This is a genomic window from Streptosporangium sp. NPDC048047, from assembly GCF_040653115.1.
Taxonomy (GTDB): domain Bacteria; phylum Actinomycetota; class Actinomycetes; order Streptosporangiales; family Streptosporangiaceae; genus Streptosporangium.
The window spans coordinates 1-51,198 of record NZ_JBEZNH010000035.1 but is presented as its reverse complement, the minus strand read 5'-3'; the positions used below and the strand labels follow the sequence as shown (position 1 = coordinate 51,198).

Annotated in this window: 42 protein-coding genes; 29 read left to right on the top strand and 13 right to left on the bottom strand. The window is 72.7% G+C overall.

Annotated elements, in window-relative coordinates:
- Positions 1-261: 261 nt before the first annotated feature.
- The gene (locus AB0D67_RS26130; protein WP_362941063.1) at positions 262-1,863 is read right to left on the bottom strand and encodes a 4-hydroxyphenylacetate 3-hydroxylase N-terminal domain-containing protein; all 1,602 of its coding nucleotides are present in this window, start codon (positions 1,861-1,863) and stop codon (positions 262-264) included.
- 181 nt (positions 1,864-2,044) lie between these two features.
- Positions 2,045-3,289 carry an acyl-CoA dehydrogenase family protein gene (locus AB0D67_RS26125; RefSeq protein ID WP_362941060.1) on the bottom strand — a complete coding sequence of 415 codons (1,245 nt, stop codon included), beginning with the start codon at positions 3,287-3,289 and terminating at the stop codon, positions 2,045-2,047.
- A gap of 401 nt (positions 3,290-3,690) precedes the next feature.
- On the opposite strand from AB0D67_RS26125, the gene AB0D67_RS26120 reads away from it, so the two are divergent.
- The 6 genes from AB0D67_RS26120 to AB0D67_RS26095 all read left to right on the top strand — a co-directional run bounded on the left by AB0D67_RS26120 (position 3,691) and on the right by AB0D67_RS26095 (position 10,949).
- The gene (locus AB0D67_RS26120; protein ID WP_362941056.1) at positions 3,691-4,152 is read left to right on the top strand and encodes an SRPBCC domain-containing protein; all 462 of its coding nucleotides are present in this window, start codon (positions 3,691-3,693) and stop codon (positions 4,150-4,152) included.
- 115 nt (positions 4,153-4,267) lie between these two features.
- Positions 4,268-5,050, top strand: a complete 783-nt coding sequence (locus tag AB0D67_RS26115) for a methyltransferase domain-containing protein (RefSeq protein WP_362941053.1) — start codon at positions 4,268-4,270, stop codon at positions 5,048-5,050.
- Entirely contained in the window at positions 5,047-6,168 is a 1,122-nt protein-coding gene (locus AB0D67_RS26110) for a DegT/DnrJ/EryC1/StrS family aminotransferase (protein WP_362941050.1), read from the top strand. The genes AB0D67_RS26115 and AB0D67_RS26110 overlap by 4 nt, the downstream gene beginning before the upstream one ends.
- Positions 6,169-6,331: 163 nt before the next feature.
- Positions 6,332-7,552 (top strand): class I SAM-dependent methyltransferase, encoded by a 1,221-nt coding sequence (locus AB0D67_RS26105; protein WP_362941047.1) that lies wholly within the window; start codon positions 6,332-6,334, stop codon positions 7,550-7,552.
- Positions 7,553-7,835: 283 nt separating this feature from the next.
- Positions 7,836-9,074, top strand: coding sequence for an acyltransferase (locus tag AB0D67_RS26100; RefSeq protein WP_362941044.1), 1,239 nt, complete (start codon positions 7,836-7,838; stop codon positions 9,072-9,074).
- A 219-nt stretch (positions 9,075-9,293) separates the two neighbouring features.
- The gene (locus AB0D67_RS26095; protein WP_362941041.1) at positions 9,294-10,949 is read left to right on the top strand and encodes an MFS transporter; all 1,656 of its coding nucleotides are present in this window, start codon (positions 9,294-9,296) and stop codon (positions 10,947-10,949) included.
- Positions 10,950-11,132: 183 nt separating this feature from the next.
- On the opposite strand, the gene AB0D67_RS26090 is transcribed toward AB0D67_RS26095, so the two are convergent.
- Entirely contained in the window at positions 11,133-11,285 is a 153-nt protein-coding gene (locus tag AB0D67_RS26090) for a hypothetical protein (RefSeq protein WP_362941038.1), read from the bottom strand.
- Positions 11,286-11,306: 21 nt separating this feature from the next.
- On the opposite strand from AB0D67_RS26090, the gene AB0D67_RS26085 reads away from it, so the two are divergent.
- Entirely contained in the window at positions 11,307-12,554 is a 1,248-nt protein-coding gene (locus tag AB0D67_RS26085) for a cytochrome P450 (RefSeq protein WP_362941035.1), read from the top strand.
- Between the two features lie 322 nt (positions 12,555-12,876).
- On the opposite strand, the gene AB0D67_RS26080 is transcribed toward AB0D67_RS26085, so the two are convergent.
- The gene (locus AB0D67_RS26080; RefSeq protein ID WP_362941032.1) at positions 12,877-13,899 is read right to left on the bottom strand and encodes an NAD-dependent epimerase/dehydratase family protein; all 1,023 of its coding nucleotides are present in this window, start codon (positions 13,897-13,899) and stop codon (positions 12,877-12,879) included.
- On the bottom strand, positions 13,896-15,242 hold the full coding sequence (locus tag AB0D67_RS26075) for a nucleotide sugar dehydrogenase (protein ID WP_362941029.1): 1,347 nt from the start codon (positions 15,240-15,242) through the stop codon (positions 13,896-13,898). Before AB0D67_RS26075 ends, AB0D67_RS26080 begins: the two co-directional genes overlap by 4 nt.
- Before the next feature lie 368 nt (positions 15,243-15,610).
- Between AB0D67_RS26075 and rfbH the strand changes: the two genes are divergently transcribed.
- Together rfbH and AB0D67_RS26065 are read left to right on the top strand one after the other, a co-directional pair.
- Complete coding sequence (gene rfbH / locus AB0D67_RS26070) at positions 15,611-16,915, top strand: lipopolysaccharide biosynthesis protein RfbH (RefSeq protein ID WP_362941026.1); 1,305 nt, start codon at positions 15,611-15,613, stop codon at positions 16,913-16,915.
- A 167-nt stretch (positions 16,916-17,082) separates the two neighbouring features.
- Positions 17,083-18,399: a nucleotide disphospho-sugar-binding domain-containing protein gene (locus tag AB0D67_RS26065; protein ID WP_362941023.1), complete on the top strand. Its 1,317-nt coding sequence runs from the start codon at positions 17,083-17,085 to the stop codon at positions 18,397-18,399.
- A 267-nt stretch (positions 18,400-18,666) separates the two neighbouring features.
- Here AB0D67_RS26065 and AB0D67_RS26060 read toward each other — a convergent pair whose 3' ends face one another.
- Positions 18,667-20,118, bottom strand: a complete 1,452-nt coding sequence (locus AB0D67_RS26060) for an extracellular solute-binding protein (protein ID WP_362941020.1) — start codon at positions 20,116-20,118, stop codon at positions 18,667-18,669.
- Between the two features lie 354 nt (positions 20,119-20,472).
- On the opposite strand from AB0D67_RS26060, the gene AB0D67_RS26055 reads away from it, so the two are divergent.
- From AB0D67_RS26055 to AB0D67_RS26040, 4 genes are all read left to right on the top strand, one after another.
- Positions 20,473-20,880 (top strand): YciI family protein, encoded by a 408-nt coding sequence (locus tag AB0D67_RS26055; RefSeq protein WP_362941017.1) that lies wholly within the window; start codon positions 20,473-20,475, stop codon positions 20,878-20,880.
- A 6-nt stretch (positions 20,881-20,886) separates the two neighbouring features.
- Positions 20,887-22,032 (top strand): DUF6596 domain-containing protein, encoded by a 1,146-nt coding sequence (locus tag AB0D67_RS26050; protein ID WP_362941014.1) that lies wholly within the window; start codon positions 20,887-20,889, stop codon positions 22,030-22,032.
- A gap of 295 nt (positions 22,033-22,327) precedes the next feature.
- The gene (locus AB0D67_RS26045) at positions 22,328-23,914 is read left to right on the top strand and encodes a class I SAM-dependent methyltransferase (protein WP_362941009.1); all 1,587 of its coding nucleotides are present in this window, start codon (positions 22,328-22,330) and stop codon (positions 23,912-23,914) included.
- A 20-nt stretch (positions 23,915-23,934) separates the two neighbouring features.
- On the top strand, positions 23,935-25,413 hold the full coding sequence (locus AB0D67_RS26040; protein ID WP_362941003.1) for an FAD-dependent oxidoreductase: 1,479 nt from the start codon (positions 23,935-23,937) through the stop codon (positions 25,411-25,413).
- Between the two features lie 254 nt (positions 25,414-25,667).
- Here AB0D67_RS26040 and AB0D67_RS26035 read toward each other — a convergent pair whose 3' ends face one another.
- Together AB0D67_RS26035 and AB0D67_RS26030 are read right to left on the bottom strand one after the other, a co-directional pair.
- A complete protein-coding gene (locus tag AB0D67_RS26035) occupies positions 25,668-26,405 on the bottom strand; it encodes a class I SAM-dependent methyltransferase (RefSeq protein WP_362940997.1) in 738 nt (245 codons plus the stop codon).
- Positions 26,405-27,451: a cysteine synthase family protein gene (locus AB0D67_RS26030; RefSeq protein ID WP_362940992.1), complete on the bottom strand. Its 1,047-nt coding sequence runs from the start codon at positions 27,449-27,451 to the stop codon at positions 26,405-26,407. Before AB0D67_RS26030 ends, AB0D67_RS26035 begins: the two co-directional genes overlap by 1 nt.
- 729 nt (positions 27,452-28,180) lie before the next feature.
- Here AB0D67_RS26030 and asnB point away from each other — a divergent pair.
- The 9 genes from asnB to AB0D67_RS25985 are packed head-to-tail and all read left to right on the top strand — an operon-like array spanning position 28,181 to position 39,809.
- A complete protein-coding gene (asnB, locus tag AB0D67_RS26025) occupies positions 28,181-30,010 on the top strand; it encodes an asparagine synthase (glutamine-hydrolyzing) (RefSeq protein ID WP_362940986.1) in 1,830 nt (609 codons plus the stop codon).
- Positions 30,007-31,053: a PrpF domain-containing protein gene (locus AB0D67_RS26020; RefSeq protein ID WP_362940980.1), complete on the top strand. Its 1,047-nt coding sequence runs from the start codon at positions 30,007-30,009 to the stop codon at positions 31,051-31,053. Before asnB ends, AB0D67_RS26020 begins: the two co-directional genes overlap by 4 nt.
- Positions 31,032-32,219 carry an acyl-CoA dehydrogenase family protein gene (locus AB0D67_RS26015; RefSeq protein ID WP_362940975.1) on the top strand — a complete coding sequence of 396 codons (1,188 nt, stop codon included), beginning with the start codon at positions 31,032-31,034 and terminating at the stop codon, positions 32,217-32,219. The genes AB0D67_RS26020 and AB0D67_RS26015 overlap by 22 nt, the downstream gene beginning before the upstream one ends.
- Positions 32,207-33,691: a dihydroorotase family protein gene (locus tag AB0D67_RS26010; protein WP_362940968.1), complete on the top strand. Its 1,485-nt coding sequence runs from the start codon at positions 32,207-32,209 to the stop codon at positions 33,689-33,691. The genes AB0D67_RS26015 and AB0D67_RS26010 overlap by 13 nt, the downstream gene beginning before the upstream one ends.
- Positions 33,691-35,094 (top strand): MFS transporter, encoded by a 1,404-nt coding sequence (locus AB0D67_RS26005; protein WP_362940960.1) that lies wholly within the window; start codon positions 33,691-33,693, stop codon positions 35,092-35,094. The genes AB0D67_RS26010 and AB0D67_RS26005 overlap by 1 nt, the downstream gene beginning before the upstream one ends.
- A complete protein-coding gene (locus tag AB0D67_RS26000) occupies positions 35,091-36,341 on the top strand; it encodes an ATP-grasp domain-containing protein (RefSeq protein ID WP_362940957.1) in 1,251 nt (416 codons plus the stop codon). The genes AB0D67_RS26005 and AB0D67_RS26000 overlap by 4 nt, the downstream gene beginning before the upstream one ends.
- A complete protein-coding gene (locus tag AB0D67_RS25995; RefSeq protein ID WP_362940954.1) occupies positions 36,338-37,183 on the top strand; it encodes a hypothetical protein in 846 nt (281 codons plus the stop codon). The genes AB0D67_RS26000 and AB0D67_RS25995 overlap by 4 nt, the downstream gene beginning before the upstream one ends.
- Entirely contained in the window at positions 37,180-38,562 is a 1,383-nt protein-coding gene (locus AB0D67_RS25990) for a hypothetical protein (protein WP_362940951.1), read from the top strand. The genes AB0D67_RS25995 and AB0D67_RS25990 overlap by 4 nt, the downstream gene beginning before the upstream one ends.
- Positions 38,559-39,809 (top strand): FAD-dependent monooxygenase, encoded by a 1,251-nt coding sequence (locus tag AB0D67_RS25985; protein WP_362940948.1) that lies wholly within the window; start codon positions 38,559-38,561, stop codon positions 39,807-39,809. Before AB0D67_RS25990 ends, AB0D67_RS25985 begins: the two co-directional genes overlap by 4 nt.
- A 279-nt stretch (positions 39,810-40,088) precedes the next feature.
- Here the strand turns inward: AB0D67_RS25985 and AB0D67_RS25980 are convergent, their stop codons facing one another.
- Entirely contained in the window at positions 40,089-40,841 is a 753-nt protein-coding gene (locus tag AB0D67_RS25980; protein ID WP_362940945.1) for an SDR family oxidoreductase, read from the bottom strand.
- Positions 40,842-41,142: 301 nt separating this feature from the next.
- Here AB0D67_RS25980 and AB0D67_RS25975 point away from each other — a divergent pair, with 301 nt between their 5' ends.
- The 4 genes from AB0D67_RS25975 (at position 41,143) to AB0D67_RS25960 (ending at position 46,551) form a co-directional block, all read left to right on the top strand.
- Positions 41,143-42,549: an FAD-dependent monooxygenase gene (locus AB0D67_RS25975; protein WP_362940942.1), complete on the top strand. Its 1,407-nt coding sequence runs from the start codon at positions 41,143-41,145 to the stop codon at positions 42,547-42,549.
- Positions 42,546-44,366: an amino acid adenylation domain-containing protein gene (locus tag AB0D67_RS25970; protein WP_362940939.1), complete on the top strand. Its 1,821-nt coding sequence runs from the start codon at positions 42,546-42,548 to the stop codon at positions 44,364-44,366. The genes AB0D67_RS25975 and AB0D67_RS25970 overlap by 4 nt, the downstream gene beginning before the upstream one ends.
- 13 nt (positions 44,367-44,379) lie before the next feature.
- Positions 44,380-45,756, top strand: a complete 1,377-nt coding sequence (locus tag AB0D67_RS25965; protein ID WP_362940936.1) for a condensation domain-containing protein — start codon at positions 44,380-44,382, stop codon at positions 45,754-45,756.
- A gap of 264 nt (positions 45,757-46,020) precedes the next feature.
- Positions 46,021-46,551 (top strand): GNAT family N-acetyltransferase, encoded by a 531-nt coding sequence (locus AB0D67_RS25960; RefSeq protein ID WP_362940933.1) that lies wholly within the window; start codon positions 46,021-46,023, stop codon positions 46,549-46,551.
- A 123-nt stretch (positions 46,552-46,674) separates the two neighbouring features.
- Here AB0D67_RS25960 and AB0D67_RS25955 read toward each other — a convergent pair whose 3' ends face one another.
- The 4 genes from AB0D67_RS25955 to AB0D67_RS25940 form a co-directional block, all read right to left on the bottom strand.
- Complete coding sequence (locus AB0D67_RS25955; RefSeq protein WP_362940930.1) at positions 46,675-47,475, bottom strand: methyltransferase domain-containing protein; 801 nt, start codon at positions 47,473-47,475, stop codon at positions 46,675-46,677.
- A 92-nt stretch (positions 47,476-47,567) separates the two neighbouring features.
- On the bottom strand, positions 47,568-47,903 hold the full coding sequence (locus AB0D67_RS25950) for a VOC family protein (RefSeq protein WP_362940927.1): 336 nt from the start codon (positions 47,901-47,903) through the stop codon (positions 47,568-47,570).
- Between the two features lie 69 nt (positions 47,904-47,972).
- Positions 47,973-48,464, bottom strand: coding sequence for a hypothetical protein (locus AB0D67_RS25945; RefSeq protein WP_362940924.1), 492 nt, complete (start codon positions 48,462-48,464; stop codon positions 47,973-47,975).
- A 174-nt stretch (positions 48,465-48,638) separates the two neighbouring features.
- The gene (locus tag AB0D67_RS25940) at positions 48,639-49,040 is read right to left on the bottom strand and encodes an ATP-binding protein (protein ID WP_362940921.1); all 402 of its coding nucleotides are present in this window, start codon (positions 49,038-49,040) and stop codon (positions 48,639-48,641) included.
- A gap of 708 nt (positions 49,041-49,748) precedes the next feature.
- Between AB0D67_RS25940 and AB0D67_RS25935 the strand changes: the two genes are divergently transcribed.
- The 3 genes from AB0D67_RS25935 to AB0D67_RS25925 are packed head-to-tail and all read left to right on the top strand — an operon-like array spanning position 49,749 to position 51,027.
- Positions 49,749-50,570, top strand: a complete 822-nt coding sequence (locus tag AB0D67_RS25935; protein ID WP_362940918.1) for a helix-turn-helix transcriptional regulator — start codon at positions 49,749-49,751, stop codon at positions 50,568-50,570.
- On the top strand, positions 50,561-50,773 hold the full coding sequence (locus AB0D67_RS25930; protein ID WP_362940915.1) for a DUF397 domain-containing protein: 213 nt from the start codon (positions 50,561-50,563) through the stop codon (positions 50,771-50,773). Before AB0D67_RS25935 ends, AB0D67_RS25930 begins: the two co-directional genes overlap by 10 nt.
- Before the next feature lie 41 nt (positions 50,774-50,814).
- Positions 50,815-51,027, top strand: coding sequence for a DUF397 domain-containing protein (locus AB0D67_RS25925; RefSeq protein ID WP_362940912.1), 213 nt, complete (start codon positions 50,815-50,817; stop codon positions 51,025-51,027).
- Positions 51,028-51,198 lie beyond the last annotated feature (171 nt).

Here is a 51,198-nt window from a genome sequence, read left to right as displayed (position 1 = left end):
CCCGCGTGCCCGCCGGCTGACCGTGTCCGGCGTGTGGTTCGCCCGCGTGCCCGCCGGCTGACCGTGTCCGGCGTGTGGTTCGCCCGCGTGCCCGCCCGCTGACGGCGTCCGGCGTGCGATCCGCCCGGGAACCCTCCGGACGCGTCCGGCCCGGCCCCCGCGTGGGGGCCGGGCCGTAAGGGAGGGGCGGAACCCGCCGGACGGGCGGCGGCCGGGCCTTCCCGGAAGGCGCCGGCCCGCGCCGTCAGAGGTCGAACGCCGTCAGAGGTCGAACATGGAGTTGCGGACCTGGCGCAGGTCGTCGAAGGACGACAGGTCCGGGACGGTCCAGCCGTCCAGGTCGTACTCGGACATGCACTCCTCGACGAACGCCTTGTAGCCGTCCACCTGGCCGTTCGCCGTCTGCGCGGCCAGCAGCTCGACCCGGGTGTTCTCGTGGTTGCCGGCGTAGTTGCGCTCGTACAGCTCGTGCCGGCCGCCGAACTCGCTGCCGACCGCGTCCCACAGCAGCTTCATGATCTTGATCCGTTCGACGGACTCCATGCCGCCCGAGCCGCGCAGGTACTTGTCGAGGTACGGGCGCACGTCGGGGTTCTTGAAGTCGTCGGCGCTGGAGTTGATGTAGATCAGGCCGCTGGCGATGTCCTGCTGCACGATCTCCTTGACCCGGGGGTAGCCGATCTGCATGAACCACCGGTAGGCCAGGCCGTACTGGGGGTTGGGCAGCACCGCGCCGTTCGTCCACGCGACCGGGTTGCGCGCGGCGGCGTCGGAGAACGCCCAGAACAGGTTGCGCCAGGCCAGCACCTCGCCGATCCGGCTCTGCACGCCGCGGAAGTCCTTGGTGCCGGTCGCCTCCACCGCCTTGATCAGCAGACCCGCGATGAACTCCAGCTTGACCGCCAGGCGGGTGCACCCGTGGAAGGTGAAGCGCTCGGGGAAGCCGGAGCGGCCGGTGAAGAGCTGGACCTTGCCCAGGTGCCCGTAGATGAAGACGTTCTCCCAGGGGATGAGCACCTTGTCCAGGACGAGGATCGTGTCGTTCTCGTCCAGCCGCGACGACAGCGGGTAGTCGAACGGGCTGCCCATGGCGGTGGCCGTGGCGGTGTAGGAGGGGCGGCAGATCAGCTTCAGGCCGGGCGCGTCCATCGGGATCGTCGCGACCAGCGCGAACTTCCGGTCCTTGATCGGCAGGCCGTAGTGGGCGATGAAGTTGTAGTGGGTCAGCGCCGAGCCGGTCGCGACGACCTTGGCGCCGCTCACCACCAGGCCGGCGTCGGTCTCCTTCTCCACGTGGACGAACACGTCGGCGACCTCGTCCGGCGGCCGGTTGCGGTCGACCGGCGGGTGCACGATCGCGTGGTTCCAGAACAGCACCTTCTCCTGCGACTCCCGGTACCAGCGCCGGGCGTTGTCGGAGAACGGCTCGTAGAACTCGGCGTTGGCGCCGAGCGTCCCGAGGAAGGCGGCCTTGTAGTCGGGGCTGCGCCCCATCCACCCGTAGCTCATCCGCGCCCACTCGGCGATGGCCCGCTGGTTGGCCACCAGGTCCTCGGCGCTGCGCGGCGTGGTGAAGAAGCTGTGGGTGTAGCCGTCGCTGCCGGTGTCGGTCGGCACCACGAGGGAGCCGCGCCGCTCCGGGTCGTGCAGCGCGTCGTACAGCCGCGCCGTCATCCGGACCGGGTTGTGGAACGCGGGATGCGAGGTGACGTCCCTGACGCGGTCGCCGTACAGGTAGATCTCGCGGTCGTCGCGCAGGCTCTCGATGTACTCGTCGCCGGTCATCGGGCGTGTCTGCCGCCGCGCCGGACCGGCGGGCTCCGCGTCCCCGGTGCCGGGCGTGCGGTCCTGAAGCTCAGTCAACGGACTTCTCCCTTCATTCCGCGTCGCCGGATGCGGCCCGCGGAGCGGTCTCAACCCGCGTCGCCGGATGCGGCCGGCGGGGACGGTCTCATCGCCGGAGGCCGGGCCTCCGCCGGATCGCTCATCGCCGGGGACCGGGCCCGCCGGCTCGCTCGACGCCGGAGGCCGGGCCCCCACCGGGTCACTCGACGCCGAACCGGACCCGCGCCAGATCGCGCGGGGCGATGGTGGCGAGGAAGGTCGAGACTCCGGCGTGGGTGACGAACATCGACATGTCACGCCAGACGCGCTCCATGCGCTCGCCGTTCCGCACCGCGCTGGAGCCCGCGGTCGGGTACAGGTGCCGCTCGACCGCGCGCCAGCTCAGGTCCACCACCTCGCTGCAGATCCCGGCGATCCGCAGCTCCTGCTCCCGGGTGACGGCGGACGGGCCCCGGGCGCAGGTCTCGCGCCACTGCCGGACCGCGTCCAGCGTCGCGGCCTCGGCCGTGGCGATCATGCCGGCGGCCCTGCCGTACCGGAGCTGGAAGTCGGGGTCCTCGGCGCGCGGCACGATCGGCGGGAAGGGGGTGGTGCGGGTGCGCATCAGGTCCTCGTAGGCGTCGAGCGCGTTCCGGGCCATGCCGACGGCCAGGGCGGCGTCCTCCAGGACCATGAAGCTGAGCTGGCCGCCGCCGTACTCGGGGTTGCCGTGCAGCGCGCGGCCGGGCGTGCCCTCGGTGACGCTGACCTGGCTCATGTGGGTCCGCATCAGGAAGTGGGCGGGGATGCGCCCGTTCTCGATCCGGATGCTGTGCGAGCCGCTGCCCTTCAGGCCGAGCGCCTTGCCCCAGTCGTCCAGGCGGGTCCACTCGCTGCGGGGGGCGATGAACATCGCCGGCTCGGGCTCGCCGCCGCCGTCGGGGGTGACCATCGCGTGGCCGATGAAGTGCGTGGCGTACGGCGAGCCCGAGCAGTAGCCCCAGGTGCCGTTGAGCACCCAGCCGCCGTCGGCCGCGGGTTCGGCGGTGCCGCCGGGCATGACGGTCGCCGGGCAGATGAAGTGCCCGTCGCCGAAGACCTCCTCCTGCACCCGCTCCTCGAACAGCGTGGCCACCGCGAGCGCGTGCGCCGCGCCGAGGCAGTACATCCACCCGGTCGAGGGGCAGCCCCGGGTGAGCGCCATCGTCACCCGCATGAAGGTGTCGATCCCGAACTCGTAACCGCCGTACCGGCGGGGGACCAGGATCCGGTAGAAACCGGCCCGGGTGAACTCCTCGTGGACGTCCTCGCCGTAGAAGGTGCGCCGCTCGGTCTCGGCCTGGCGCTCGACCAGGGACGGCGCGATGGCCTCGGCCCTCGCCACCATCTGCTCCGGCGTCAGGCCGGGCTCGGGCGGGGAGGGGAGGGAAAGGCGGCGTTCGGGAATGCTGGTGACGACTCCCATTCTTCGCGTGTCCTCACGGTCTCGTGGGCGGATGCGACATGCGCCAGCGTCACACCCGGCTCCGGGACGGCGCATCTTTCGGGTTGCGGTCCGGACGACGGCCGCGCCCGCTTCCCCGGGGCGTTTCAGGACGGGGACGCGGCTTTTCCTGGGAGGGACCCAAGAGAGCATTCCTGAATAAGAAAAAGCACCGGGCCGGGGCGAGAATCGCACTACCGGTACCTTGCTGGGCCTATAGGCTCTTCATGATCCCCGGCCGTGACCGCTGTCACGGATCGCGGGACGACGGCGAGCCGGCCCATCCGGGTCTTTCGACACGCCGGCGGACGGCGGAGCCGGGCGGGCCGGCTTCGATCCGTGCAGAAGCCATTTCTTCCCTCAGGTCCGAGAAAGGACGACACATGACGAGCAGGATCGAGATCACTCGAACCTTCGATGCGCCGCGCGAGCTGGTGTACGCCGCCTGGACCGAGCCCAAGCACTTCACCCACTGGTGGGGCGCCCCGCTGGACACGATCTCCATGGACGTCCGCCCCGGCGGTGAGTGGCGCGCCACGATCGTCGTCGACGAGCAGACCCAGGTGCCCTTCGCCGGCGTCTACCGCGAGGTCGTGCCGAACGAGAAGCTGAGCTACAGCCTCCTCGACCTCAGCGACGACGCCGAGAAGCAGGCCGCGCGCCAGGAGCGGGACCACGACGGCGAGGAACTGGTGACCGTCACCTTCGCCGACGCCGCCGCCGGCGGCACCGAGCTGACCTTCGTGCAGCAGGGCGACCTGCCCGAGGACGAGGTCCCGCGGGCCACCGAGGGCTGGGGCTACTTCTTCAACGCCCTCGACGAGCACCTCAAGAACGTCAAGTAGCGCGGGGCGCGATCCCGCGTGACGCGGCCGGGGCGGGCGGAGCGACCCGCCCGCCCCGGCCGTTCGCGTGCCGTACGACATCGGGCGTCCACCGTCCGGGCCGGTTGGAGGAGCAGTGACCACTGACACCATCGCGAGGAACACCCCCGGCGACGGCGCGCCGGGGCACCGGGGCGCCAACGTCTACGGTGAGGAGGTCAGCGAGATCTACGACCTCCTCTACAAGAGGCGCGGCAAGGACTACGCCGCCGAGGCCGCCGTCATCGCCGGCCTGATCCGCGAGCGCGCGCCGCACGCGGCGTCGCTGCTCGACGTGGCCTGCGGCACGGGGGAGCACCTCGTCACGCTGCGGACCATGTTCGGCCACGTCGAGGGGGTCGAGCTCTCCGACTCGATGCGGGAGCGCGCCCAGGGGAAGCTCCCCGGCGTGGCCGTCCACTCCGGGGACATCCGCGACTTCGACCTGGGCCGCACCTTCGACGCGGTCTGCAGCCTCTACGGCACGATCGGCTACATGTCCTCCCAGGAGGAGCTGGACTCGGCGATCGCCGCCATGGGACGGCACGTGGCGCCCGGCGGCGTGCTGATCGCCGAGCCGTGGTACTTCCGCGAGGGGTTCGCCGACGGCCACATCGGCGACGACATCGTCCGCGAGCCGGGCCGTACGGTGACCCGGCTGGCGACCTCGGTGCGCGACGGGAACGTCGTCCGGGTGGAGGCGCACTACCTCCTGGCCGACGCCGCCGGTGTGCGGCACTTCGAGCACGTCCAGGTGATGAACCTGTTCGGCCGCGACGAGTACGCGGCGGCCTTCACCCGCGCCGGTTTCGACGCCGTCCGCGTGGAGCCGGGCGACCTGCTGGCGGGGCGGTCCCTGTTCGTCGGCGTGCGGCGATGATCCCTCTGTTCCGCACCGCGGTGGCGCCCGGCACGGCCGAACGCGTCACCGCGGTGGTCGACAGCGGCCGGTTCGGCCACGGACCGGCCGTCGAGGAGTTCGAGCGCGCCGTGGGCGCCCGGGTGGGCAACCCCCGGGTCGCCGCGGTGAACAACGGCACCTCCGGCCTGCACCTCGCCCTGCGGCTGGCGGGCGCCTGCGCGGACGCGCCCGGCGGGCCGGGGGAGGTGCTGAGCACGCCGTTCACCTTCGAGGCCACCAACTGGAGCATCCTCGCCAATGGCGCGCGCCTCACCTGGGTGGACGTCGATCCGGCGACGCTGAACGTCGACCTGGACGACCTGGCGAAGAAGATCACACCGGCGACCCGCGCGATCATGGTGGTCCACTGGGCCGGCTTCCCGGTGGACCTGGTCCGGCTCGCCCGCATCCTCGACGACGCCGAGGCCGAGTACGGCTTCCGGCCGGCGGTCGTGGAGGACTGCGCCCAGGCGTGGGGGGCCGTCTGCCACGGCCGGCCGCTGGGCGCCCACGGCAACCTCTGCGTCTTCAGCTTCCACGCCACCAAGCACCTGAGCTGCGGTGGCGGCGGCCTCGTGACCCTGCCCGACGAGGAGTCCCTGCTGCGCGCCCGCAGGCTGCGCTTCTTCGGCATCGACCGGGACGCCGACCGGGTGAACGCCGACTACGACGTGGCCGAGTGGGGCTACAACTTCTACATGAACGAGATCAACGCGGCGATCGGGCTGGCGAACCTGGAGACGGTGGACGAGCGGGTCCGGCGGCACCGGCTGAACGCGGCCTTCTACGACGCGGAGCTGGCCGGCGTGGCGGGCCTGGAGCTCACCGCGCGGACCGAGGGGCTGGAGCCGTCGTTCTGGCTGTACCCGGTGAAGGTCGACGACCGCGCGTCCTTCATGCGCAAGCTGGCCGGCGCGGGCATCACCGCGAGCGTGGTCTGCCGCCGCAACGACGAGCACGGCTGCGTGGCGGACGCCAGGACGCCGCTGCCGGGCGTGGACGCGGTCCACGACCGGGTGGTCAACATCCCGGTCGGCTGGTGGCTGACGCCGGAGGAGCGGTCGCACATCGCCGAGACGATCAGGTCCGGCTGGTGAGACAGGGACGGCGTTTCCCCGGCAGGCGCTGAAAACCCCAGAAAGCCCTCGGACACCCCTTTTGAAATACCCCGTAAAAAGCATCCGGAATCCCCCGGAAAGAGGGGTTGGCCAGCGCAATCACCGATAAAGGGCCCGCGAGGGCCGGTGTTAACGTCGGGTCATGCATAATCCATGTCGAATCTGTGGCGGAACCGTCAAGGGGTCGATCGACCTCGGGCGCCACCCCCGTGGAAACGCCTTCCCCCGGCCGGGGGAGACGTCGGACGAGTTCTTCTACCGGCTGGTCGTCGGAATGTGCGACGTGTGCACGATGGTCCAGCTGCTGGAGGACATCCCACAGGAAGTCCGGTACCACGACGAATACCCCTACCACGCCTCCGGGTCGGCCATTCACCGGCGGCATTTCGAGGACATCGCCCAGGGATTCCTCGACACCGAGCTGACCGGCCCCGACCCGTTCGCCGTCGAGATCGGCAGCAACGACGGGGTCATGCTCGCCAGGATCGCACAGGCCGGCGTGCGCCACCTGGGCATCGAGCCGTCCCGGCAGGTGGCCGAGATGTCGAGGGCCAAGGGCGTCCGGGTGCTCCCGGAGTTCTTCGACGAGGGCACCGCGGAGCGGATCCGCGCCGAGCACGGTCCCGCGGACGTCATGTTCGGGGCCAACGTGATCGCGCACATCTCCCACCTGGCCTCGGTCCTCCGCGGCGCCGCCCTGCTGCTGGCCCGCACCGGCGTGTTCGTCTTCGAGGAGCCCTACCTCGGCAGCGTCGTCGAGAAGACCGCCTTCGACATCCTCTACGACGAGCACTCGTTCGTCTTCTCCGTCCGGGCGATCCAGGCCGCCGCCGAGCGCTTCGGCCTCGAACTCGTCGACGCGCGGCCCATGGAGATCCACGGCGGCTCGATGCGCTACACCCTGGCCCCGGCGGGCGCGCGCCCGGTCTCACCCCGGGTGGGCGAGCTGCTGGAGAAGGAGGCCGCACAGGGACTCGGCGAGCACGCGGCCCTGGAGGAGTTCGCCCGCCGGGCGCGGACCGTCCGCGACGACCTCACCGCGCTCGTGCGGGACCTGCACGCCCAGGGCAAGCGGATCGTCGGGTACGGCGCGCCCGCGAAGATCACCACGGTGACGAACTACTGCGGCATCGGCCCGGACCTGATCCCCTTCGTGTGCGACTCCACGCCGTCGAAGCAGGGCCGCCTGGTCGCCGGGACGCACATCCCGGTCAGGGCGCCGGAGGCGTTCTCCGCAGACCACCCGGACTACGCGCTGCTGTTCGCCTGGAACCACGCCGAGGAGATCATGGCCAAGGAGCGGGAGTTCGCCGAGCGCGGCGGCCGGTGGATCCTCTACGTGCCCGACGTCCACATCGTCTGAGGCCGTACGGCGACGCCCGGCGACACCGGAGCGTTCGAGACGCCCGGTGACGTCCTGCGGCGCGGGGCGGGCGAGGACGTCCGGCGGCGCGGGGGCGTCCTGCGGCACGAGGGCGTGGGGACGCCCGTTTGTCAGCACGTGTGGAGATGCGGCCCCGGAAGGGGAGCGCGAATCATGGTGACCGTCCGGTCGCCCCGTTTCCGCGACCCCCCGGTTCCCACCTCGCCGGCCAGGGCAGCCCCGCAGACTCGCCGGCCAGGGCGGCCAGAAGAAAGGAAGAGCCATGGTGTCCGTGGCAACGTCATCCGGCCAGGCCGGCGCTCCGGCCGAGCGCCGCCCCGATCTGCCAGCGCTGACGGGGATGCGCATCATCGCCGCACTGCTGGTCTTCCTCTGCCACGCCGTGCTTCCGGTGACCTCCGGAAACCACAACCCCCCGATGCCGTACGGCGATCAGGGGCTCACGATGAAGCTGCTGTGGTTCTTCTCCGCGGGCGGGCAGATCTCCCTGTCGTTCTTCTTCCTGCTGAGCGGTTTCATCATCACCTGGTCCACCCGCCCGGGTGACCGGGTCCTGGCGTACTGGCGCCGCCGCGTCGTGAAGATCTTCCCCAACCACGCGGTCACCTGGGCGCTGGCCATGCTCCTGTTCGCGGGCGCCTACACGCCGTACTTCGGCCTGCCGAACCTCTTCCTGGTCAACTCCTTCTCGCCCGACCCGGCGCTGTGGGGCGGGGCGAACATGCCGGCCTGGTCGCTGGGCCCGGAGATGTTCTTCTACCTGCTGTTCCCCCTGCTGATCATCCCGATCAGGAAGATCGCCGAGAACCGGCTGTGGCTGTGGGCGGTCGCCACCGTCGCCGCGATGGCCGTGCTCTGCCTCGTCACCGTCTACGTCATCCCCGACTCCCCGACCTACCCCGGTGAGCCGCAGTCGCTGCCGCAGTTCTGGTTCAGCTACATGTTCCCGCCGGCCCGCCTGGTCGAGTTCGTCCTCGGCATGATCGTCGCCCGCCTCGTCATCAGCGGCCGGTGGCCGCGGATCGGCGTCGTGCCCGTCGTGCTGTTCATGATGGTGGGCTACGCCGCCGCGCTGGTGGCCCCCGCGCCGTTCAACCAGACGCTCGTCTCGGTGGTCCCGTTCGCTGTGGCGATCGGCTCCCTGGCCGTGACCAACATCGGCGGCACCCGCACCGTCCTGGGCAGCAGGCCGATGGTCTGGCTGGGCAACATCTCCTTCGCCTTCTACCTGACCCAGTCCTTCATCCTGTTCTACCTGCTCCCCAAGCTCTTCGGGCAGGCCGGCTACGGCGTCGTGGGCGGCACCGCGCTCATCCTCGGGATGATCGTCGCCAACCTCGTCGCCGGGTGGGCGCTGCACACGCTGGTGGAGCGGCCCGCGATGCGCTGGTGGAGCGGCTCCCGCAGGACCCGCGCCCCCCGCGAGGAGGTCCGGGAGGCCCCGGCCGCGCCGGCGCCGGTTCCGGCCGGAACCGGCGCGGGCACGGGCCCGATCGACTGACCGGGTCCGCCGTACGGCGGGGGCTGCCACGGCGGAGATCGGAAAAGAGCGCAGTCTGGCGGAAGCGCAGAGAGGGGCGCCGCCGGAAGACTGGCCGGTGCGCACGTCATCGCGGGAACGCCGCGGGGGCGTGCGCGCCGGAACGCCGACCTTACAACGACCCTCCGGCCGCGCCGTCGGATCCGCCGGCCGGGGGCCACGCCGAAGGAGGGATCTCCGATGGACACCACCCCCGAGGCCGGAGCCGTGCGCGCCGGCCCGCGCCAGTGGGCCGGACTGGCCGTGCTGGCCCTGCCCACCCTGCTGCTGTCGCTCGACATGAGCGTCCTGTACCTCGCCCTGCCGCACCTGAGCGAGAAGCTGGGCGCCACCGCCACCCAGCAACTGTGGATCACCGACGTCTACGGCTTCCTCATCGCCGGGTTCCTGGTCACCATGGGCGGCCTGGGCGACCTGGTCGGCAGGCGCAAGCTGCTGCTGATCGGCGCGGCCTGCTTCACCGTCGCCTCGGTGGCGGCCGCATACTCCTCCAGCGCCGAGATGCTGATCGTCTCCCGCGCGCTGCTCGGCGTCGCCGGGGCCACGCTGATGCCCTCCACCATGGCGCTGCTCGGCAACATGTTCCCCGACCCCCGGCAGATGGGCACCGCCATCGCCGTCTGGATGAGCTGCTTCATGGGCGGCATGGCGCTCGGGCCGCTCGTCGGCGGGCTGATGCTGCAGCGGTTCTGGTGGGGCTCGGTGTTCCTGCTGGCCATCCCCGTCATGGCGCTGCTGCTCATCGCCGGGCCGCTGCTGCTGCCCGAGTACCGTGACCCCGCGGGCGGGCGTGTCGACCTGGTCAGCGTGGTGCTGTCCCTGGCCACCATCCTGCCGTTCGTCTACGGCCTCAAGGAGCTCGCGAAGCACGGCTGGGAGCCGCAGTACCTCCTGTCCATCGCGGTGGGCATCGTCGTCGGCGTGTTCTTCGTGCGCAGGCAGCGGACCCTGGAGACGCCGCTGCTGGACCTGCGGCTGTTCGCGCACCGCACGTTCCGCGCCGCCCTGATGATCATGGTGCTGGGCGGGGCCGCCAGCGGCAGCTTCTTCCTCGTCAGCATGTTCCTCCAGACCGTGAAGGGCATGTCGCCGCTGGAGGCGGGGCTCTGGCTGGTGCCGTCGACGGGTGCGACCATCGCCAGCGTCATGCTGGCCCCGGTCATCGCGCGGCGGTTCCGCCCCGGCCACGTCATCGCCGCCGGCCTGGCCGTCACCGCGGTGGGCTACCTGATGCTGAGCCAGGTGGACGGCTCCACCGGGATGGCCTTCGTCCTGACCGGCCTCATCGTCGGCGCCGTCGGCGCCGGCCCCATGGGGGCGCTCGGCACCGGCCTGATCTTCACGTCCGTCCCGCCGGAGAAGACCGGCGCGGCCTCGGCGATCTCCGAGACCGGCGGCGAGTTCGGGATCGCGTTCGGCGTCGCCGTGCTGGGCAGCGTCGGCGCCGCCGTGTACGGCAGCCAGATCACCGTTCCCGCCCAGGTCCCGGCCGAGGCGGCCGCCGCCGCCCGGGAGGGCATCGCCGGCGCCGTCGGCGCGGCCGAGCAGGTGGGCGGCACCCTCGGGGCCGAGCTGCTCACCGCCGCCCGCGAGGCGTTCACCACCGCGATGAACTCCGCCACCGGAACCAGCGCCGCGCTGGCCCTGGCGCTGGCCGTCGTGGCGGCGGTCGCACTGGGGCACGTGCCGCCCACCGGCCAGGCCGAGGCCGCGGAGGCGGCCGAGGGCGGGCCGGAGCAAGCCGGCGACGCCGCCGCGACCGCCCAGGACGGGCGGGCCGGCGAGCACTCCGCGCCCGCCGGAGTCGCCGCCGAGGCCGCGAACGCCTCCGGCTGACCCCGGAACCGCCCGGCGGCCACGGCACCCCGTGGCCGCCGCAGGCGCGCGAGGACCGTGGACCGCCACGGCCCGGAGCCGCCACGCCGCACCCGTCGGCGTGGCGGCTTTTCCATGTGGTCCGGGGGCCGGCTCCCGGGGCCCTCGTGATCTCCCTGCCATTTCGTATTCGGAATTGCTGACTTACCGGATCGCATTCCCGGACACTTTCCGGGCGGCGCGGATGGAAATAGCCTTGGAATGTGGCGCCATGCCGGGGCGGAATTCCCATCCGCCGGCGGCGTCGTATTCCCCGCATATCTTCTCATGGTGTTCCGGCACCTCGACCAGCTCCATCACGAAACTCGGGAGACATCCGTGGAAAGACGCTGCCCCGTCCTCGACACCACCGGCCGAGACCTCCACGGGGAGACGGACCGCCTGCGTGAGCTCGGCCCCGCCGTCCCCGTCCAGCTCCCCGGCGGCGTCATCGCGTGGTCGGTCAACCGCCACGACGTCATCAGGAAGCTGCTGACCGACCCCAACGTCACCAAGAGCGCCCGCAACCACTGGCCCGCGTTCATCAACGGCGAGATCCCGCCCGACTGGGAGATGATCAGCTGGATCGCCATGGACAACATGGTGACGGCCTACGGCAAGGACCACGTCCGGCTGCGCAGGCTGGTCGGCAAGGCGTTCACACCGCGCCGCACCGAGGCGATCAGGCCGCGCATCGAGGAGCTGACCGGCCAGCTCCTCGACGCCCTGGCCGCCGTCCCGCCCGGCGAGGTCGTGGACCTGCGCCAGCACTTCGCCTACCCGCTGCCGGCCCGCCTGGTGGCCGACCTGATCGGCATGTCCGAGGAGGCCCGGGTCGAGACCGCCAAGGTCATCGACATGATGGTGGACACCACCGTCACCCCCGAGCAGGCCCAGGCCATCCTGATGGGCTGGCGCGGCGCGATGGAGGAGCTCATCGCCGAGAAGCGCCGCAACCCGGGTGAGGACATCACCAGCGACCTGGTGGCCGCCCGCGACGAGGACGGCTCCCGCCTGTCGGAGGTCGAGCTGACCGACACGATCTTCGCGATCCTCGGCGCCGGCTCCGAGACCACGATCAACTTCTTCGACAACGCCATCACCGCCCTGCTCACCCACCCCGACCAGCTGGAGCTGGTCAGGTCGGGCCGGGCGACCTGGGACGACGTCATCGACGAGACCCTGCGGGTGGAGTCGCCGCTGGCGCACCTGCCGCTGCGCTACGCCGTCACCGACATCGAGCTCGACGGCGTCACCATCCCCAAGGGCCAGCCGATCCTCGTCAACTACAGCGCGGTGGGGCGCGACCCCGCGCTGCACGGCGACGGGGCCGGTGACTTCGACATCACCCGGCAGGACAAGGAGCACCTGTCGTTCGGCCACGGCCCGCACTTCTGCCTCGGCGCCGGCATCGCCCGCGCCGTCGCGACGATCGGCCTGTCCTCGCTGTTCGAGCGGTTCCCCGGGCTGAGCCTGGCCGCGGACCGGCGGGACCTGCAGCCGCTGCCGACGTTCATCATGAACGGCCACCGCGCCCTGCCGGTGCGGCTGACCGCCCAGGTGCCCGCCGGAGCGGGCGCCCGCTGAGCGTCCCCTCGCGAGAACCCCGCGCGGCCGCCGGCCGGGCCCCTCACCCGGGGGGCCCGGCCGGACCCGTGCGGGGCTTCCTCCGCGTCTCCCGTGGCCTCTCGGGGGCCGCGGCCGTACGCGACGATATGGGAACCCCCGCGACGCACCCGGAACCCCCGGACCTCGTGGGAGGGGGATCCCGTACCTCCGGGAAGGACTCCGGGCACGTGAAAGATCCGGCCGGCGCGTGTCGCGCCGGCCGGATCTCCCATGTGCCGTCCGCCGGAGGATTACGGACGGCGGTCCCGCCCGCCGGGGGAGACGGGCGGCGGTCCCGCCCCTACCGGGCGCCCCCGCCGGTCGCGTCCCCGCCGGTCGCGCCGCTGTCGGGAAGGGCCAGCCACCAGGGGTTGGCGCGGGCCCAGGCGATCGTCCTGGCCAGGCCCTCGCGCAGGGGCGTCGCGGCCTGCCAGCCCAGGACCCGCCGCGCCTTGCCGCTGTCCGGGATGCGCCGGGGCACGTCCTCGTAGGCCGACCCCAGCTCCGCCCGGGTGTCCACCGCGACGCTCGTCGTGCCGGCGCCGGTCAGCGCCGCGACCAGCCCGGCGGCGTCGCCGACGGTCGTCTCCTCCATGCTCCCCAGGTTGAACGTCTCCCCGGCGGCAGCCGGGTGGGAGGCGGCCAGCAGGGTCCCCTCGACGGCGTCCCCGACGAACGTGAAGCAGCGGGTCTGCTTGCCCCGGTCGTACACCACGACCGGGCGCCCGTTGAGCGCGCGGTGGATGTTCCGGCTCACCACGAACGCCGGCCGCTGCCGGGGGCCGTAGGCGTTGAAGTACCGCACGATCGTCGCATCCAGCCCGTGCTGGCGGCCGAACGCGAGCGTCAGGTGCTCGGCCAGCGCCTTGGCCGAGGAGTAGGTCCAGCGGTCGGCGGAGGTCGGGCCGAGCACCCGGTCGGCCTCCTCCGACCAGGGCACGTCGGGGTTCTTGCCGAACACCTCGCTGGTGCTCGCCACCACGACCCGGGCCCCGACGGCGGCGGCCCGCTCCAGGACGTTCCTGGTGCCCTGGAAGTTGATGTCGATGACGTCGAGCGGGCGGGCGAGGTACTGGTCCACCCCCACCACGGCCGCGAGGTGGTAGACCACGTCCACCCCCCTGGTGATCGCCTCGGCGAGCCCGCCGGGGTCGCGGACGTCCCCCCGGACGTGCCGGGCGTGCTCCCGGGCGATCCGCTGGTCGTCGGGGAGCGGGCCGCTGTCGAAGACCGTCACCTCGTCGCCCCGGCCGACGAGCCGCTCCACCAGGTGGCTTCCCACGAACCCCGAGCCGCCGGTGACGACGGCGCGTACCGGGCTCACCGCCCGATCCCGCGGTAGACGTACCCCAGCCGCCGCAGCTCGGCGATCTTCTCCTTGGGGTAGTAGGCCCGGCCGTCCAGCAGCAGGCACGAGGGCGCCACGGGCAGCGCCGCGAAGTCGATGTCGCGGAACGCCCGGTGCATGGCCAGGACCGCCACGCAGTCGGCGCCGCGCACCGCCTCCTCCAGGCTCCCGGCCGGCCGCAGCTCCAGCTGCTCCTCGGCCTGAACCGGGTCGACCAGCGGGTCGAACGCGCGGACCTGGACGCCGGCCTTGCGCAGGGCCGTGACGACGCCCTCCACCGGCGTCGCCCGCAGGTCGCCGGTGTCGTTCTTGAACGCCAGCCCCAGGATGGCGACCGTGCAGTCCGCGGGCTCCTTGCCGAGCCGCAGCAGCTCGTCGACGACGAGCTGCGTCGTGTACTCCGGCATCGCGGTGTTGACCTCGCGGCCGAGCGGCGCCGTACGGATCTCCACCCCGCGCGTGCGGGCGGTGTGCCAGACCATCCACGGGTCCTTCACCAGGCAGGAGCCGCCGACCCCGATGCTGGGCAGCAGGATGTTGACGTTGCCCGTGCCCTTGGGGACCGTGTTGGCCGCCGCGATCACGTCCAGCACGTCCACGTCGAACGGCGCGCAGAACTTGGCGAGCTCGTTGGCGAGCGCGATGTTCAGGTCGATCCACCAGTTGTCCGCGAGCTTCACGATCTCGGCGGTCTCCGGGGAGGCGACCGGGATGACGTCCACGCCCAGGCCGCCCCGCCAGAACGCCGACGCGGCCAGCGTGCTGTCCTCGTTCACCCCGCCCACGGTGATGGGCAGCGCGCGCAGCTCGCGCAGCGCGGTGCCCTCGGCGAAGCGCTCGGGGGAGAAGGCGAGCCCGAAGTGCTCGCCGGCGCGCAGCCCGCTCCGCTCCAGCAGCGGACGCACCAGATCCCTGGTGGTGCCCGGCGGGACGGTGCTCTTGACCACCACCAGCTGTCCCTCCCGCAGGTGGGAGGCCAGCCGGGCGCAGGCGGCGCGCAGGTGGTCGTCGAACAGCGAGCCGTCGGGGTGGACCGGGGTGCTGACCGCGATGAGCACGACGTCCGCGGCGCGGACGGCGGAGTAGTCGGTGGTGGCCGTCAGCCGCCCGCCGGCCGCGGCGTCCGCGATCAGCTCGGCCAGGCCCTTCTCCTGGTAGCGGCAGTGGCCGCCGGCCAGCTCGTCGACCAGGTCGGCGTTGATGTCCACGCCCGTGACGTCCCAGCCGCGGTCGGCCAGGAGCGCCGCGATGCACGAGCCGACATAGCCGAGCCCCACGATCGCGACTTTCGGGTCTTGCCGGTCGGGTAGGAAACGCATCGACGCTCCTATCGGAAGAAATAATGAGAATTGATTTCCGTGGTCAGGGCGCGCCTGTTTCGTTTCCGTCCGTCGATCGCCCTGGCATGCGTCTTCTAGCGCATCGTCATTCTTGGCGGTCCCGCGCCGCATCTCCTGGAGTGCGAGATGGGAGGGGGTGCGGGCGGGCGGGAAACCCGGCAATCCACAAGATGCGCGGCGCGGCCGCCGTGGCGAATGCTGAGGCGGTGCGGCCGGAAAGGCGTCCCTCCGCGCCCGGCGCCCGTGGCCTCCGTGGCCTCCGCGGGCCGCGGCCGGTGCCGTCCTCCCGCGCCGCGGCCGCCATGCCGACGGGCCCCGGCACCCGCCGATCGAGACAAGGACCGTACATGAACGATCACAAGGCTCTGATCCTGGACGAGGTCCGCAAGTATCACCAGGACGTCCAGACCAGCGGGGAGTTCGTTCCCGGGGTCACCGAGATCTGGCCGACCGGCGCGGTGCACGACGTCGAGGACCGGGTGGCGCTGGTCGAGGCGGCCCTGGACCTGCGCGTGGCGGCCGGGAGCCGGGCGCGTAAGTTCGAGTCGGTCTTCGCCCGGAAGGTCAAGCGGCGCAAGGCCCTGCTGACGAACTCCGGCTCCTCGGCCAACCTCCTCATCGTCTCGGCCCTGATGTCCCAGAAGCTGGGGGACATGCGCCTGCGGCCGGGCGACGAGGTGATCACCGTCGCGGCGGCCTTCCCCACCACGGTGAACCCGATCCTGCAGAACGGCCTGGTCCCGGTCTTCGTGGACGTCGAGCTGGGCACGTACAACCCCACCGTGGAGGCCGTGGAGCGGGCGATCGGGCCGAAGACGCGGGCGATCATGATCGCGCACACCGTCGGCAACCCGTTCCCGGTGGCGGAGATGGCGCGGCTCGCCACCGAGCACGACCTCTTCCTCATCGAGGACAACTGCGACGCCCTGGGTTCGAAGTACGACGGCGAGCCGACCGGCACCTTCGGCGACATGGCCTCCATCAGCTTCTACCCGGCGCACCACATGACGATGGGTGAGGGCGGCTGCGTCGTCACGTCCAACCTGGCCTTCGCCCGCATCGTGGAGTCGCTGCGCGACTGGGGGCGCGACTGCTGGTGCGAGCCCGGCGAGAGCAACACCTGTCTCAAGCGCTTCAGCTACCAGATGGGCACGCTGCCGGAGGGCTACGACCACAAGTACATCTACTCGCACGTCGGCTACAACCTGAAGATCACCGAGCTGCAGGCCGCCCTCGGCCTGAGCCAGCTCGACAAGATCGACGAGTTCTGCGCCGCGCGGCGGCGCAACTGGCGCCGGCTGCGCGAGGGACTCGACGGCGTCCCGCACCTGGTGCTCCCCGAGGCGACCCCGCGCAGCGACCCGAGCTGGTACGGCTTCGTCCTCACCGTGGACCCGCAGGCCCCGTTCGGCGCCAAGGAGCTGGTGGACTTCCTGGAGGACCGGAAGATCGGCACCCGCCGGCTGTTCGCGGGCAACATCATCCGGCACCCCGCCTACACCGACCGGGAGTACCGGATCGTCGGGGAGCTCACCAACACCGACGTCATCACCACCCAGACGTTCCACATCGGCGTCTACCCCGGCCTCACCGACGAGATGATCGACTACGTCGTCTCCTCCATCAAGGAGTTCGTGCGGGCGCGCGGATGACCGGCCGGACCGGGCCCGGCGGCACGCGCCGCTGACCGGCCGCGCCGGGCCCGGCGAAGGCGGTCCGTACCGTCGACCGGCTTCGCCGGGCCCGGCCGCCCCGGCCTCCTCGCGGGGTCCTGACGCCCCAGGCCACCAGGTAAGCGATGTTCCAAGGGAGACCGCCAATGCGCGTAATGCTCAGCGTCTGGCCGCAGACGTGCCACCTCTACCCCGCCATCCCCTACGCCCAGGCGCTGCAGCTCGCCGGGCACGAGGTCTGCGTCGCCTGCCCCCCGGGCGCCGCCGACGACATCGTCGCCGCCGGTCTGACCGCCGTCGTCTGCGGCGAGCCCGACACCGACGGCTGGCTCCGGGACGACATCCACCCCAAGGCCGACGAGATGGAGCGTCTGGCCGCGCTGCTGGAGATCCCCGCCGCCGAGCGCGACAACTGGGACGTCTTCTTCCAGTACTACATGATGGCCGTCCGCTTCCACCTGCCCTCGCGGCCCAGCAAGCAGAACGAGGCGCTGGTCGAGTTCGCCCGCTCCTGGAAGCCCGACCTCGTCCTGTGGGACCCCTGGTTCCCCGCCGGGGCCGTGGCGGCCCGCGCCTGCGGCGCCGCGCACGCGCGGGTGCTGATGGGCCCCGACTACAGCGGCTGGGCCGTCGAGAGGTTCGCCGCGCACGCCGGCCGTACCGGCGCCGAGCGGGCGGTGAACCCGCTGGCCGAGGCGGTGCGCCCGCTCGCCGCCCACTACGGCGTCGAGGTGGACGACGAGCTGCTGGTCGGCCAGTGGACCGTCGACCCCATGCCCGCGGAGATGCGGCTGTCCGCCGGCATCGCCTCGCTGCCGGTCCGCTGGAGCCCCTACAACGGCGGCGGCGTCAAGCCGGCCTGGCTGTACGGCGGTCCCGAGCGGCCCCGCCTGGCGCTGTCGGTCGGCCTGTCGACCCGCGCGTACCACAAGGGGGAGTGGCGCACCCCCAAGATCCTGGAGGCGGTCGCGGGCCTGGACGTCGAGGTGGTCGCCACCCTCAACGCCGACCAGCTCGAAGGCGTCGGCGCCATCCCCGCCAACGTGCGCACCGTCGACTACGTCCCGCTCGTCCAGCTCCTGCCGACCTGCTCGGCGAGCATCAACCACGGCTCCAGCGGCACCTTCTGGGCCTCGGTGGCCGCCGGCCTGCCGCAGATCGTCACCGACACCGACGAGGCCCAGCGGATCGTCGTCGCCGACGGCGAGAACGCCAAGATGGCCGAGCGGCACATCCTCTCCAAGGTGGCGGCCCGCTACGTCGAGTCCCGCCGGGCGGGCCTGCGGCTGAACCACCAGACGCAGTCCGTCGAGGAGGTCAGGGCGCAGATCGTCGCGGTGCTGGAGGACCCGGCCTACCGCGCCGGCGCCGACGCCGTCCACGGCGAGTGGCTGGCCAAGCCGGGACCGGGCGAGATCGTCGCGGACCTGGAGAAGCTCACCGCCGAGCACCGGCGGCGCTGACGACCCGCCAGAGGGGCCGGGGCGGACACGATCCGCCCCGGCCCCTCTCGCGTGCGCGGGGGCCGGGCCGTACGGGGAGGGCCGCCGTGCGCGGGGCCGCGCGGAGGTCCGGCCGTGCACGGGGATCGTCGTGCGCGGGACCGCGCGGGCCGGGCCGTCCCGTGTGAGGCCGCGCGGAGGGGCGGGCGCACGCGAAGGGTCCCGGGCGCCGTCCGCGCCCGGGACCCTTCCCGATCTTCCAGCTCTCCGGCCGGAGCCGGCGGGGCGTCAGCCGTTGAGCCGCACGACCGCCTCCATGTCGGCCGCCGAGTAGTCGCGGCCGGCCGCGGCCTCGCTGAACGCCTCCACGCTGAGGCTGTGGGTGGGGCTGTTCTCCGGGTCGCGGAACCCGGAGGTCTGCGCGTACTCGTTGTAGATGTCCAGCAGCCGCTGCGCCTCGACGTCGGCGAAGGCGAAACGCTCCTGCGGGTCGGCGTCGCGGGCCAGGATGTCGCCCATGGCGCGGGTCATGACGTCCTGGTTGCCGGCGAAGTCACCGAAGATGGCGCCCTCCGACGCCGGCACCTTCCCGGCGAGCTCCGGCCGCCGCCGCACGGCGCCGGCCGGGAACCTCATGACGTGGTCGTAGGCCACCCGGTGGCGGGGGTGTCGGTCGAACCAGCCCTCCTCCTCCAGCAGCGCGGCCGCGGAGTAGGTCAGCGGCAGGAAGCTGTTGGCCCGGTGCCGCTCGGCGGCGTACTCCGGGTTGTGCAGGTACTGCAGGAACGCCAGCGCCCCCTCCCGGGTCGCCTCGTCCAGGCCGTTGGCCAGCCACAGGGACGTCCCGGCGATCGCGTTGCCGACGTAGGGCACCCGGTCGTCGTACGGGAAGATCCCGACCTCCATCTCGAAGTCGTTGTCCTCCGCGGCCCGGTGCATGTAGTTCACGTCGTTGGAGGAGGAGATGCGGATCGCCACGTCCTGCTCGGCGAAGGCCCGCAGCGTCCCGGCCCAGTCGGGGATCTTGCCGGTGTAGAGGTAGTGGCCGTCGCGGTGCAGCTTCTTCCACCACGTCGCCCAGGCGATCATCTCCGGCGAGCCCATGGTGGAGGTCGTGGCCCGGCCGGCGCGGCCGTTGTGGTTGTCGACGAGCAGACCGCCCTGCGACGCCACCGCCTGCTGGATGAACGTGCCGTGGTTGGACCAGGTGATGGCGTGCGAGGGGCCGTCCTTCGTCGCGGCGACCGCCCGGCAGACCTCCTCGACCTCCTCCCAGGTCTCCGGCAGCTTCGTCACCCCGGCCCGGCGCAGCAGCCCCTTGTTGGCGTACAGCAGGCTCGTGGTGGCCACCGTCGGCATCGAGTCGAGGTCGCCCTGGTAGGTGTAGTAGTCGCGGATCGGCGGGATGATGTCGTCGATCACGACGGGCTCGCCGAGGATCTCCGTACGGCCGCCGATGGCCTTCTGCACCGAGGTGAACAGCGGGCTGCCGTCCTGCGCCAGGGAGTCGCGGGCCGCCTGGGTCATGTAGAAGTAGTACTCCGAGATCGCCGGGGTGCGGCCCTCGGCCGCCGCCTCCGCGACCTGACGGGGGAACCGCCAGAAGTCCTTGCCGTGCACCCGCACCTCGTACTCGGGGTGGGCCCGCTCGAAGTCCTCGCCCTGCTTGTACCAGCGGTCCATCCAGCCGGGGAAGGTCAGGTCCGGCACCCACACCTCGATGGGAATCCTGCGTTTCATTGGCCCTCTCTCTGCTTACGTGGCTTTCATGACGCGCGGCCGTGGCACGGACCGGCCCGCGGCCGACCGGCGTCCGGCCCGCGCGCCGGTGAACGGAGATGCGCACAGGAAGGTCGCGGAAACGGGCCGGGAAAGGGCCCGCCCAGCGTCCATGATTTGCCGCCCTGGGAACGTCCGCATCTCCGTGGTTGCGGAGGAGACCGCAGTCGTCCCCGGGGTGGCGGCGGGTCCGGGGGAGCGGGCGGGGAATCGGCCGGGAAAAAGTTCCGGAGGGATGTCGAGAACCCGGGTGCGGCTCCGTCCCCGGAGTGAACACGGCCACAATGGGGGCCGTACCGTACCGAGGAGAACACGATGGCCAAGTACCTGCTTCTCAAGCACTACCGGGGCGGGCCGGCGGCGGTCAACGACGTGCCGATGGACCGGTGGACGCCCGAGGAGGTCTCCGCCCACGTGCAGTACATGCGGGACTTCGCCGACCGCCTGGAGGGCACCGGCGAGTTCGTCGACGGTCAGGCGCTCTCCCCTGAGGGGACGTTCGTCCGCTACGACGGCGAGGGGCGCCCGCCGGTCACCGACGGCCCGTTCGCGGAGACCAAGGACCTGATCGCCGGCTGGATGGTGATCGACGTCGAGACCTACGAGCGGGCGCTGGAGCTGGCCGGCGAGCTGTCCGCGGCGCCGGGCGCGGGCGGGAAGCCGATCCACGAGTGGCTGGAGCTGCGGCCGTTCCTGGCCGAGCCCCCGACCATCACGGAGTGACGCACCGTGGACGAGGCGCTGCTGCGGACCCTCACCCCGGCTGTGATCGGCGTCCTCGTCCGTCGCGGAGCGGACTTCGCGGCGGCCGAGGACGCCGTGCAGGACGCCCTGGTCGAGGGGGTGCGCGTCTGGCCGGAGGACCCGCCGCGGGACCCCAAGGGCTGGCTGGTCACCGCGGCCTGGCGCAAGTTCCTCGACGCCGCCCGCGCCGACGTCTCCCGTCGGCACCGCGAGGCGCGCGTCGAGGACGAGCCCGTGCCCGGTCCGGCCGGGACGACGGACGACACGCTCCAGCTGTACTTCCTGTGCGCGCACCCGTCCCTGACGCCGGCCTCGGCCGTCGCGCTCACGCTGCGCGCGGTCGGCGGCCTGACCACGCGTCAGATCGCGCGGGCGTACCTCGTGCCGGAGGCGACCATGGCCCAGCGGATCAGCAGGGCCAAGAGGACCGTCTCCGGCGTCCGGTTCGACCGGCCCGGTGACGTCGCCACGGTGCTGCGCGTGCTCTACCTGGTCTTCAACGAGGGCTACTCCGGCGACGTCGACCTCGCCGCCGAGGCGATCCGGCTCACCCGCCGGCTGGCGGCCCAGGTCGACCACGAGGAGGTCGCGGGCCTGCTCGCGCTCATGCTGCTCCACCACGCGCGGCGTGCGGCGCGGACCGGCCCCGGCGGCAGGCTCGTGCCCCTCGCCGAGCAGGACCGCGGCCTGTGGGACACCCGCCTGATCGCCGAGGGCGTGGAGGTGCTCCAGGCGGCCCTCGGCCGCGACCGGCTGGGCGAGTTCCAGGCCCAGGCCGCCATCGCCGCGCTCCACGCCGACGCCCCGGTGGCGGAGGAGACCGACTGGGTGCAGATCGTCGAGTGGTACGACGAGCTGGTGCGCCTCACCGGCAGTCCGGTGGCCCGCCTCAACCGGGCCGTCGCGGTCGGGGAGGCCGACGGCCCGCGGGCCGGGCTGGCCGCCCTGGCGGAGCTCGACCCCGCCCTGCCCCGCCACACGGCCGTCGCGGCGTATCTGCGCGAGCGGGACGGCGACCTGGCGACCGCGGCGCGGCTCTACGCCGAAGCCGCCCGGTCGGCGTCCAGCCTCCCCGAACGCGACCACCTCACGCGGCAGGCCGCCCGGCTCAACGCGCGACTGCGCGTCTGAACGGCGGCCCGGTCCGGCACGCGGCCACCTGACCACCCGGTTACGCGGTCGCCCGGTCGCGTGGTCAGGCGGTCGCGTGGTCGCGCGGCGCGGCGCGACCGCCCGGTCCGTGTGGCCGGAACGCGGCGCCGCACGCCGGGAGATGCCCGGTCCCGGAACCCGGTGTGATGCTGAAGGGCGTCGTCCGCCACCGCGCCCGCGGCGGCGTTCCACGCCGGAACCGCGGTACGGACCTCCGCGCCCGCGGCGGCGTCCCGCGCCGGACCCGCGGGATGGACCTCGCGAAAGGACCGCAATGAGCGTTGACAGCACGTACCGGACCGGCACCCGTGGGACCGCCGGTGCCCTGGTGGAGGAGTTCGCCGCCGCGCCGGACGCCGGGGTGCGGGAGGCGTACCGGCGGCTGGTCGAGGCGGTGTGGGACGGCGGCACGCTGACCGGCCTCGCGCTGCCCGCCGCCCCCGAGATCGTGGACGGCCTGGACCGGGCCGACGACGACCGGGCCGGCCTGCTGGCCGTGCTGCTCGGGCTGCTCGCCGAGGCCGAGGCGTACGTCCCGGACAGCCCGGTGCGCGCCGCCGTACGGCGGGGCATGGACCGCTACCTGGACCGGCTGGACCGCTGCGGGTCCGACGAGCCCCTGGCCCAGGGGCTGATCTACCTCCTCGCGCACTTCCCCGAGGACCGCGACCGGATCCTCACCCAGGTCTCCCGGCTGGAGCTGCCGGCCGACGACCTGTCGCGGCTGGACCGCTGCCTGCGCGAGCTGGACCCGGCCGACCCCGACCTGGGCCGGGTGTGGCCGGCGCCGTCGGTGTGGCGGCTCACCGACGAGGAGAAAGCCTTCGACAGGGCGTGGATCGCCTCGCTGAGCCCCGAGCAGATCACGGTGAACTGGCGCAACGACACCCGCAACGTCTGGGCCTACATGGGCGCCAAGGCGTACTGGACGGTGCGTGACGGCGTGCCCGCGGCGATCCCCCGCGTGCCGCACCCCGCCGACACCGGAGCCACCGTGCCGCCCGCCGCCGAGGCCGGGCCGGAGCTGCTGCGCCCGCACGCCGCCGCGTTCCGCTGCCCCGCCTGCCACGACCGCCTGGACTTCGGCGCCGACGACGCCGGCGGCGTCCGCTGCGAGCGCTGCGCGGTGACCTACCCCGTCACCCGGGGCATCCTCGACCTGACCGAGGGCATCAGCGACGCCGCCGCCGGCACCGGCGACGAGGCGTCGGCCAACCTGCTGCGCAAGCTCGCCGAGATGCCCACCATGGGCCTCTACTACGAGGCCCTCATGCGGCCGGAGTTCCTGCGGGTCGCCGGGTCCAACTGGGACTCCGCCGTGACGCCCGCCTCCGAGGACGCCTACATCTCCTCGCACGTGCGCCCCGTCGACGGCCCGGTGCTGGACCTGGCGGCCGGCGCGGGCCGCTGGACCGGCGTCATCGCCCAGGCGGTCGGCTCCGAGCGGCTGGTCGCCCTCGACATGGGCCTGCCGATGCTGAGCACGCTGCGCGGCAAGCTGCCCGAGGTGCCGGCCGTACGGGCCAGCGCGCTCGCGCTGCCGTTCGAGGACGCGAGCCTGGGCGCGGTGGTCTGCTGGAACGCCCTCCAGGCGTTCCCCGACGACGCCGGTACGGCCATCGCCGAGGTGGGCCGCTGCCTGCGCCCCGGCGGCACCTTCACGCTGATGACGTTCGTGTGGGACACCGACCCCGTCTACCGGCACTTCCAGGCCGCCCACTCCTTCCCCGGCCGCCCCGCCGGAATGCTGCTGTTCGAGGCCGAGCAGCTGCGGACCTGGCTGGCCGAGGCGGGGATGGTCGTCCGCGAGGAGTCGGGCAGCGGGACGTTCGTCTTCATCACCGCCGAGCGCGCGGCCTGAGCCGGGAAGGAGAGCCGCACGTGACCACCGACGTCACCACCGCCGCCGAGGCCCCCGGCCCCGCCGCCGACGTCACCACGGCCGCCGGTCCCACCACCGCCGCCACCGCCACCGCCGGGACCACCGGTACCGCCGGAGACGCCGTCGCCCGCCCCGGTGAGCCCGGCTACGACGCCGCGACCGCCGTGTTCAACCTGGCCGCGCCGCCCCGCCCGGCGGCGGCGGTCATCGTGCGGACCGTCGAGGACGTCCGCGCGGCCATCCGCCTCGCCGACGTTGAGGGGCTGTCGCTGCGGGTGCACACCACCGGCCACTCCGCCCCCGCCGCCCGGCCCATGCGCGACGCCCTGCTGATCCGCACCGAGATGGACGGCGCGGTGGAGGTGGACCCGGTCCGCCGCGTCGCCCGCATCCCCGCCGGAACGCGCTGGGGCGTCGTGGCCAAGGCCGCGGCGCCGTACGGCCTGGCCGTCGCGCACGGCTCGTCCCCGACAGTCGGCGTCGTCGGCTACCTGCTGGGCGGCGGCCTGAGCTTCTACGGCCGCAAGGTCGGCCTGGCCGCCAACGGCGTCCGCGCCGTCGACCTGGTCACCGCCGACGGCGAGCTGCGCCGGGTGGACCTGTCGTCCGACCCGGACCTGTTCTGGGCCCTGCGCGGCGGAGGCGGCGGCTTCGGCGTCGTCACCGCCGTCGAGGTGAAGCTGTTCCCCGCCGCCCAGGTGGTCACGGGAACGACCTGCTGGCCCGCGGCCCACGCCCCCGCGCTGCTGCGGGCCTGGCGCCGCTGGACCCTGGACGCGCCCCCGGAGGCGACGACCTCCGTACGGGTGCTGAACCTGCCGGACATCCCCGACGTGCCGCCCATGCTGTCGGCGGGTCCCATCCTGTGCGTGGACGGCGCGGTGCTCGCCGAGACCGACGACGACGTGGCCGCCGCGCGGCGGTACGCCGACGAGCTGCTCGGCCCGCTGCGCGCCGTCGCCGAGCCGGTGCTCGACACCTGGCAGCTCACCGAGCCGGTGAACCTCCTCGACACGCACATGGACCCCTCCGACCCGGTCGCCGTCATCGGCGACCACATGCTGCTGGGCGACCTGGGCGACGACGGGATCGACGCGCTGCTGCGGGTGGTCGGCGAGGGCTCCGGCTCACCGCTGATCTCCGCCGGCCTGCGCCAGCTCGGCGGCGCGTACGCCAGGTCCCACCCGCAGGGCGGCGCGCTCGACCGCCTCGACGCCCCCTACGCGTACTCGGGAGGCGGGGTGCCGGACCTCACCGGCACCGCCGAGGCCATCACCCGGCACATCGCGACCGTCCGGGAGGCGCTCGCCCCCTGGGACACCGGGTGGACGACGCCGACGTTCGTGGAGTCGCACGCGCAGCCGCAGCGGCACCTCTCCGACGCCCGGATCGCCGCCGCCGACCTGGTCCGCCACCGGGTGGACCCGGCGGGCCGCTTCCGCGACGACATCATGCCCGGCGCCACCAGGCTGGTCTGAGCGCCGCCGCGCCGTACGAGAGGCGCGGAAGCACAGGGAACGGGAAAGCACAGGCCGCCCCGTCCGGGTCATCCGATCCGGGCGGGGCGGCCTTCCGGTCTCCGGGGCCTGCCGGAACACGCGGACCGCCGGCTCCGGCCGTCCTGGGACGGTCTTCCAGCGTCCGGGGCCGGATCGACGGGGGCGAAGGGCGCGGGGCACGCCCAGGGCGGACCGGGATGTCCCGGTCCGCCCTGGGCAGGCGGCGCGGACGGTCAGCCGGCGGGCTTGACCGCCCAGATGACCCGGTTGTACAGCTCCACCGGCGCGGTGGGGACGATCGTGACCTGCTCGAAGCCGGCCTCGACCAGGTGGTCCCGCCAGAACTCCGGCGTGGTGAGGATCTCGCCGTCCTCGCGCATGAAGCGGGGGAGCAGGTCCACCTGCAGCAGCATGCGCTCGAAGCAGGCGTTGAGGAGGTAGTGCCGCGCCTTGGCGGTCAGCAGGTCCAGGATGTCGAGCGCGCGCTCCCGGTCGCCGGGCTCGCCCATGACCCGGCAGAACTGGTCGGCGTTGATGAAGCGCCCGCCGGGACGCAGGACGCGGAAGAGCTCGGCGGCGGAGGCCGCGTAGGTGTCCAGCTCCAGGTGGTGCAGGGCGAAGCTGCTGATCACGACGTCGAAGCTGTCGTCGGGGAACTGGGAGAGGTCCTGCACCACGCCGTCGGTGAACGTCACGTCCGGGTCGGCGGCGAACTTCTCCAGTGCGGCCGCGACCATCGTCGGGGCGGGGTCGAGACCGACGATCCGGGCCCCGGGCAGCGCCTCACGGCACAGCGAGGTGAGCCGGCCCGTGCCCGACCCGACGTCCAGCAGGTCCGTGGCGCCGGGGGGCAGCAGCCCGACCGCGGTGGACAGCAGTTCCACGTTGGAGGCGTCGGTGTTCAGCACCTTGTCGTAGTCGATCGCGACGTCGTTCCAGTGCGTCTTCGAGGTCTCGGACGTGATGGTCATCAGGCTCCACACTTTCCTTTGAGGGTGACCGGCGAGGTGATCGCCGGAGACGCGGTGGCCGGCGGCGCGGTGGCCGGAGGCGCGGGGTCCACGGGGGCGTCCCAGATGGACAGGTACCGCTCGCCGCTGTCCGGCAGGATCGTGACGATCGTGGCTCCGGCCCACCGCTCCCGGCCCGCCAGGACCCGGGAGGCGTGGACGGCGGCGCCCGAGGAGATCCCCGCGAACAGGCCGGAGTGGCGGGCGAGGTCGCGGGCCGTGCCGATCGCGTCCCCGTCGGTCACGGTGATCACCTCGTCGATGCAGGTGACGTCGGTGACCGGGTTGACGAAGCCGCCGCCGATGCCGGGGATGCGGTGCGGGCCCCGCTCGCCGCCGGACAGGACCGGCGAGCCGGCCGGCTCGACGGCGACGACGTGGACGTCGCCCTGCTCCTTGAGGTATCGGGCGACGCCGGTCAGCGTGCCGCCGGTCCCCACGGCGCAGACGAACACGTCCACCGAGCCGCCGCAGGCGTTCCAGATCTCCGGCCCGGTCGTCTCGTAGTGGGCCGCCACGTTCGCCGGGTTGCGCTCCTGGCCGACGAGGAACGAGCCGGGGATGGACCGGTGGAGCTGCACGCCCCGCTCGATCGCGGCGAGCAGGCCCTCCTGGAACGGGGACAGCACGATCTCCGCGCCGAACGCCCGCAGGATGGCGCGCCGCTCCTCGGTGGCGTTGTCCGGCAGGACGATGACGCACCGGTGGCCGCGCGAGGCGCAGAGCGCGGCGAGCGAGATCCCGGTGTTGCCGGACGACGCCTCGATCACCGTGCCCCCGCTGGGGGGGAGGGCGCCGGAGCGCTCGGCCTCCAGGATCATCCGCAGTGCGGCCCGGTCCTTGACGCTCGACAGGGGGTTGAGCATCTCCAGCTTCGCCAGCAGCCGGACGTCCGGTGGGCAGTCGGGGAGGGCGAGCCGCAGCAGCGGGGTGCCGCCCACCAGCTCCTCCAGGGACGACACCACCGCGTGGCCGGTCGCCACGGGTGGCTGCAAGCTGACGGTCATGGTTTCTCCTCGCACGTCGGAAGGATGGGAGGCCGGTCATGGGGACGGGTGACGGGCGGGGCGGAACCCGGCGGCCCGGCCCGCGTCCGTGACAGGTCCATGACGCGTCCATGGCGGGCCCGCCGCGGGCGGAGGCGGCGAGGGAGGGGAATGGCCGGAGCCGGTCCTCGGCACAGCGGACCCCTCCTGCCTCGCGGGGGACCTGCACGATCAGCTTCCCGCTCGCCCGGCCGCGGCACATCTTCAGGGTTGCGGTGCTTTCCCGGGACGGCCGCCGTACCGGTCCGGCCGGGCGGGCGGGAGCCGGCGCCTCCCGGGCCGCGGCGGTGAGGGCCGGGGCCGCCGCGATAGGGGTCGGCGGCGCGCGGGCGGGGCGGGACGCCGGATCGCCCGCCGGGTGCCGGCCCCGGCCGTCCGGGGTGACGGGCGATCACCGCAATCCCAAAGGTGCCCCGCCGTCCGGGCTGCTGCCAGGCTTGCCGCAGAACCGGATCCGCCGGCACGGCCGTCGTGCCGGCGGCGTGGAACCCCGGTTCCGGCGACCGAGGGCGAGCCCCCTACCGGACTCCCCGATCACCCGTAACACGGATTCGGCCGGGCGGGCGGGAAGGCCGCCGGTGCCGGCGGACGTCGCCGCCACCGACGTCGCGACGCCGGGTGGGAGCCACGTGCCGCGGAACGGGGCGGCCGGCACCACGGCGGAGTGGACGGGGAGGAGTACTAACGCGGATGTGCCGCATATACGGATATTTCAATACAACGGCTTCGCCACACGAGCTGAGGACCGCCGAGGCGCTGCAACGCCACGGCGGACCCGACGGCGCGGGACTCGCACGGGGCCCCGGCTACGCGCTGGGCAGCACCCGGCTCGCCATCATGGACCCCGGAGCCGGGCGGCAGCCGTACGTCTCGCCCGACGGCACGATCAAGGTCGTCTTCAACGGCGAGATCTACAACCACGACGCGCTGCGCGAGGACCTGCGCGGGCGGGGGTTCACCTTCCCCGACCACTGCGACGGGTCGATCCTCCCCGCCCTCTACCGGGTGTACGGCGACGCCTTCGCCGAGCATCTCGACGGGATGTACGCGATCGCGGTGCTCGACCTGCGCGGCGCCCCCCGCCTGGTGCTCGCCACCGACGACGCGGGCATGAAGCCGCTGTACCACCGGTGGGACCCGGTGGGACGCACGCTGTACTTCTCGTCGGAGATCCCGTCCCTCCTCGCGTTCGAGGGGGTCTCCACCGCGGTCTGGGAACCGGGCCTCGACGCCTACCTCGCGACCAAGACCCCGTTCGGTGAGCAGACCATGTTCGCCGACGTCAGGGTGTTCCCCCCGGGCGTCACCGCGACCTGCGACGCGGCCGCGGGGCTGCGCCTGCGCGTCCGGGAGCGGACGGCGACGCCGCGGCCGGAGACCGGCTCCGACGGTCTCGCCGAGGTGGGCGGCGAACTGCGGGACAGGCTCCGCCGGGAGGTGGACCTGCTGCTGACCGCCGACGTGCCGGTCGCCACCATCACCTCCGGCGGGCTCGACTCCAGCCTCGTCACCGCCCTCGCCGCGCGGCGGCCCGGGATCCTGCACACCTTCAACATCGCCTACCGGGGACGCTGGCCCGCCGACGAGCGCCACTACGCGCGCGAGGTGGCCGAGCGGGCCGGCGCCCACTACCACCAGGTGGAGATCGACCCCGCGACGTTCCCCGACATGCTGGCCGACGTCGTGTGGCACCTGGGCCAGCCGAACGCCGACCCGATCACGCTCAGCACCTACGCCCTGTTCGGGGCGGTGCGGGACGCCGGGTTCAAGGTCGCGCTCAGCGGGGACGCCGCCGACGAGGTGTTCGGCGGCTACGACCGGATGCGGGCCGCCGCTGCCGCCGCCGAGGCGGGCGCCCCCTGGCGCCGAGCCTACCTCGACAGCCTCGGGGTCCTGCCCGCCGACCGGCGCGCGGGCCTGTACACCCGCGACTACGCGGCGCTGCTGCGCGAGGGGCCGCCCGCCGTCCCCGCGGAGGCGACGGAGCTGCTGGACCGCGGCGGCGGGACCGTGCTGCGGCGGATCACCGAGTTCGAGCTGCGCCACCGCCTGCCCGCCTACCACCTGCGCCGGGTGGACCACATGAGCATGGCGCGGTCGGTCGAGGTGCGCCTGCCGTACTGCCAGCGCGGCGTCGTCGAGCTGGGCCGGGCGCTGCCGGACGGGCTGCGGATCGGCGGCGGGCAGGTCAAACGCGCGCTGTACGCCGCCGCCCGCGGCCTGCTGCCGGAGAGCGTGACGAACCGCGCGAAGCAGCCCTTCACCCTGCCGGTCACCGCGATGCTCGCGCCCGGCTGGCCCCTGTGGGAGTACGCCACGGACATGCTCGCCGGCGACCGGCTGCGCCCCGCCGGGCGGCTCGACCCCGCCGCGGTGCGGGACCTGTTCACCCGGCAGGCGGCGCGGCCGGACGACACCACGGCGCTGACGATCTGGGCGCTGCTCGTCCACGAGGTGTGGCTCGACCAGTTCCGCCTGGGAACGCGCCGGCAGGCGGAGGAGACGGAGATGGCGGCATGATCGGCCACCTCGCCTACGCGGCGGGAAGCCCCTGTCCCACACTGGTGCTCGACGCCAGGCATCTGCCCAGGCAACGGGAGCCGCTGCTCGCCGCGCTCACCGAGGCCCGCCGCTGGCTGGCCGACGCGGGCGGGGCGCACGTGCTCAAGATCGCCCTGATCGAGCCCTCCGCGCATCCGCTGTTCGACCTCGACTACCGGTTCGTCCAGGCGCTGCCGGGCGATCCGTCCGGCTTCGACCTGCGGGGCTCGTGCGGGAACTCGGTGCTGTGCGCCATCACGGCGGCGGCGGAGACCGGCGTGCTGCCCCGGCTCGGACCGGGCATGCGGGTGCGGGTGAACGTCCTCAACAACGGCGACTGCCTGGCCTGCGAGGTCGAGGAGGTCGGCCGGGGGACGACCGGGTTCACGATGCACTTCCTGCACGCGCCGCCCAAACCCGTCTCCCGGCTGCTGCTGACCGGCCGGCCCACGACGGACCTGGACGTGGACGGTGAGCGGGTCGAGGTCTCCCTGGTGTCCGCGGGCAACCCGTACGTCTTCGTGTCCGGATCCGGCGCGCGGATCTCCGGCGCCGACGAGCTGTTCGGCGACGACCCGGAGCTGTTCGACCGCCTGGTGCGGATCCGCGGCGCGGCCGCGGCCCACCTGGGCTGGCCGGCGGAGAGCGTGTTCCCGAAGGTGGCGGTCACCGTCCCGGCCGGGGGCGGGCGGATCGCGGTGCGCGCGGTGTCGGTGCCGACCTGGCATCCCACGCTGGCGCTGACCGGCGCGGCGTGTCTGGGGGCGGCGATCGGGATCCCCGGCACCGTCCCGTGGCTGGCCGCGAAGGAGGCCCGGTACGACGGCGGCGCGATCCACGTCGACACCCCCGGCGGGAGCGTCGACGTCCTGGCGGCCGTGCGCCTGCGCGACCGGGAACGCGAGATCGCCTGGATCACCGTCGGCAACCGGCGGGTCGCCTTCCACGGCTCGTTCCTCATCGAGTCGCTTGCCCATTTCCAGTTCAAGGAGACTGTCGAATGTCTGTCGGTGTCAGCGTGATCGAACCGGGCCCGGTGCTGGAGACGCTTCTCCACTCCGCGGCCCGGACCGCCGTCAGCGGATGGCCGGACGAACAGGCGCTGGCCGAACTCCGCCGCTCGGGGCTGCTCGCCACCGCGGTGCCCGTGGAGTACGGGGGCGCGGGCGGGGACGCGGCCACGGTCAACTCGGTGGTCGAACGGGTCGCCCGGGTCAATCCGTCGGTGGCGATCATCCTGTTCCAGCACTTCGCCGTCACCATGCGCGTCGTCGAGTGGGGGAGCGCCGAGCAGAAGGCCGCGCTGCTGCCCGCGTTCGCGTCCGGCGAGTGCCTGGCCGCCTCGGCGTGGAGCGAGCGGGGCGCGGGCGCCGCCAAGAAGAACATCTCCACGACGGGCGTCCGGACTCCCGACGGCCGCTGGCGGCTCAACGGCGCCAAGTCGTTCACCACCGGGGCCGGGGTGGCGGACATCTACCTCGTGCTCGCGACGACCGCCGCCGCGCACGACGACCGCTCCGGCGAGGACGCCCAGGGCGTCCGGAACGGCCAGGACGCCCGGAACGGCCAGGACGTTCACGCCGGTCAGGACGGTCTGTACGGCTCCGCGGGCCAGTCCTTCTTCCTGGTGCGGGGCGACAACCCCGGCCTGGAGGTGGACCGGTCGCTCGACCTGGCCGGCATGCGGGGGTCGGCGACCGGTTTCGTGAACCTGCGCGACTGCGAGGTCCCCGACGAGGACCGGCTGGGCCCGCTGGGGCAGGCCCCGGCCATCATCGCCGCCGTCCGCGAGACCGGCGCGACCCTCGGCGCGGTGTCGGTCGGCATCGCGCAGGCGGCGCTGGACATCGCGATCGACCACGCCCGCCGGCCGGGCCCGCTCGGCACGCAGGCCGCCAGGCAGCGGCTCGCCGAGCTCAGCGCCCAGGTGGAGGCGGCCCGCGCGATCGTCGACAGCGCGGGACGGAGGCTGTCGGCCACGCCCGGCACGGTCACGCTGCAGAGCAAGCTCTTCGCCTCGGCCACGGCCGAGCAGGTCTGCCTGGAGGTGGCCCGCATGCTCGGGTCCACCGCGTACGTGGTGGGCCACCAGCTCAACCGCCTCATCGCCGACGCCCGCGCGGTGGCGCTGATGGGGCCGACGAACGACCTGTGCCGGGACCTGATGGCGGCGTCATGGACGAACTGAGGACCCGCCCCGACCTGGTGGTGACCGGCGGCCGCGTCGTCACCCCCGCCGGGGTGCGCCCGGCGACCGTCGTCGTGACCGGCGGCCGGATCACCGCCGTGCTCGACGCCGGGGGAGACGATGACGGAGACAGGGGCGGCGGGGGAGGCGGCGTGCCGCCGGACGTCCCCCGGGTGCGGGCGGACGGCTGCTACGTCCTGCCGGGGCTGATCGACTCGCACGTGCACTTCCGCACGCCCGGCCTGGAGCACAAGGAGGACTGGGCCCACGGGAGCCGCGCCGCCGTCGCGGGCGGCGTGACCACCGTCATCGACATGCCGAACACGGTGCCGCCGACCCTCGCCCCGGAGACGCTCGTCGCCAAGGCCGAGCTGGTCGCCGGGACGTCGCTGGTCGACTACCGGTTCCACATGGGGGCCGACCCTCACCGCCCCGGGCTGCTCGCCCGCCTCGACCCCGCGATCGCGACGACCGCCAAGGTCTTCATGGCGGGCCACCACACCGCGCCGACCGTGGTCAGGGATCCGGCCGCGCTGGAGAAGATCTTCGCGGCCGCCGCGATCGGCGGTGTGCAGCTGCTTCTGCACGCCGAGGACGAGTCCATCTTCACCCTGCTCGACCGGTGGAAGGGGGAGCCGCGCTCCTACCTCGACTACGAGCGGCGGCGGCCGCGCAGCGGCGGCATCTCCGCGGTGGCGCGCGTCCTCGAACTGGTCGCCCGGTACGGCACCGCGGCCCACATCCTGCACCTGTCCAGCGCCGAGGAGGCCGACCTGGTCACCGCGGCGCGGGCAGCCGGGCTGCCGGTCACGTTCGAGGTGACCGGCCACCACCTGTCGTTCACCGACGCCGACACGAGCCGGCTGGGCGCCAGGATCCGGCTGTCACCGGCCATCCGCGCCCAGACGGACCAGGACAGGCTGTGGGAGGCGTTGCTGGGGGACGAGGTCGCCTGCCTCGGCAGCGACCACGCCCCGCACACCGTCGAGGAGAAGACCCGGCCGGTCGCGGACGCCCCTCCCGGGCTGCCCGGCGTGCAGGAGCTCGCCGTGGCCGTGTGGACCGGCATGCGGCGGCGCCGGCCGGACGAGGACCCCGACGTGGCCGTCATGCGCCTGGCCGAGCACCTCTCCGCCAAGCCGGCCGAGCTGTTCCGGCTGCCGGGCAAGGGCCGGCTGGAACCGGGCGCCGACGCGGACCTGGTGGTCTTCGACCCCGCCACGCCCTGGATGCTCTCCGCGCACGACGTGCGGTCCAAATGCGGCTGGTCGGCGTACGAGGGGTGGACGATGACCGGCCGGGTGCTCACCACGATCAGGGGCGGGCAGGTGGCCTGGGACGCCGAACGGGGCGTCTTCGGCCGCCCCGAAGGACGCTGGCTGTCCGCCGCCGCGCAGGACCCGCCGCGTACGGAGGTCGTGACACGGGAGCCGTCCCGCGAGGCGGGGGAGCGGGAGGTGACCTCCGCGTGATGCTCAAGGGGATACACCCGAACATCAAGCTCCGCATCGGCATCGGGTTCGTCCAGCGCCTGCTGGACATGATGCTCATCCCGCTGATGATCATCCACTTCTCCGCCCTGTACGGCCCGGCCACCGCCGGCCTGATGACCGTGGTGGCCGCCGGAGTCGCGATCGCGTGCACCTTCCTCGGCGGCTACCTGTCCGACGCGCGCGGGCGCCGCCGCACGATGCTCGTCAGCGAGGTGGGCTGCTTCGTCGCGGCCGTGTGCCTGGCGCTCGCCAACTCCCCGTGGTGGGAGTCGGGCATCGCCACGTACCTCTTCTACCTGGTCAACACGGCCCTGATCAGCGTGGTCCGGCCGGCCAGCGACGCCATGATCATCGACGTGTCCACCCCGGAGACGCGGCCCAGGATCTACGCGGTCAACTACTGGGCGACGAACGTGGCGTTCGTGGTGGGCTCCCTGCTCGCCGGCTTCCTCTACGGCGGGCACTTCTTCCTCATCCTGGCCGCGGCGGCCGTGCTCTCCGGCGGGGTCGCCGTGGTCACCTGGCGCTGGATCTCCGAGACCAGACCGGCCCCCGCCGGGACCGCCGGAGGGACGACCGGAGAGACGACCGCCGGGACGACCGCCGGGACCACCGGAGGGACGGACACCGGGACCGCGGCCGGACCGGGGACCGGGCGGTCCGGCTGGCTGCTGCCGCTGCTGCGGGGCTACGCCGCCGTCCTGCGCGACCGTGTCTTCGCCCGTTTCTTCCTTTCGATCCTCCTGTTCACCTGCATCCAGGTGCAGCTCGCCAACTACATCGGGGTACGGCTCAGCCAGGAGTTCCCGCCGCAGCGGCTCTTCGACGTCGGCCCGTGGGCGCTGGACGTCGACGGGGTCAACATGTTCGGCATCCTGCGGGCCATCAGCACCTTCGTCGTCGTCTGCCTCGCGCTGTCCGCGACGACGATCTTCAGGCGGCTCACCGACGGGCAGCGGATCGGCGGGGGCACCATCGTCGTCACCGCCGGATACATGGTGCTGGCGGTGAGCAACGACCCCGGGGTGCTGATCACCGCGACGGTGGTGTTCGCGCTCGGGGAGATCATGACCTCCCCGACGCGCCAGGCGCTGCTGGCCGACGTGGTCCACCCCGACGCGCGCAGCATGTACATGGCCGTCTACCAGCTGCAGTTCCGGCTCGCCGCGGTGGCCGGCTCGCTGTGCGTGACGCTCGGCACCTTCGTCCCCCCGGCCGCGATGAGCGTCCTGTACGGGGTCTTCGGCGCCGCGTCGTGCCTGCTGATCCTGTCGGTGCTGCGGGCGCGGGCCGCGGGCGCGCGCCCGGAGGCCGTACCGCAGGCGGACGGCGACGCGGGGGAACCGCACACCCGACACGCGACATCAGGGAGCAGGCGATGACCCAGGACAGGACGCTGCTGTTCATCGGCGCCACCACGCGCGCACTCCGGACGGCGAAGGAGTTCGGCCTCGGCGTCGTCCTCCTCCAGCACCCGAACAAGTTCGAGGCCGAACAGGCCGCGCTCGCCGACGTGACGTTCGTCGCCGACTACACCGACTGGTCCGCGGTGCGGCCCCTGGCGCAGGTCGCGCGCGAACACTGGGGCGTCACGGCCGCGCTCGCGCTGACAGATCCGGCGCTGGACGCCCTGGGCCGGGTCAACGACCTGTTCGGCCTCGGCGGCACCGGCTACGAGGTCTGCCGGAGATTCCGGGACAAGTACGAGATGCGCCGGCGGCTGGCGGCGCACGGCGCCCCGACGATCGGCGCCGAGCCGCTGGAGAGCCGCGAGGACCTGACCTCCTTCGGCGACCGGTACGGCTACCCGTTCATCGTCAAGCCCACCGACGCGGCGGCCGGCATCGGCGTCTTCCGCGTCGACGGCCCCGACGGCCCGGACGGCGTGGACGCGGCGTGGCGGCGGGTCCTCGGCCTGCGGGAGACCGGGGTGGACCGCGGCTGCGGCTACCTGTTCCCGCTCACCGGATTCATCATGGAGGAGTACGTCGACGGCCCCGAGTTCAGCGTCGAGGCGTTCAGCTTCTCCGGCCGCCACGTCGTGGTCGCCGTCACCGAGAAGCTCACCTCCGACGCCCACTTCGCGGAGCTGGGCCACACCGTCCCCGCCCGGATCACCTCCGCCGAGGAGGACCTGGTCGCGGCAGCCGCGACCGGCTTCCTCGACGCGATGGGGCTCACCGACGGGCCCAGCCACACCGAGATCCGGATCGGGCCGCGCGGCCCGATCGTCATCGAGTCGCACAACCGGATCGGCGGCGACCGGATCACCGACCTCGTGGAGGCGGTGTACGGGATCGACCTGATCGCCTACGCCGTCGGCCACCCCTTCGGACTGGTCGAGGAACCGGCCGGACGGCCCACGCCCCGCGGCGGCGCGGCCGTGCGGTTCCTGGACGCCGGACCGGGCCGGGTGACGGCCGTCGACGGCCTGGCCGAGCTGCGCTCCCGCCCCGACGTCATCGCCGCCGACGTGTTCGTGAAGGTCGGCGACGTCGTCGGGCCGGTGCTCGACAACAACGACCGGCTCGGCCTGGTCGCCGCGACCGGCCCCGACGGCGACGCCGCCGTCAAGCTGTGCGAGGAACTGCTGGAGAACACCCTGAACGTGCAGGTGGTGAACCCGTGAGCATTGTCATCCTGGACCGGGCCGTCGGCCCGCTCCCGCCGTACGCGGACTGGCTGCGCGACAGCGGCCGGCCGCTCGTCCTGCTGACCGGACGATCCCTCGCGGAGGTCCCCGCCGGCGACTACGAACAGGTGGAATGCCTCCCCGGCTACGCGACGTCCACCGAGGCGGACAGGTTCGTGCTCGGCCTCGCCGAACGCGCCGCCGTCTCGGCGCTCGTGGCGACCGCCACCGAGGACCTCGTCAGGGCCGGCGCCCTGCGGGAGTGCCTGGGCGTCGCCGGGCAGGGCAGGGACGACGCCCTGGCGTTCGCCGACCCCGTGACGACCCGGCGGCTCCTGGCCGAGGCGGGCGTCCCCGCCGTCGGACGCGAGGCCGTGCAGCGGATCTCCGACCTCTACTGGCACGCCCACCGCTGGGGGTACCCGGTGCGGGTCCGGGAGCGCAAGACGTCCGGCTGGCCCACGACCGCGGTCCTGCGCGACGAGGCGGACGTGCGCGCCTACACCCGCGGCGGCCTGGCCCCCGACCTGGTGTCCGTGCCCGCCCTGATGGCCGAGCCGATGACGGACGGCGAACGCCGCCGCCTCGTCGTCATCGGCGGCACGGCGTGCGGCTCCGAGCCCCCCGGCCTGGCGGCCGTCGTGGACGCCGCGCTGGCGGCGCTGCCGACGACGGACGGCTGCCCGTACCTCGTCGAGGCGGTCCGCGGCGGCGACGGGCGGTGGCTGGTCGACACCGTCGCCGTGGACATCCCCATGGACGTCGACGGCGACGACCGCCGCGCGGCGGTCCGGGTGCAGGCAGGGCTCGTCCCCGACAACCTGGAGATGATCCGATGAGCGTCCTGATCATGCACCACCGCGGCACCCTCGCCGCCCACGCCTACGACAGGTGGCTCTCCGACTACGAGGGGGACGTCCTGCTGCTGGCGTCCAGGGAGCACCTCGGCTGGGTCGGCGAGGAACTGCCCACCGGGGAGACCGGCTACAGCCACATGGAGGCCCTGGACGACTACGAGGTCGGCGGCGTGCTGGAGGCCCGCGTCCTCGACCTCGCCAGACAGTACGGCGTGACCCGCCTGTTCACCTGCCAGGAGCACGACCTGGAGCGGGCCGCCCAGCTCCGCGAGATCCTCGGCCTGCCCGGCCAGACGTTCTCCAGCGCCCTGCCGTTCCGCAACAAGCTCCTGATGAAGGAGACCGTCCAGGCCGCCGGCATCGAGGTCGCGGCGCACCGCGGCGTCGAGTGCGCCGGGGACCTCGTCTCCTTCGCGCGGGAGCACGGCTTCCCCGTGGTCGTCAAACCCCGCGACGGGGCGGGCTCCATCGGCGTCACGGTGCTCCGCTCATCCGAGGAGCTCGACGCGTTCGTCGCCGAGAGGCTCGACGTCTACGGGCCGCTCCAGTCGAACCTGATGGTGGAGGCGTTCGTGCCCGGCGCGATGTGCCACGTCGACGGGCTCGTCGTGGACGGCCGCGTCGCCCTCGCCTGGCCATCGCAGTACCTGTTCACGCTGGCGTCCTTCAAGGAGCTGCGCGGAGGCAGGCACGACGTCACGCTGGACCGCGACGACCCGCTGGCGCGGCGGCTGCTCGACTTCACCGACCGGGTGCTGGACGCCCTGCCCTCCCCGCGGAACTTCACCTTCCACGCGGAGGTGTTCCACACCCCCGACGACCGGCTCGTCCTGTGCGAGATCGCCTGCCGTACCGGGGGCGCCCAGACGCGGGGCGTCATCAAGACCATCTTCGGCGCCGAGCTGAACGAGTGCTGGGTGCGCGCGGAGGCCGGCCTGCCGCTGCCGATCGACATCGGCCCCGAACGGCCCGAGCCGGTGAAGATGACCGGGCAGCTGCTCCTGTCGCGCCGGCCGGGCAAGGTCGTCGAGCTCCCGGGGGAGCCGCCGTTCCCCTGGGTCGAGGAGTACAAGATCTCCGTCGAGCGCGGGGAGGTCATGCGGGTCTCCCGCTACTCCGCCGACGTCATGTGCTGCTTCCTCGTCTCCGGCCCGGACCGGGCGACCGTCCAGGACCGGCTCCAGGAGCTGGAGGACTGGTTCCTGGACGGGCTCGTCCTGGAGGAGCTGGAGGACCTGCCCGAGGACGGGACCTCCGCCGTCTCCGAGACTCCCGCCGTCTCCGAGACTCCCGCCGTCTCCGGGACTTCCGCCGTCTCCGAGGCTTCCGCCGGCCCGGAGACGAGCCGGAGCCGGTCGTGACGGGCCCGAGCGCGACGAGCCCGGGTGCGGCGGGCCCGGGTGCGGCGGGCCCGAGCGTGGTGGTGGCCGGCGGCGGCATCGGCGGGCTCGCCCTGGCCGTCGCCCTGCGCGGCGCCGGGATCGGCGTGACGGTCGTCGAGCGTACGGCGCGCATCGCCGAGGCCGGCTCCGGCATGGTGCTCTACCCCAACGCGATCACCGCCCTGGACGCCATCAGCCTCCGCCTGGGCCGTGCCGTGCGCGCGGCCGGGCACGAGGCCGTCCCCGGCGACACCAGGCCGACGCTGACCTCCGGCGGCACGACGCTGGCCATCGACGCGATCGGGGAGCTCACCCGCCGCTTCGGCGCCCCGCAGGTGACCCTGCTGCGCTCGGCACTGCAGCACGCGCTGCTGGACGAGGCCCTGGCCTGCGGCGTCGACCTCCGTACGGGCGTCCGCGTCGAGGACCACACCGACCGCGGCGGGCACGTCGACGTGGTCCTGTCCGACGGCTCCGTCCTGACCGCGGACGTCCTCGTCGGCGCGGACGGCGTCCGCTCCGGTGTCCGCCGGCGTCTGTTCGGCGACAGCCCGCTCCTCTACCGCGGCTACACCTCGGTGCGGGGCAGGACGAGAAGGTCCGGCGTCCACCCCAACGGGTTCATCGCCAGCGGCGACGGCGTCGACCTGTTCGCCGGGCCGATCGGCGGCGGGCACCTGTACTGGGCGGCCAAGATCGTCGCACCGTCCGGGGTGTGGCCCGCGATGGGCCCGGCGGCCGCGATGCCGGCCCTCCTGGACCTGCTCGACGGGTGGCACGACTCCATCGCGGAGATCATCCGCGACGCCGACGCCGACGGGATCGTGGTGACCGACATCGTGGACCGCGACCCCATCCCGTGCTGGACCTCGGGCCGTGTGGCCCTGCTCGGCGACGCCGCCCACCCGATGACCCCCGGGGTCGGGCAGGGCGCCGGCATGGCGCTGGAGGACGCGGTGGTCCTCGCCCATCACCTGCGGACGTGCCCCGACGTGCCGGCCGCGCTGGAGGCGTACTCGGCGGCCCGCGCGTCCCGCGCGGCGGACGTGGTGCTGCGGTCGCGGCGCACGGGACGCGTGGACAGGGAGTCGGGCGCGGGCGAGGCGTCGGGCGCGCCCCGGGACTTCAGCACCCAGGACGAGGGGCCCATGACGCTGTTCGGGTGGCGGCCCCCGGGCCACGTCGAGCCCATTGCCGAACCCGTCGCCGAGTCCGTCCCGGTGTGACGCGCGTGACATGTGCGGCACGCGCCTCCTGCGTGCCGCACATGTCATCCGTCATCCGTCATCTGAAACGGCGGATACGGCGGATGCGGAACATGGAAACGTGTCGCACGAGAAAGCGGCCGGACGTCATGTCCGGCCGCATCGCGGATTTCACAGCTTTCACAGCTTTTACGGCTTGCACGGATTTCGCGGAGAGCACGGGGAGACGGCGGGTGCCGCCGCCTCCCCGGAAACGCCCGACGGTCCTCGCGGAACGGCTCGAAGCGGTTCTTCGGCGGATCACATGGGGACGGAGGTCGTGAGACCGCCGTCCACCGCGAGCTCCTGGCCGGTGATGTAGGAGGAGCGGGGCGACAGCAGGAACAGCGCGGCGTCCGCGACGTCCTCGGCTGCGCCCAGCCGGCCCAGCGCCACCTGCGCGCGGCACGCCTCCTGCGCCTCGGGGGTGTTGGAGATCCCCTCGAACATCTCGGTCACGATGTAGCCGGGGCTGATCGCGTTGACGCGGATGCCCTTGGCTGCCAGGTCGGGGGAGAGGGTGCGGACCAGGTTGATGACCGCGGCCTTGGTCGCCGCGTACACCGAGGTGAACGCCAGACCGCGGTGGGCCAGCCAGGAGCCGTTGATCACGATCGCGCCGCCGTCGCCCATCAGCGCCGCAGCCTTGGCGATGGTGAAGTACACGCCCTTGAAGTTGACGCCCACCAGGGCGTCGAAGCCCTCCTCGGTGACACCGGCGCTGGGGGCGAAGTCGGCGATCCCCGCGTTGGCGAAGACGCCGTCCAGCCGGCCGAAACGCTCCCCGATGAGGGAGAAGAGCCGGTCGAGGTCCTCGGTGCGGGAGACGTCGGCCGCCACGGCCAGGACGCGGTCACCCGCGCCGAGCTCCTCGACCGCCTTGTCCAGGCGCTCCTGGCTGCGACCGGCGATCACGACCTGCGCGCCCGCCGCCAGGAGCTTCTGCGCCGTGGCGAGGCCCATGCCGCTGCCGCCACCGGTGATGAGAACTGTTCTGTTCGCAAACTCCGTCATGCGGTCAGAATCACACGCGGGCGTTTCCGCGACATCCTCGGAATTGCGCTCCTCCTTCTTTCTCGATCGTCTTTACGGCGGCATGCCGCGCCTCCTTTCCGGTCCGCCGGATCCCCGTCCTTCCGGGTCCGCCAGGCAGCATTCCAGAAGATGCCCGGTGTAATTCCGGATGTGACGCTGTAGCGGATAGAGCAGCGGACCGCCCGTCTCACGGAGAAGGGCGGGCGCCCCGGCCGGCCGTACGGGACCGGCGGGCGACGACGGATCGCTGAAGGAAATCTTGAGCCGAGGAGGCGCTCCAATGGGTGATGTGGCAAAGACCCGTGCGGTGGTGCTCGGTGGAAGCCTCGCTGGGCTGTTCGCGGCCCGGGTGCTCGCCGACGCCTATGACGAGGTGCTCATCGTCGACCGCGACGTCCTGATCGGAGTGGAGGGGCCGCGCCGGGGTTGCCCGCAGAGCCGCCACATCAACGGACTGCTGGCCCGCGGCCAGCAGGTCATGGAGGAGCTGTACCCGGGGATCACCGAGGAGCTGTTCGCCGACGGCGTGCCCACCGGCGACCTCGCCGGGAACGTCCGCTGGTACTTCCACGGCAAGCCCATCAAGCAGCAGCACGCCGGCCTGGTGTGCGTGGCCGCCAGCCGTCCCAAGCTGGAGCATCACATCCGTGAGCGGACCCGGGCGCTGACCAACATCGCCTTCGCCGAGCGGCACGACATCCTCGGCCTGGAGACCACGCCCGACAACAGCCGGGTCACCGGCGTGCGGGTGCAGCCGCTGGAGGAGGAGGGCGCCGGCGAGAAGGTCATCGACGCCGACCTCGTGGTCGACGCCACCGGTCGTGGCTCGCGTACCCCCATCTGGCTGGAGGCCCTGGGCTACGCCCGGGTCGAGGAGGAGCGGACGAAGATCGGTCTGGGCTACGTCACCCAGCACTACCGCCTGACCGCCGACCCCTACCACGGCGACCTGTCCATCAACCCGGTCGCCTCGCCCGAGCTGCCCCGCGGCGCCATCTTCACCAAGACCGACGGCGACCGGGTCGAGCTGACCACCTACGGCATCCTGGGCGACCACCCGCCGACCACCCAGGAGGGCCTGTACGAGTGGATCAAGTCGCTCGCGGTGCCCGACATCTACGACGCCCTGCAGCACGCCGAGCCGCTGGACGAGCCGGTGGCGTTCCGTTTCCCGACGACCCTGCGCCGCCACTACGAGAAGATGACCCGCTTCCCCGACGGCCTGCTGGTCACCGGCGACGCGGTGTGCTGCTTCAACCCGGTGTACGCCCAGGGCATGACCGTCGCCGCGCTCAGCGCGCTGGTCATCCGCCAGCACCTGCACACCGGCGCGGCCCCCGACCCCTTCCAGTACTTCTCCGACCTGTCGCGCAACGTCATCGACCAGCCGTGGGAGATGACCCACACCGTGGACCTCAGCTTCCCCGGCGTCGAGGGTGAGCGGCCCCTGCAGCTCCGCGTGGCCCAGGCGTTCCTCGGCCTGGTGCAGACCGCCGCCACCCGCGACGGCGTGGTCGCCGCCGCCTACATGCGCGGCGCCGGCCTGATCGACGGTCCCGAGGCGCTGATGCGGCCGAAGATGCTCGCCCGCATCCTGTGGAACGCCCTGCCCTGGGGCAAGCCGGCCGCGCAGCCGCGCCGCAGCCCGTCCACGCCGGCGGAGAAGCCCAAGGCGTCGGTGTCGTGACCGCCTCCCCGGTGACGGCCGCCGTCTTCACCGGGCGGCCGGTCCACGAGCTGGTACGGCGGCACGCCCGGGCGACCCCCGACGCGGTCGCCGTCACCGGGGAGGGACGAGGAGTCTCCTACCGCGACCTGCTGCGGCGGGCCGACGCGGTCGCCGGCGTCCTGCGGGACGCCGGCGGGGTGCGCGGCCTGCCGGTGGCGGTGCGGATGGACCCGGGACCCGGCCTGGCGGCGGCGGCGCTCGGCGTCCTGGCCGCCGGCGGCCACCTGCTCTGCCTCGACACCTCCGAGGCGGGCGGGCGCAGCAGGGCGGTCCTTGAGGACCTGCGGCCGGCGTTCCTGCTGCTCGACGGGGCCGCCCCGGCCGGGGACGACCTCCTGAGCTGGTACCGCGACGCCCTGGGCGGAACGGTCCTGGACGCCGGGCCGTCCTCGGGCTCCGCGGCGTCGCCCCTGCCGTCACTGGGAACAGGCGGGGACGTCCGGACCGGTGTGGACGCGGATCCCGCGGCGGGGGAGACCCCGGAGACGGCGGACGCGGCGGGCGGCCATCCGGACGGGCGGGCGGACGACCGGCTGGACGGGTGGATGTACGTCACCTACACCTCCGGCTCCACCGGCCGCCCCAAGGGCATCCCCCAGACCCACCGCGGCTTCGCGCAGTTCATGGACTGGTTCACCGCGGAGTTCCGGATCGGCCCCGGGGCCCGGACGGCCCAGTGGGCGGCGCCCGGCTACGACGCGAGCCTGGTGGAGATGTTCGCCCCGCTCATGTCGGGTGCGACCCTCTGCCCGGTCCCGGCGAAGCTGCGGGCCAACCCGGAGAAGCTCGCCGCCTGGCTCGCCGCCGAAGGCGTCACCCACCTGCAGACGGTCCCGAGCTTCGCCCGCCGCCTGCTGGAGGCCGTCACCGCCCCCGGCGCGCGGCCGCCCGCCGCGCTCGGCTGCCTCCTGCTGGCCGGGGAGGCGCTGACCGGCGAGCTGGCGGACGGCGTCCGCGCGGCGCTGCCCGCCGTACGGCTGGTCAACCTGTACGGCCCGACCGAGTCGATCCTGGCGGCCTGGCACGAGGTGACCGGGACGGAGGGCGACCGCGTCCCGATCGGCCGGCCCATCCCCGGCCGGGACATCCTGGTGCTGGACGGCCGGGACCGGCCCTGCCCGGACGGAGCCGTCGGCGACCTGGTCGTCCGCAGCCCGTACGTCACGCCGGGATACGTCGGCGCGGCGGCCGGGGACCTGTCGGGCTTCCGGCCGCCGCCGGGCGCGCACGGGCCGGACCGCTTCTACCGCACCGGCGACCGGGGCCGCCGCACCGAGGACGGGCTGCTGGAGTTCCACGGCCGCCGCGACCACCAGGTGAAGGTCAACGGCGTCCGCCTCGAACTCGGCGACGTCGAGTCGGCGCTGGCCGCGCACGACTCGGTGGCCGAGTGCGCGGTGGTGGCCGTCCCCGGCAGACACCGGCAGGTCGCCGGCCTGGCCGCCTACATCGTGCCGCGCGACCCCGCGGCCGGCGACGCGACGCCGGCCGCCTGGCGGGCCGCCCTGCGCCGGTGGTTCGGCCGGGCCACGCCGCCCGTGACCTTCACCGTCGTCGGCCGCCTGCCGCGCACCGCCGGCGGCAAGGCGGACCGCGACACGCTGCGCCGCCTGGCGGCGATCCCCGAACCGCCCGCGCCCGGCCCTCCCGGCCCTTCCGCGCCGGAGCAGAGCACGAGGGGACCGGCAGGAGTACGGCCGGCACCCGTCCGACGACGCGACCCCGACCTGACAGAGCAAGCAGCATCCCACGAAGCAAGCAGCACGCCGGCATGAGGAGCCAGGAGCAATGAGCGTTTCCGAGGTGCCAAGCCTGACCGACGACATCCCGAGCGACGGGCCGGACCGCGTCCCCCTGTCGTTCAACCAGGAGTTCCTGCGCGCGTTCGACAAGGGAGACGAGGAGGGGCCGTTCGGCCCCCGCTACACCATCGTCTGCGGCTGGCGGCTCACCGGGCCCCTCGACCCGGCCGCCCTGCAGCGGGCCCTGCACGACGTCGTCGCCCGGCACGAGGCCCTGCGCACCGAGATCCGCCGCGGCGAGGACGGCCACCAGCTGATCGCCCCGCCCGGCCTGGCGCGGCTCGACGTCCGCGACCTGTCCGGCCTCGCCCTCGCCGACCGCGACCTGGCCGCCGAGCAGCTGCTCAACGAGGTCGAGGCCGAGCCGTACCCGATGAGCGACCTGCCGCTGTTGCGCGCCGTGGTCGGCCGGTTCGACGAGCGCGACGCGGTGCTCGCGCTGATGGCCCACCACACCGCCGTCGACGAGTGGTCGATGCGGGTCCTCATGCGCGACCTGGCCGCCCGGTACGCGGTCCGGAGCGGGCACGACGCCGAACTGCCCGATGTGCCGCAGTACCGCGACTACGTCGCCTGGGAGCGCTCCGGCGTGGACCCGCAGTGGCTGGGCAAGGCGCAGGCGTACTGGCGGGAGAAGCTGGACGGCGCCCACATGCTGGGCACGAAGACCGACCACCCCCACTCGGCCGGCCTGCCCAAGCTGACCGGCTGGCGGCGCTTCACCTTCCCCGCAGACGTCACCTCGGCCGTCCAGCGGATCGGCAAGGAGACCCGCTGCTCGCCGTTCATGGTGCTGCTCGCCGCCTACGTGCGGTTCCTCCAGGAGAAGACCGGGACCGACGACGTCGTCATCCCGACCTTCTCCTCCGGCCGCGGCCCGGCGCGGTTCCACGAGACCGTGGGGTCGTTCTTCAACTTCATGCCGTTGCGGACGGACCTGACCGGCTGCGACGACTTCCGCGACGTCGTCACCCGGGTCCGGACGAGCTGCGTCCAGGCCTACTCCCACGACATCCCGTTCGGCCAGGTCCTCCAGCAGGCCCCGGAGCTCATGCTGCCGGTGATGCAGGACGACATGGCCCTGGTCGCCTTCCAGGTGTTCCGGTCGCCGTTCCCCTCCGAGCGCGGCACCGCCGGGGATCTGGAGTACTCGGTGATCCGCAGGCGGCTGCTGTCGCAGCCGGTGGGCGGCGACATCCCGGACGGCGCGATGTGGCACCTGGAGCTCGAACCCGGCGGTGAGATCGTCGGCTCCATGGCCTACAACAGCAACCTCTTCGACCCCGCCACCATCGACGACATGGTGACGTCGTTCGGCGCCGTCCTGCGCCGCCTGGTCCTCCCCTCCGGCGAAGAGGGCTGACCCCGGCCCGTCCCGCCTTCCGGTGAGAAGAGCCGACCCCGGCCCTTCCGTGCCTCCGCCGATGAGGGCCGACCCTGCCCTCCGCACCCCGGCACACCGCGCCGGGGCCGTCCATACGACGGCCCCGGCGCGTCCGGTCTTCTCACGAGATCGACCGGCTGGTCCGGTGTGCGGTACGCCGGAGGCATGACCGGCCGGTGACCGTACCCCGGTGACCTGAAGGGCGAGGCTCATCCCTCGACGCCACCGCGTAGGGTCTCCTCCATGAAGGGCATGATCAAGATCCGTGAGGCGGGGCCCGGCGACGGGGACGTCCTCGGCGAGATCCACGCGACCTCCTGGGGCGTCTCGCACGGCCCGCTGTGCACGCCGGAGGTCGCCGCCGCCGGTGTCCAGGAGCGGCGCACCAAGTGGAACGCCATCCTGGCCCAGGACAGGGCGGAGAACGAGGACACGATCCTGATCGCGGTCATGGACGGTCGGCCGGGAGCCTTCGCCCGCTTCGGGGCCTCCTCCGATCCCGGTCTCGCGGAGATCCACACCTTCTTCGCCCACCCGGACGTCTGGGGCAGCGGTCTCGCGGCGGCCCTGCTGGTCGCCACGCTGGGCCGGCTGCGGGAGGGCGGCTACGACCGCGTGCACCTGTGGACGCTCAGGGACTCGGCCCAGGCGCGCCGTTTCTACGCCAAGCACGGTTTCGGCGAGACCGGGAGACGACACGACCACGACTTCGGCGAGGGTCCTCCGATCGCCCTCATGGAACTCGTGCGAACCGTGCCCGGCCACGGCCTGTGACGCGGACCGTGGTCGGCCTGGTCTGTGTCGCAGACCGTGCCCGGCCCGGTCTGTGACGATCAGACCGGGTGGCCGCCCCGACGTGCGGAAACCCGGCCCGTACGGTCTCCGCCGCCCGTCCGGTCAGGCGTCGGCCCGGGGACGCCGGGCGACGGTCAGCAGGTGGGCGCTGACCCCCAGGAGCGAGGGCACCGACTCCATCGACCGCTGGGCGTCGAGCAGGAGCCGGCGGCGCTCCGGGTCGTCGAGCCAGTCGTCGACGTCTCCGTACAACCAGAAGGCGCCCTCCAGCCCGTACCGCTCGGCGCCGGGGAGACCCGCGTCGGCGAACTCTCCGGGGACGGCCTCGGGGTCGTGGAGGTAGGCGGGGAAACCGTGCCCGGGGGAGACGATGTGCCCGTCCCGCACCGCCGCGTGCGCCGCCTCCCGCGGCTGTTCCTGAGCGTAGAAGCCGGTGAGGACCATGTCGTGCACGGCCGCGTGGCGGTTGATGGTCGCGGCGGCCACCGTGCCGCCGGGCCGTACCGCGCGCCGGGCCTCGGCCAGCGCCCGCACCCGGTCGGCGCGTTCGGTCAGGTGGTAGAGCGGGCCCAGCAGCAGCACCGCGTCCACGCTCGCGTCCGGCACCGGCAGTTCCCGCGCGTCACCCGGCCGCGCCGTCACCCCGGCCAGCTTCGAGGCCCGCTCCACGTGCAGGGGCACCGGGTCCAGCAGTTCGACGTCGTAGCCTTCGGCGGCCAGCCACTCGGCGTGCACCCCGGTGCCGCCGCCCACGTCCAGCACCCGGGCCGGAGCCGGGGGCAGCGTACGGCGCAGCACGTCCTGCGTCCGCCAGAGCTCCAACCGGCCGTACCCCGTACGGAGCCGGCCGTCCTCCCTGTCCTGCCCGTAGTAGGCGAGCAGCAGTTCCCTCGTCACAGCCATACTTGATCATGCTGTGCCCCGTTCGCCCCAGGCAAACGGTTTGTCCTCCGTCGCGCCACCTGACGCGCCGGGCGCGCCTGATGCCGCCGGGGTCATGCCCCCGAGAACACGATGCCGTTGCCGTCGGGGTCGGTCACGACGAGGATGCGTGAGGCGGTGACCTGCCGGACTCCGGGATGATCTATGCCCTCACGTGTCAGCCTGTCGGCGAGGGCGTCCAGGTCGGACTCGTCCGCGACCATCGTCGAACGTCCGGCGCGTTCGGGGTCCTCCCACAGTTGCACGCCGAAGGTCGGAGCCAGATGCCACTCGGCCATGCCGTCCATGGGCCGGGCGTCGGCGTCCCTGCCGAACAGCTTCGCGTACCATCCGACGGCGCGTTCGAGGTCGACGATCGTCATCTGCGCGAGCAGTCGAGTTACAGCCATGCCTCACCTGCTGCCCGCTCACCGGAGCGTCATGCACGACGCCGTACTACCGGAGGCGGCCGGTGACGGTCAGGAGGCCGGGAATCTCCTGACCGCGGCGGACAACCAGACGGCCAGCGCGGTGACGGCCATGACGGCGATAGCGATCAGCGCGGGAAAGTACCAGCCTGGGAAAAGAGACCCGAGAACGACGTCGAGGGCGAAATAAAACAAGATCACGTAAGTGCTCAACAGAGCCAGCACGAGAGTGAACAGGTATGCCGTGCCGACGGCCGTGCACAGCACGAGGCCGCCGACGGTGGATCGACGGTTCAGCCGGCCACCCGATACGGCCACTACGGCCGCCTCGACGGCGAGGATGAGAGCGATGCCGAGCAACATTCTCCGCGCCGACGCGATCTCCCCGTCCAGCTGGCTCGGCAGCAGCGGATTTTCGTACATGGAGTCGAGCCCCGCCCGGACGGCCGACTGGAGTGCGATCAGGGTCACTCCGGCGTACAGCAACGGCGCCGCCAGAGCACACAGCAGAGCGAGCGAGCGCTTCGGATGTCGAAGTTTCATGATCGGTTGGACGGCCGACTCGAATTGAACGTTCCATGACGGATCACCTTTTCGACGCCTGAGCCGGATTCTTTCCGCCGCTGGAAGTGCCGGTGCGCGGTCCGTCATGGAGGCAGATCGATGGACGGGCACCACTCTGGACAGCCGGCGCGGTATCACCCCTACCGGGGCTCTTCACCGCGGAAGGTCCCAGCGGGCCCAGACGGTTTTGCCGGGGGTGTCGGGGAGTGGGGTGACGCCGAAGGCGTCGGAGAGGGCTTCGACGATGGTCAGGCCGCGGCCGTGGACGGCGTCGAGTCCGAGGTTCAGGCGGCGCGGCAGTTCGGGGCCGCGGTCGGACACCTCGACCCACAGCGTCCCGTCCTCGGCGCGGAGGGTGAGCCGGACCAAGGGCTCGCCGTAGGAGATCGCATTGGCCAGGAGTTCGCCAGCGGTCAGGACCACGTCGTCGGCGAGGTGGCCGAGGCTCCAGGCGGTGAGCGTCTCCTGCACCAGGCCGCGTGTCTTGCCGATGACCGACAGGTCGTGGGGGAGTGTCCACTGCGCGGTGCGCGGGCCGTACGGCGTCACGGGCATGGCGTCTTCCGGGGGTGACGGTGGGACGGGTGCCGACAGGGGAATGGCTCGGCCGCCGCTCGGACCGGCCGGAGCGGCGGGGGAGGGGTACGGTCCAGCGGCGCGTTCGGCGCCGCGCATCAGGCGGCGCAGTCCGTCGGCGCCGGAGGCGTGCACGATCAGCGGTTCAGGGGCGGGCCAGGCGGCGACGGCGTAGAAGCGGCGGGTGCCGACGCCGTACCAGACGGTCCAGGCGGGCTCGGTCTCGTCCAGACGCCGGGCGGAGTCGCGGTGGGCGCCGTCCCAGGGATGAGGCCGGGCCGTCGTGACGGGTGCGCCGCGCCGGTGCCGTCCGCGCCGGGCCGGGGGCGGGGCGGACGGCTCGGGGCGCTCCGGCTCGCTCGTGTGGGGGTTGCTGGAAGGTGATAAACCCGTGCCCGTAGAACGGCCGGGTCGATCGCCTGGACCGGTCGGATCCGCTCTTTCGATGGCCATTAGTTCCTCCTTTTCCGGACATTTACGCCGGTTCTCTCGGAGATCTAGAAGGCGACTCTTCTAGATAGATGAAAGGGCCCCAGTGCGGGATCTCCCACGAGACGTTTCCCTTCACAGGGTGCCCCCGAATGGCTACGTTGGGTATGGAGGCCGGAGCACACCAACACGACATCCTGTGCTGAAACTGTGTTTTCTGTGCTGGTAGTGTGCTATCCCCTCCCGGAGGGAGCTGAAATGTCCGAGTTTTCAAAAATTGACTCCGAGGCGAAACCGCTGGAGGTCTTCGGTGCCGAGGTGCGCAGGTACCGAAAGCGGGCCGGCCTGACGCAGGATCGACTGGCGGAGCTCACCATGTTCAGTCAGAGCTTGATCGGCTTCATTGAGAGGGGGGAGCGGACCCCCAGTCGCAGCTTCGCGCGTAGCTGTGACGACGCCTTATGCGCGGGTGGGGAGTTGATCCGACTGTGGGAGAGTGCCACCCGGGCAGCGAGTCCGCAGTGGTTCCGCGGATGGCTGGATATCGAGAAGGAAGCACATACCCTGCACACCTGGCAGCCGATCGTCGTTCCAGGGCTCCTCCAGACGGAGGAGTACGCACGAGCGGTGTTGCGAGGGAAGCCAGGAGCGGAAGGCCATGAGGTGGAGAAAAAGGTGGTGGCCAGGATGGAACGGCAGGCCATCTTCTCTCGCTCAACTCCGCCGATGCTTTGGGTCGTCCTGGATGAGGGAGTCCTTCGCCGGCCGATCGGAGGAAGAGAAGTAATGCGGCGTCAGCTTGAGCGTCTCCTTATCGCCTCGTCGTCACCTAGGATCGCCGTTCAGGTGCTACCGCTGGAGCTTGGAGTGGCGACAGGAGTTCTCGGTGGATTTGTCATAGCGCAACTTCCAGGGGCCAGGAAGACGGTTTATCTCGAATCTGCCCTGAACGGACAAGTAACTAGCAGGTCGGAGGATGTGGAGGCTATACAGGCCGTGTACGACACGATCCGAGCGCAGGCACATCCCCGGCACGTGTCCATGGAGTTGATCAGAAAGGCAGAGAAACTATGGACCTGAATGATGAACTGGAGACGGCGGCTTGGCGCAAGGCCACCAAGAGCGGTCCTAACGGTGGCGACTGCCTGGAGGTGGCTCCGTTGTCCGGTGGGTGGGTGGGGCTGCGTGACACCGAGGCCCCGGGGCGGGCGCCGTTCGTGGTGAGTGCGAGTGTGTGGGACGCGTTCATCGATGGTGCGAAGAAGGGCGAGTTCGACTTCTGATCCCGTGCCTCGGTCGAGCTGATCAGGAAGGCAGAGAAGTCGTGGAGCTGAGCGAGGAGCTGAAGACCGCCGCCTGGCGCAAGGCCACCAAGAGCGGATCCAACCAGGGCAACTGCCTGGAGGTGGCTCCGCTGTCCGGTGGGCGGGTGGGGTTGCGGGACACCGAGGCTCCGGGGCGGGCGCCGTTCGTGGTGAGTGCGAGTGTGTGGGACGCGTTCATCGACGGTGCGAAGAAGGGCGAGTTCGACTTCTGACCCCTCGGGTGCGAGGGAGCCCCCCGGCGTCGGAGGGCTCCCCGGTCACAGAGCCACCTGTCGTGGTGAGTCGGTCCCAAGGGGAAGATGGCCGCGCATACCCGCCCGAAGGCCGCCCTAGGGCCTGTACGGGGTTGAGATCAGTGGGATTCGCCTGCGCGATGGTTTGTC

Excerpts from the sequence above, each read along its gene's own strand:
- AB0D67_RS26125 (WP_362941060.1), bottom strand. The coding sequence starts at position 3,289 with ATGGGAGTCGTCACCAGCATTCCCGAACGCCGCCTTTCCCTCCCCTCC.
- AB0D67_RS26120 (WP_362941056.1), top strand. The coding sequence starts at position 3,691 with ATGACGAGCAGGATCGAGATCACTCGAACCTTCGATGCGCCGCGCGAG.
- AB0D67_RS26110 (WP_362941050.1), top strand. The coding sequence starts at position 5,047 with ATGATCCCTCTGTTCCGCACCGCGGTGGCGCCCGGCACGGCCGAACGC.
- AB0D67_RS26105 (WP_362941047.1), top strand. The coding sequence starts at position 6,332 with ATGCATAATCCATGTCGAATCTGTGGCGGAACCGTCAAGGGGTCGATC.
- AB0D67_RS26100 (WP_362941044.1), top strand. The coding sequence starts at position 7,836 with ATGGTGTCCGTGGCAACGTCATCCGGCCAGGCCGGCGCTCCGGCCGAG.
- AB0D67_RS26095 (WP_362941041.1), top strand. The coding sequence starts at position 9,294 with ATGGACACCACCCCCGAGGCCGGAGCCGTGCGCGCCGGCCCGCGCCAG.
- AB0D67_RS26090 (WP_362941038.1), bottom strand. The coding sequence starts at position 11,285 with ATGGAGCTGGTCGAGGTGCCGGAACACCATGAGAAGATATGCGGGGAA.
- AB0D67_RS26075 (WP_362941029.1), bottom strand. The coding sequence starts at position 15,242 with ATGCGTTTCCTACCCGACCGGCAAGACCCGAAAGTCGCGATCGTGGGG.
- rfbH (WP_362941026.1), top strand. The coding sequence starts at position 15,611 with ATGAACGATCACAAGGCTCTGATCCTGGACGAGGTCCGCAAGTATCAC.
- AB0D67_RS26065 (WP_362941023.1), top strand. The coding sequence starts at position 17,083 with ATGCGCGTAATGCTCAGCGTCTGGCCGCAGACGTGCCACCTCTACCCC.
- AB0D67_RS26060 (WP_362941020.1), bottom strand. The coding sequence starts at position 20,118 with ATGAAACGCAGGATTCCCATCGAGGTGTGGGTGCCGGACCTGACCTTC.
- AB0D67_RS26055 (WP_362941017.1), top strand. The coding sequence starts at position 20,473 with ATGGCCAAGTACCTGCTTCTCAAGCACTACCGGGGCGGGCCGGCGGCG.
- AB0D67_RS26045 (WP_362941009.1), top strand. The coding sequence starts at position 22,328 with ATGAGCGTTGACAGCACGTACCGGACCGGCACCCGTGGGACCGCCGGT.
- AB0D67_RS26035 (WP_362940997.1), bottom strand. The coding sequence starts at position 26,405 with ATGACCATCACGTCCGAGACCTCGAAGACGCACTGGAACGACGTCGCG.
- AB0D67_RS26030 (WP_362940992.1), bottom strand. The coding sequence starts at position 27,451 with ATGACCGTCAGCTTGCAGCCACCCGTGGCGACCGGCCACGCGGTGGTG.
- asnB (WP_362940986.1), top strand. The coding sequence starts at position 28,181 with ATGTGCCGCATATACGGATATTTCAATACAACGGCTTCGCCACACGAG.
- AB0D67_RS26020 (WP_362940980.1), top strand. The coding sequence starts at position 30,007 with ATGATCGGCCACCTCGCCTACGCGGCGGGAAGCCCCTGTCCCACACTG.
- AB0D67_RS26015 (WP_362940975.1), top strand. The coding sequence starts at position 31,032 with ATGTCTGTCGGTGTCAGCGTGATCGAACCGGGCCCGGTGCTGGAGACG.
- AB0D67_RS26010 (WP_362940968.1), top strand. The coding sequence starts at position 32,207 with ATGGACGAACTGAGGACCCGCCCCGACCTGGTGGTGACCGGCGGCCGC.
- AB0D67_RS26005 (WP_362940960.1), top strand. The coding sequence starts at position 33,691 with ATGCTCAAGGGGATACACCCGAACATCAAGCTCCGCATCGGCATCGGG.
- AB0D67_RS26000 (WP_362940957.1), top strand. The coding sequence starts at position 35,091 with ATGACCCAGGACAGGACGCTGCTGTTCATCGGCGCCACCACGCGCGCA.
- AB0D67_RS25990 (WP_362940951.1), top strand. The coding sequence starts at position 37,180 with ATGAGCGTCCTGATCATGCACCACCGCGGCACCCTCGCCGCCCACGCC.
- AB0D67_RS25980 (WP_362940945.1), bottom strand. The coding sequence starts at position 40,841 with ATGACGGAGTTTGCGAACAGAACAGTTCTCATCACCGGTGGCGGCAGC.
- AB0D67_RS25975 (WP_362940942.1), top strand. The coding sequence starts at position 41,143 with ATGGGTGATGTGGCAAAGACCCGTGCGGTGGTGCTCGGTGGAAGCCTC.
- AB0D67_RS25965 (WP_362940936.1), top strand. The coding sequence starts at position 44,380 with ATGAGCGTTTCCGAGGTGCCAAGCCTGACCGACGACATCCCGAGCGAC.
- AB0D67_RS25960 (WP_362940933.1), top strand. The coding sequence starts at position 46,021 with ATGAAGGGCATGATCAAGATCCGTGAGGCGGGGCCCGGCGACGGGGAC.
- AB0D67_RS25955 (WP_362940930.1), bottom strand. The coding sequence starts at position 47,475 with ATGGCTGTGACGAGGGAACTGCTGCTCGCCTACTACGGGCAGGACAGG.
- AB0D67_RS25950 (WP_362940927.1), bottom strand. The coding sequence starts at position 47,903 with ATGGCTGTAACTCGACTGCTCGCGCAGATGACGATCGTCGACCTCGAA.
- AB0D67_RS25945 (WP_362940924.1), bottom strand. The coding sequence starts at position 48,464 with ATGAAACTTCGACATCCGAAGCGCTCGCTCGCTCTGCTGTGTGCTCTG.
- AB0D67_RS25940 (WP_362940921.1), bottom strand. The coding sequence starts at position 49,040 with ATGCCCGTGACGCCGTACGGCCCGCGCACCGCGCAGTGGACACTCCCC.
- AB0D67_RS25935 (WP_362940918.1), top strand. The coding sequence starts at position 49,749 with ATGTCCGAGTTTTCAAAAATTGACTCCGAGGCGAAACCGCTGGAGGTC.
- AB0D67_RS25930 (WP_362940915.1), top strand. The coding sequence starts at position 50,561 with ATGGACCTGAATGATGAACTGGAGACGGCGGCTTGGCGCAAGGCCACC.